Origin of the sequence: Photorhabdus africana (assembly GCF_035181445.1) — a bacterium.
Lineage (GTDB): Bacteria > Pseudomonadota > Gammaproteobacteria > Enterobacterales > Enterobacteriaceae > Photorhabdus > Photorhabdus laumondii.
Window position 1 is genome coordinate 57,672 of record NZ_JAXBVE010000001.1, and the last position, 57,362, is coordinate 115,033.

General features: G+C 42.6%; 59 protein-coding genes and 1 pseudogene (2 of these 60 cut by a window edge). 30 read left to right on the forward strand and 30 right to left on the reverse strand.

The genetic code is table 11. From position 1 onward, the window contains the following. The 10 genes from SLS51_RS00210 to SLS51_RS00255 form a co-directional block, all read left to right on the forward strand. Positions 1 to 1,247 carry the 3' portion of a radical SAM protein gene (locus SLS51_RS00210; RefSeq protein ID WP_323834389.1) on the forward strand. 166 nt of this gene lie to the left of the window's left edge, so the window shows 1,247 of its 1,413 coding nt (coding positions 167–1,413); its start codon lies beyond the left edge, outside the window; its stop codon occupies positions 1,245 to 1,247. Positions 1,248 to 1,256: 9 nt separating this feature from the next. Continuing rightward, a complete protein-coding gene (locus SLS51_RS00215; protein ID WP_323834392.1) occupies positions 1,257 to 2,474 on the forward strand; it encodes an MFS transporter in 1,218 nt (405 codons plus the stop codon). Then, positions 2,467 to 4,650 (forward strand): ornithine decarboxylase, encoded by a 2,184-nt coding sequence (gene speC, locus SLS51_RS00220; protein WP_323834670.1) that lies wholly within the window; start codon positions 2,467 to 2,469, stop codon positions 4,648 to 4,650. The genes SLS51_RS00215 and speC overlap by 8 nt, the downstream gene beginning before the upstream one ends. Before the next feature lie 269 nt (positions 4,651 to 4,919). Next, positions 4,920 to 5,975, forward strand: coding sequence for a DNA polymerase IV (gene dinB / locus SLS51_RS00225; protein ID WP_323834394.1), 1,056 nt, complete (start codon positions 4,920 to 4,922; stop codon positions 5,973 to 5,975). A gap of 565 nt (positions 5,976 to 6,540) precedes the next feature. Then, complete coding sequence (locus tag SLS51_RS00230) at positions 6,541 to 6,984, forward strand: hypothetical protein (protein ID WP_323834396.1); 444 nt, start codon at positions 6,541 to 6,543, stop codon at positions 6,982 to 6,984. 179 nt (positions 6,985 to 7,163) lie between these two features. Further along, positions 7,164 to 8,732, forward strand: coding sequence for a WD40 repeat domain-containing protein (locus SLS51_RS00235; RefSeq protein ID WP_323834398.1), 1,569 nt, complete (start codon positions 7,164 to 7,166; stop codon positions 8,730 to 8,732). Positions 8,733 to 8,750: 18 nt separating this feature from the next. Further along, positions 8,751 to 9,155: a hypothetical protein gene (locus SLS51_RS00240; RefSeq protein WP_323834400.1), complete on the forward strand. Its 405-nt coding sequence runs from the start codon at positions 8,751 to 8,753 to the stop codon at positions 9,153 to 9,155. A 74-nt stretch (positions 9,156 to 9,229) separates the two neighbouring features. Next, complete coding sequence (locus SLS51_RS00245) at positions 9,230 to 10,717, forward strand: hypothetical protein (RefSeq protein ID WP_323834402.1); 1,488 nt, start codon at positions 9,230 to 9,232, stop codon at positions 10,715 to 10,717. Positions 10,718 to 10,778: 61 nt separating this feature from the next. Then, entirely contained in the window at positions 10,779 to 12,248 is a 1,470-nt protein-coding gene (locus tag SLS51_RS00250; RefSeq protein WP_323834404.1) for a hypothetical protein, read from the forward strand. A 68-nt stretch (positions 12,249 to 12,316) separates the two neighbouring features. After that, positions 12,317 to 13,786, forward strand: a complete 1,470-nt coding sequence (locus SLS51_RS00255; protein ID WP_323834406.1) for a hypothetical protein — start codon at positions 12,317 to 12,319, stop codon at positions 13,784 to 13,786. Between the two features lie 515 nt (positions 13,787 to 14,301). Here SLS51_RS00255 and SLS51_RS00260 read toward each other — a convergent pair. Then, the gene (locus SLS51_RS00260; RefSeq protein WP_323834408.1) at positions 14,302 to 15,630 is read right to left on the reverse strand and encodes a hypothetical protein; all 1,329 of its coding nucleotides are present in this window, start codon (positions 15,628 to 15,630) and stop codon (positions 14,302 to 14,304) included. A 335-nt stretch (positions 15,631 to 15,965) separates the two neighbouring features. On the opposite strand from SLS51_RS00260, the pseudogene SLS51_RS00265 reads away from it, so the two are divergent. Beyond that, a pseudogene (locus SLS51_RS00265) lies at positions 15,966 to 16,307 on the forward strand (hypothetical protein); the annotation flags it as partial. A 149-nt stretch (positions 16,308 to 16,456) separates the two neighbouring features. Here SLS51_RS00265 and SLS51_RS00270 read toward each other — a convergent pair. Continuing rightward, positions 16,457 to 17,587 carry a hypothetical protein gene (locus tag SLS51_RS00270; protein ID WP_323834410.1) on the reverse strand — a complete coding sequence of 377 codons (1,131 nt, stop codon included), beginning with the start codon at positions 17,585 to 17,587 and terminating at the stop codon, positions 16,457 to 16,459. Positions 17,588 to 17,618: 31 nt separating this feature from the next. Here SLS51_RS00270 and SLS51_RS00275 point away from each other — a divergent pair, with 31 nt between their 5' ends. Continuing rightward, positions 17,619 to 17,804 (forward strand): hypothetical protein, encoded by a 186-nt coding sequence (locus SLS51_RS00275; RefSeq protein ID WP_323834412.1) that lies wholly within the window; start codon positions 17,619 to 17,621, stop codon positions 17,802 to 17,804. 123 nt (positions 17,805 to 17,927) lie between these two features. On the opposite strand, the gene SLS51_RS00280 is transcribed toward SLS51_RS00275, so the two are convergent. The 3 genes from SLS51_RS00280 to flgA form a co-directional block, all read right to left on the reverse strand. Continuing rightward, the gene (locus SLS51_RS00280; protein ID WP_323834414.1) at positions 17,928 to 18,368 is read right to left on the reverse strand and encodes a flagella synthesis protein FlgN; all 441 of its coding nucleotides are present in this window, start codon (positions 18,366 to 18,368) and stop codon (positions 17,928 to 17,930) included. Between the two features lie 11 nt (positions 18,369 to 18,379). Then, positions 18,380 to 18,682 carry a flagellar biosynthesis anti-sigma factor FlgM gene (flgM, locus tag SLS51_RS00285; RefSeq protein ID WP_323834416.1) on the reverse strand — a complete coding sequence of 101 codons (303 nt, stop codon included), beginning with the start codon at positions 18,680 to 18,682 and terminating at the stop codon, positions 18,380 to 18,382. A 124-nt stretch (positions 18,683 to 18,806) separates the two neighbouring features. Further along, a complete protein-coding gene (gene flgA, locus SLS51_RS00290) occupies positions 18,807 to 19,466 on the reverse strand; it encodes a flagellar basal body P-ring formation chaperone FlgA (protein WP_323834418.1) in 660 nt (219 codons plus the stop codon). A gap of 237 nt (positions 19,467 to 19,703) precedes the next feature. Here flgA and flgB point away from each other — a divergent pair, with 237 nt between their 5' ends. The 16 genes from flgB (at position 19,704) to SLS51_RS00370 (ending at position 35,842) form a co-directional block, all read left to right on the forward strand. Continuing rightward, a complete protein-coding gene (flgB, locus tag SLS51_RS00295) occupies positions 19,704 to 20,117 on the forward strand; it encodes a flagellar basal body rod protein FlgB (RefSeq protein ID WP_011146177.1) in 414 nt (137 codons plus the stop codon). A gap of 5 nt (positions 20,118 to 20,122) precedes the next feature. Continuing rightward, entirely contained in the window at positions 20,123 to 20,527 is a 405-nt protein-coding gene (gene flgC / locus SLS51_RS00300) for a flagellar basal body rod protein FlgC (protein ID WP_065824386.1), read from the forward strand. A 12-nt stretch (positions 20,528 to 20,539) separates the two neighbouring features. Next, entirely contained in the window at positions 20,540 to 21,235 is a 696-nt protein-coding gene (flgD, locus tag SLS51_RS00305) for a flagellar hook assembly protein FlgD (RefSeq protein ID WP_323834422.1), read from the forward strand. A 27-nt stretch (positions 21,236 to 21,262) separates the two neighbouring features. Further along, entirely contained in the window at positions 21,263 to 22,477 is a 1,215-nt protein-coding gene (gene flgE, locus SLS51_RS00310) for a flagellar hook protein FlgE (protein ID WP_323834424.1), read from the forward strand. An 18-nt stretch (positions 22,478 to 22,495) separates the two neighbouring features. Beyond that, positions 22,496 to 23,251 carry a flagellar basal body rod protein FlgF gene (locus tag SLS51_RS00315; RefSeq protein WP_323834426.1) on the forward strand — a complete coding sequence of 252 codons (756 nt, stop codon included), beginning with the start codon at positions 22,496 to 22,498 and terminating at the stop codon, positions 23,249 to 23,251. 23 nt (positions 23,252 to 23,274) lie between these two features. Further along, the gene (gene flgG, locus SLS51_RS00320) at positions 23,275 to 24,057 is read left to right on the forward strand and encodes a flagellar basal-body rod protein FlgG (RefSeq protein ID WP_323834429.1); all 783 of its coding nucleotides are present in this window, start codon (positions 23,275 to 23,277) and stop codon (positions 24,055 to 24,057) included. A 138-nt stretch (positions 24,058 to 24,195) separates the two neighbouring features. Next, positions 24,196 to 24,885 (forward strand): flagellar basal body L-ring protein FlgH, encoded by a 690-nt coding sequence (locus SLS51_RS00325; protein WP_173362523.1) that lies wholly within the window; start codon positions 24,196 to 24,198, stop codon positions 24,883 to 24,885. A gap of 12 nt (positions 24,886 to 24,897) precedes the next feature. Next, the gene (locus tag SLS51_RS00330; protein WP_323834430.1) at positions 24,898 to 26,007 is read left to right on the forward strand and encodes a flagellar basal body P-ring protein FlgI; all 1,110 of its coding nucleotides are present in this window, start codon (positions 24,898 to 24,900) and stop codon (positions 26,005 to 26,007) included. After that, on the forward strand, positions 26,007 to 26,948 hold the full coding sequence (flgJ, locus tag SLS51_RS00335) for a flagellar assembly peptidoglycan hydrolase FlgJ (protein WP_439126826.1): 942 nt from the start codon (positions 26,007 to 26,009) through the stop codon (positions 26,946 to 26,948). Before SLS51_RS00330 ends, flgJ begins: the two co-directional genes overlap by 1 nt. 128 nt (positions 26,949 to 27,076) lie before the next feature. Then, positions 27,077 to 28,720: a flagellar hook-associated protein FlgK gene (gene flgK / locus SLS51_RS00340; protein WP_323834434.1), complete on the forward strand. Its 1,644-nt coding sequence runs from the start codon at positions 27,077 to 27,079 to the stop codon at positions 28,718 to 28,720. Positions 28,721 to 28,798: 78 nt separating this feature from the next. Further along, positions 28,799 to 29,764 (forward strand): flagellar hook-associated protein FlgL, encoded by a 966-nt coding sequence (gene flgL / locus SLS51_RS00345; protein WP_323834436.1) that lies wholly within the window; start codon positions 28,799 to 28,801, stop codon positions 29,762 to 29,764. Between the two features lie 455 nt (positions 29,765 to 30,219). Beyond that, positions 30,220 to 32,196, forward strand: coding sequence for a type VI secretion system Vgr family protein (locus SLS51_RS00350; RefSeq protein ID WP_323834438.1), 1,977 nt, complete (start codon positions 30,220 to 30,222; stop codon positions 32,194 to 32,196). Then, complete coding sequence (locus SLS51_RS00355) at positions 32,189 to 33,031, forward strand: DUF4123 domain-containing protein (RefSeq protein WP_323834440.1); 843 nt, start codon at positions 32,189 to 32,191, stop codon at positions 33,029 to 33,031. The genes SLS51_RS00350 and SLS51_RS00355 overlap by 8 nt, the downstream gene beginning before the upstream one ends. Before the next feature lie 25 nt (positions 33,032 to 33,056). After that, complete coding sequence (locus SLS51_RS00360) at positions 33,057 to 33,326, forward strand: type VI secretion system PAAR protein (protein ID WP_323834442.1); 270 nt, start codon at positions 33,057 to 33,059, stop codon at positions 33,324 to 33,326. A 9-nt stretch (positions 33,327 to 33,335) separates the two neighbouring features. Further along, positions 33,336 to 34,925 (forward strand): hypothetical protein, encoded by a 1,590-nt coding sequence (locus SLS51_RS00365; protein WP_323834444.1) that lies wholly within the window; start codon positions 33,336 to 33,338, stop codon positions 34,923 to 34,925. Between the two features lie 59 nt (positions 34,926 to 34,984). Continuing rightward, a complete protein-coding gene (locus SLS51_RS00370; RefSeq protein ID WP_323834446.1) occupies positions 34,985 to 35,842 on the forward strand; it encodes a hypothetical protein in 858 nt (285 codons plus the stop codon). Positions 35,843 to 36,139: 297 nt separating this feature from the next. On the opposite strand, the gene SLS51_RS00375 is transcribed toward SLS51_RS00370, so the two are convergent. From SLS51_RS00375 to fliF, 22 genes are all read right to left on the reverse strand, one after another. After that, positions 36,140 to 36,514, reverse strand: a complete 375-nt coding sequence (locus SLS51_RS00375) for a helix-turn-helix domain-containing protein (protein WP_323834448.1) — start codon at positions 36,512 to 36,514, stop codon at positions 36,140 to 36,142. Between the two features lie 76 nt (positions 36,515 to 36,590). After that, positions 36,591 to 36,851, reverse strand: coding sequence for a type II toxin-antitoxin system RelE family toxin (locus SLS51_RS00380; RefSeq protein ID WP_323834450.1), 261 nt, complete (start codon positions 36,849 to 36,851; stop codon positions 36,591 to 36,593). Positions 36,852 to 37,290: 439 nt separating this feature from the next. Then, entirely contained in the window at positions 37,291 to 37,701 is a 411-nt protein-coding gene (locus tag SLS51_RS00385) for a hypothetical protein (RefSeq protein ID WP_214087291.1), read from the reverse strand. Between the two features lie 5 nt (positions 37,702 to 37,706). Continuing rightward, a complete protein-coding gene (locus SLS51_RS00390) occupies positions 37,707 to 38,243 on the reverse strand; it encodes a LemA family protein (RefSeq protein ID WP_323834454.1) in 537 nt (178 codons plus the stop codon). 11 nt (positions 38,244 to 38,254) lie between these two features. Beyond that, positions 38,255 to 39,241, reverse strand: coding sequence for a hypothetical protein (locus tag SLS51_RS00395; RefSeq protein ID WP_323834456.1), 987 nt, complete (start codon positions 39,239 to 39,241; stop codon positions 38,255 to 38,257). Between the two features lie 17 nt (positions 39,242 to 39,258). Continuing rightward, the gene (locus tag SLS51_RS00400; RefSeq protein ID WP_323834458.1) at positions 39,259 to 39,816 is read right to left on the reverse strand and encodes a LemA family protein; all 558 of its coding nucleotides are present in this window, start codon (positions 39,814 to 39,816) and stop codon (positions 39,259 to 39,261) included. A 193-nt stretch (positions 39,817 to 40,009) separates the two neighbouring features. Beyond that, positions 40,010 to 40,330: a hypothetical protein gene (locus tag SLS51_RS00405; RefSeq protein ID WP_323834460.1), complete on the reverse strand. Its 321-nt coding sequence runs from the start codon at positions 40,328 to 40,330 to the stop codon at positions 40,010 to 40,012. 55 nt (positions 40,331 to 40,385) lie between these two features. Continuing rightward, the gene (locus SLS51_RS00410) at positions 40,386 to 40,670 is read right to left on the reverse strand and encodes a CopG family ribbon-helix-helix protein (RefSeq protein ID WP_011146195.1); all 285 of its coding nucleotides are present in this window, start codon (positions 40,668 to 40,670) and stop codon (positions 40,386 to 40,388) included. Positions 40,671 to 41,250: 580 nt separating this feature from the next. Then, on the reverse strand, positions 41,251 to 41,658 hold the full coding sequence (locus SLS51_RS00415) for a cytidine deaminase (protein WP_323834464.1): 408 nt from the start codon (positions 41,656 to 41,658) through the stop codon (positions 41,251 to 41,253). Positions 41,659 to 41,847: 189 nt separating this feature from the next. Continuing rightward, complete coding sequence (fliR, locus tag SLS51_RS00420; protein WP_323834466.1) at positions 41,848 to 42,630, reverse strand: flagellar biosynthetic protein FliR; 783 nt, start codon at positions 42,628 to 42,630, stop codon at positions 41,848 to 41,850. Between the two features lie 2 nt (positions 42,631 to 42,632). Next, the gene (gene fliQ, locus SLS51_RS00425; protein ID WP_323834468.1) at positions 42,633 to 42,902 is read right to left on the reverse strand and encodes a flagellar biosynthesis protein FliQ; all 270 of its coding nucleotides are present in this window, start codon (positions 42,900 to 42,902) and stop codon (positions 42,633 to 42,635) included. Between the two features lie 20 nt (positions 42,903 to 42,922). Then, positions 42,923 to 43,639, reverse strand: coding sequence for a flagellar type III secretion system pore protein FliP (gene fliP / locus SLS51_RS00430; RefSeq protein ID WP_323834673.1), 717 nt, complete (start codon positions 43,637 to 43,639; stop codon positions 42,923 to 42,925). A gap of 49 nt (positions 43,640 to 43,688) precedes the next feature. Beyond that, positions 43,689 to 44,141 (reverse strand): flagellar biosynthetic protein FliO, encoded by a 453-nt coding sequence (gene fliO / locus SLS51_RS00435; protein ID WP_323834470.1) that lies wholly within the window; start codon positions 44,139 to 44,141, stop codon positions 43,689 to 43,691. 1 nt (position 44,142) lies between these two features. Beyond that, positions 44,143 to 44,562, reverse strand: a complete 420-nt coding sequence (fliN, locus tag SLS51_RS00440; RefSeq protein ID WP_011146202.1) for a flagellar motor switch protein FliN — start codon at positions 44,560 to 44,562, stop codon at positions 44,143 to 44,145. Further along, complete coding sequence (gene fliM / locus SLS51_RS00445; RefSeq protein ID WP_323834475.1) at positions 44,555 to 45,559, reverse strand: flagellar motor switch protein FliM; 1,005 nt, start codon at positions 45,557 to 45,559, stop codon at positions 44,555 to 44,557. Before fliM ends, fliN begins: the two co-directional genes overlap by 8 nt. Positions 45,560 to 45,564: 5 nt before the next feature. Then, entirely contained in the window at positions 45,565 to 46,041 is a 477-nt protein-coding gene (gene fliL, locus SLS51_RS00450; protein ID WP_323834675.1) for a flagellar basal body-associated protein FliL, read from the reverse strand. Positions 46,042 to 46,214: 173 nt separating this feature from the next. After that, a complete protein-coding gene (locus SLS51_RS00455) occupies positions 46,215 to 47,462 on the reverse strand; it encodes a flagellar hook-length control protein FliK (RefSeq protein WP_323834477.1) in 1,248 nt (415 codons plus the stop codon). After that, positions 47,462 to 47,905: a flagellar export protein FliJ gene (fliJ, locus tag SLS51_RS00460; protein ID WP_323834479.1), complete on the reverse strand. Its 444-nt coding sequence runs from the start codon at positions 47,903 to 47,905 to the stop codon at positions 47,462 to 47,464. The genes SLS51_RS00455 and fliJ overlap by 1 nt, the downstream gene beginning before the upstream one ends. 42 nt (positions 47,906 to 47,947) lie before the next feature. Continuing rightward, positions 47,948 to 49,312 (reverse strand): flagellar protein export ATPase FliI, encoded by a 1,365-nt coding sequence (gene fliI, locus SLS51_RS00465; protein WP_323834481.1) that lies wholly within the window; start codon positions 49,310 to 49,312, stop codon positions 47,948 to 47,950. After that, positions 49,312 to 50,016 carry a flagellar assembly protein FliH gene (gene fliH / locus SLS51_RS00470; RefSeq protein WP_323834483.1) on the reverse strand — a complete coding sequence of 235 codons (705 nt, stop codon included), beginning with the start codon at positions 50,014 to 50,016 and terminating at the stop codon, positions 49,312 to 49,314. Before fliH ends, fliI begins: the two co-directional genes overlap by 1 nt. Beyond that, positions 50,009 to 51,001 carry a flagellar motor switch protein FliG gene (gene fliG / locus SLS51_RS00475; RefSeq protein WP_323834485.1) on the reverse strand — a complete coding sequence of 331 codons (993 nt, stop codon included), beginning with the start codon at positions 50,999 to 51,001 and terminating at the stop codon, positions 50,009 to 50,011. The genes fliH and fliG overlap by 8 nt, the downstream gene beginning before the upstream one ends. Then, positions 50,998 to 52,701 (reverse strand): flagellar basal-body MS-ring/collar protein FliF, encoded by a 1,704-nt coding sequence (fliF, locus tag SLS51_RS00480; protein ID WP_323834487.1) that lies wholly within the window; start codon positions 52,699 to 52,701, stop codon positions 50,998 to 51,000. Before fliF ends, fliG begins: the two co-directional genes overlap by 4 nt. Before the next feature lie 284 nt (positions 52,702 to 52,985). Between fliF and fliE the strand changes: the two genes are divergently transcribed. Next, positions 52,986 to 53,297, forward strand: coding sequence for a flagellar hook-basal body complex protein FliE (gene fliE / locus SLS51_RS00485; protein WP_323834489.1), 312 nt, complete (start codon positions 52,986 to 52,988; stop codon positions 53,295 to 53,297). A gap of 723 nt (positions 53,298 to 54,020) precedes the next feature. Beyond that, positions 54,021 to 54,866 carry a DUF2829 domain-containing protein gene (locus SLS51_RS00495; RefSeq protein WP_323834491.1) on the forward strand — a complete coding sequence of 282 codons (846 nt, stop codon included), beginning with the start codon at positions 54,021 to 54,023 and terminating at the stop codon, positions 54,864 to 54,866. A gap of 284 nt (positions 54,867 to 55,150) precedes the next feature. On the opposite strand, the gene fliT is transcribed toward SLS51_RS00495, so the two are convergent. The 3 genes in view from fliT to fliD are tightly spaced (at most 12 nt apart) and all read right to left on the reverse strand, a layout consistent with a single transcriptional unit that may run on beyond the window. Then, positions 55,151 to 55,528: a flagella biosynthesis regulatory protein FliT gene (fliT, locus tag SLS51_RS00500; RefSeq protein ID WP_323834493.1), complete on the reverse strand. Its 378-nt coding sequence runs from the start codon at positions 55,526 to 55,528 to the stop codon at positions 55,151 to 55,153. Continuing rightward, complete coding sequence (gene fliS, locus SLS51_RS00505) at positions 55,528 to 55,938, reverse strand: flagellar export chaperone FliS (RefSeq protein WP_323834495.1); 411 nt, start codon at positions 55,936 to 55,938, stop codon at positions 55,528 to 55,530. The genes fliT and fliS overlap by 1 nt, the downstream gene beginning before the upstream one ends. A gap of 12 nt (positions 55,939 to 55,950) precedes the next feature. Beyond that, a protein-coding gene (gene fliD / locus SLS51_RS00510; protein WP_323834497.1) for a flagellar filament capping protein FliD crosses the window boundary here: on the reverse strand, positions 55,951 to 57,362 show its 3' portion. It continues 10 nt past the right edge of the window; only the last 1,412 of its 1,422 coding nucleotides appear in the window; the start codon falls outside the window, past its right edge; its stop codon occupies positions 55,951 to 55,953.

Here is a 57,362-nt window from a genome sequence, read left to right on the forward strand (position 1 = left end):
ATATTCCGTTTTATGAATCTATCTGTACATTTTGCCCCTTCACCAAGGGACTATACAAAAACCATGAAGTGATAGACAGGTATGTAAAAGCACTTATCAATGAAGTAGAGTATAAAAGTAGATTTATTGACTATAAGGCAATTCCTATACGAGCAATATTTTTCGGAGGCGGAACCCCATCATTATTATCGCCTGAAAATATTATCGATATAGGTGAAACTATTAAGAAATATTTTGACTTATCCTCTCTACAAGAATTCTCTTTCGAGCTTAGCATAAATAGTGTAACTAGGGAGGGAATTGATGCTTTAAAAGAAATAGGCGTTACACATACTCGATTTGGTTTGCAAACAATGGATCCTACGTGGAGAGAACTATTTAATCTCACAGCGTCAATAGATACAATTGAAAAGTCTTCACATTTATTGGTTTCGAATTTTGATTATGTTTTATGTGATATAATATATGGAATGCATGGTGAGGATGAAGAGGTTATTATTTCTGACCTAGATAAAGCTATTGAGCTGGGTTTAAGTAATGTTGATATATATCCAATAAATAATGTTGTCACATCATCTAAACTTCATAAGTCTGTTCGTGATTATACAGATAACATTACATCTGCTACACGAAAATTCTCAATGAAATTATTAATTGATTTACACATGAGAAGTAAAGGTTTCATGCCTCATAATGGACATGGTTATGTGAGATCGAATATTACGGATCAAGTGGTCACTGATAATTATAGTTTTATTTATCATGAACATGTATATGGATATGGAGATCATGATTTTCTCGGTTTTGGCATTAATGCCATATCTTCTCTACGGGGGCACGTTATAACTAACACCACAGGTAGAGAAAAATATATTGATTCAATGAATAAAAATATTTATCTGTGTAAAATCAGCCAGCATGATGAATTATTAGATGAAATGAAGCCTCTGATATTGAGATTACCTTATCATGGGTATGCAGATAAATCACAGATTAAAATGAATCTAGTTCCCGAGCGGCTATATGACCGGCTTAATGAATTGATCGACTCTGGCTTAATTGTAGATGATACACATTCATTTAGACTAACAAAATTAGGTTGGTATTGGTACAGTAATATTATGTTTTATCTTATGCCTGAGGCAGAGCAAGCTATACTCAAAAAAATTGTTCATGAGGAATTAAAAACTCCTGGGAAATTTTTGTCGAAGAAAGAAATAATATATTCCGCCGGTTTAAATGTATAAGAGTATAGCATGAAGAATGTCATTTTTAACAAAAGAATACTACCTCTATCCTTATCTAGTTTAATATCAAAAATAGGTGATTTTGCGCATGATGTTGTATTTGCAATTATCGCAATTGAGTTGCTGTCATTCAATTTTATGTATATAGGGATAGTATATTTCTTTAGGTTTATTCCATACTTATTTTTTGGACCTGTGGGGGGGTGGCTTGCGGATGTTTTTCCGAAAAAGAATAATATGATACTCAGTGATATATTACGCTGTGTCATCACGTTTATATTATTCATAACTTATCTAAATGATTTTTTAAATATATACATTCTCATCGTTTGTTCTATGTTCATGACAATAGGGAGAAGCCTTTTTCAGCCTAGTTTTAGAGCATATTTACCTGAAATGCTAGAGAAGAAAAATTTACCAAAAGGTAATAGTCTATTTCAAGTGATCGAAGATCTAGCATCCATAATTGGTCCATTGGCTTGTTCCATAATAATTGCTATGGGTAATAAATCATATGTTCTTTTAATGGATAGTATAACATATTTTATTTCAGTGCTTTTTTTATTTTCTTTAAAAAGAAATGAGCCTCATGGGAGAGAGGAGTTTTCTGTTTCGAGAATTATTTATGATACCAGAGATAGTATCATAGATATGCGGAGAAATAATCAAAATTTATTCATGGTAATAATTGGAACTTCTGCATGCGTATTATTTACAGCGGCACTATTGAGGTATGTCTTGCCAGCCTCAATTATTGATATTTATAAAAAGGAGGAACTTGTTGGATATGTATTTTCAATAATAGCTATGGGAACTGTATTAGGTGGATTTTTTTATACACGTATAATCAAAAATTCAACCCCGGTGCAGGTAATGAAATCTTGGATGATATATGGATTCTTCTTTCTGATTGTTTCATTGGTTATAAAATTCAGCTTTGTGCTTTTAATTATTTTTGCATTATTTCTTGGATTCTCTGGGGCCATTGTAGATATATCTATAATTACTAATATACAGTCACTATCAAAGGAAAATGAAGTTGGTAAAAATTATGGATTGTACTCCACGATCGCTAATACATGTGAGTCTGTTTCTGGAGTGGTATCAGGGTTATTTTCTGTCATAAGTGGCGGATTTTCGTTTTCAATAATGGCTCTTTTTATTGCAATGTCAGCTAGATTAGTTATCTCTAGGTTAAAGGGGAAGGATAATGAGTATGATGTATGATTTTAGAATAGCAATAAGTGAAAATGTAGCTATTCAATTTGAGACTAATAGGGAAATGATAAGTATCAATGAGGTACGTGATTTTAGTGAAATAGCTGCAATAGTTTTGTCTTATGAAGACCTTTCTATGCAAAGAGTCAGTGATATAGTTAAAAGCGGCTTAGATATTCCTATATTTGCTGTAGTCAAAAATAAGGATGAGATAGATGAATCCATATTGCCAAGTTTAACGGGCGTATTCAGTGAATGTAGTAAAAGTATATCTTCCTATAGCACTCAATTGGAAACCTTTGCTAAGAAATACGAAGATGAGTTGCTTCCTCCATTTTTTAAGACACTAACACAATATATTTCTAAAGGTAATATAACCCTTGCTTGCCCTGGTCATCAAGGAATCGATTTTCTTTGCAAACATCCAGCGGGTAAAAAGTTTACAGATTTCTTAGGGGAGAATATTTTTTTAGCAGATGTTCCTCATGCAGATCCCATTCTTGGAGTTGTTTTGACTCATGAGGGAGCACCTGATGCAGCACAGCAACACGCAGCAAAAGTATTCAATGCGGATAAGACGTATTTTGTTTTAAATGGTACTTCAGCTGCGAATAAAGTAGTAACCAATGCTCTGCTTGCACCAGGAGATCTTGTGTTATTTGACAGAAATAACCATAAATCTTGTTATCATGGAGCATTAATACAAGCAGGTGCGACTCCAATCTATTTAGAAGCTGCGAGAAATTCATTTGGGCTTATCGGAGGTATACCAGAACATTGCTTTGATGAAGGCTACTTGCGGCAGTTAATTGACAAGGTATCCTCAGATAAAGTAAACATAAAAAGACCTTTCCGATTAGCAATTATACAAGCAGGTACTTATGATGGAAGCGTGTATAATGCGCGCAGTGTCGTGGATAAAATAGGGCACTTATGTGATTACATTTTGTTTGATTCTGCATGGGTGGGATATGAACAATTTATTCCGTTCATGAAAGATTGCTCCCCTTTGTTATTAGATTTAAATGAAAACTCTCCAGGAATCATAGTCACTCAGTCAGTGCATAAGCAGCAGGCCGGTTTTTCGCAAACATCACAGATTCACAAAAAAGATGAGCACATAAAACTGCAAAGTAGATATTGCGAGCACAGACGCTTTAATCATGCGTTTATGCTTCATGCATCTACAAGCCCATTTTATCCTCTTTTTGCTGCTCTAGATATTAATGCCAAAATTCATTCGAATGGGTATGGTGAAAAAATGTGGGGGGAATGCGTACGAATTGGAATTGAAGCACGTAAGCTTATATTTTCATCATGTAAATTGGTAAAACCGTTTGTACCACCTTGCGTTGACAATAAACCATGGCAATCTTACGATACAAATACAATTGCTAGTGACTTACGTTTTTTCAGTTTTGATCCTGATGAGAAGTGGCATACATTTGAGGGTTATGGCAAATCTCAATATTTACTTGATCCTTGTAAATTACTATTAACGACACCTGGTATAGACTCTGAAACTGGGCAATATGAAAAATTAGGAGTGCCCGCAATCTTTTTAGCAAACTACTTAAGAGAAAATGGTGTTATACCTGAAAAATCCGAGCTTAACTCAATTGCTTTTTTGCTGACCCCTGCTGTAAATAATGCAAAAATTCAACATTTGATATCGAAAATAATTCAGTTCGAAAAGCATGTAGAACAAGATTCCATGATATCTGAAGTCTTGCCTGCTATATATAATAGTAATATTAGCCAATACAGAGGTTATACAATTGGTCGTCTTTGTCAGGAAATGCATGATATTTACGCCAGCTATAATATACAATATCTCCAACAAAAAATATTTAAAGAGCGTCACTTCCCTCGTATAGTTGTTACTCCCCATGCTGCTAATGTGCAATTAATCCGTGGGTATGTGGATTTTATCCCTATTGCACAAGCAAAAGGCAGGATAGCGGCAGAAGAAGCTTTACCATACCCTCCAGGAATTGTATCTATAGCTCCTGGTGAGATTTGGGATGGTGCTGTTTTAGATTATTTCTTAGTGTTAGAGGAGCTCATAAACAAGCTGCCATGCTTTGCCCCTGAGATGCAAGGGGTGTACGTAGATACTGATATAAATGGAAGAAAACGTATTTATGGATACGTAATAAGGCAGGCATATTGCAAATTCGACTAATTGAATAACCAATAGCTGACTGAAGGTTAAATTATCAGGATAGATCAAGCAACAGACCAAAAGAGTGTTCGGGGTACAGGTCATATTTAGTGATATTCAGGGAATTAAAAAAGTGCTCTACTGCTGTACTTCGGACTTGAATTTACCCATTAATTGTGGCATTTATTTTATCACTTTTGGACAGACAGATTGCATATTTTGATTCAAATGAGGCTGTAAGCAATTCTATTAGTTAAAATAGTTATGTATTCATCGAAATAGGTTTGCATATGCGTAAATTCATCCATATAGACATGGATTGCTTTTTTGCTGCTATAGAAATGCGGGATGATCCTTTTTTGAAGGAAAAGCCAATAGCCATAGGCGGTAGTATTGAAGAACGTGGAGTCATTAGTACTGCTAATTATGTCGCGAGGAAATTTGGTATTCACAGTGCAATGCCAACAGCAAAGGCGCTTAAATTGTGTCCTCAATTGAAAGTCATCCCACCGCGCATGAATATATATGAGGAAGTTTCTCTTCAAGTAAATGAGATATTTTCTCGATATACCGATCTGATTGAACCTCTCTCTCTAGATGAAGCATATCTTGATGTAACGGAGTGCCGTAGTTGTCATGGCTCGGCTACGTTGATAGCTCAAAAAATACGGCAATCCATATTTGAAGAGTTAAAGCTAACCGCTTCAGCAGGAATCGCTCCTGTTAAATTTCTTGCTAAGATTGCCTCGGATATGAATAAGCCGAATGGGCAATTTGTGATAACTCCTGAACAAGTTGATCAATTCGTTTTATCGTTGCCACTGAGAAAAATTCCAGGAGTTGGTCCCAAAACAGAAAAACGTCTATCAGATATGGGATTAAAAATTTGTGCAGATGTAAGACAATACGACTTTGGGGCTTTTATCAAAGAATTAGGGAAATTTGGATTAATGATCTGGCAGCGTTGTCATGGACTAGATGATAATTCTATTTGTGTAGACGTACCAAGGAAATCCGTTGGTGTTGAGATCACGCTACCAAAAGATATTCACATATGGGAAGAGTGTGAAGCTATAATTGAACAGCTATATCCAGAGTTGATAAGAAGACTTGAAAAATACAACTCCGAGCTAAAAATTTCTCGTCAGGGAGTTAAATTTAAATTTGATGATTTTCATTTGACGACTCATGAACATATTTACCCCGTTCTAGATTTAGGTGATCTACTCCTCATTGCTCGGAATACGTGGGATTCTCGGCGTAAGGGGAGAGGAGTTAGGTTAGTTGGTATACATGTAGCATTACTGGATCCACAACTTGAGCGCCAGCTAGTATTTGAGTGGTAACCAGTTTATACAGGATGAGATCACGAATATTATCTAACATTAGCGTGTATGCTCCATCTGAGCCTGAATCTGCTTCGGGTAGAAACGGCGAAAAATGCCAATATTCGTCGAAAGTGAAGAATTACCAGTATGGATATTGGCTATTTGGATAAGGTATTAGCCGCAGGGTTTAATGCGTTGGGTGAGAAATAAACATTAGTGCTATTTCCATGAATATAAATATATAATATCTATACATATCATTGATTATTATGGTTATCTTAATAAAATTCTTGGTTGATTAGTTTAAATCTAATTAAATTAATGGTTATTGCGATACCAGTGGAATATTGTTTAAACGATATCTTTTTATGTGATGTTTTTAAAAAAAAGCAATTAAAATCTTATTAAATAGCTGGCAAAAATTCACTTTTCTATAATGCTTAAATATAGATGATTTTTTCGTGCGAAAAACGAATAACGTAGTCAAGTTAAATATTAAATAAGTGTTATCGGGAGCGAGTCTGCCGAGGGCAGTATCAGCTATAAATAACCAAGGTCTGACTTTATTAATAGGGGGAAAATAATGTCCACTGAACCGCCGCTACATCAAGAAGATATTGTCGTGATACATGTTGCCACACCCGAAGATTTGGCGAAGTTTGCCGATCAATCGCTCTTCTGGAATGAAAAAACCTATGAGCAGATGAAAACTGCGGAAGTGCTGTTTACGCCAGCGGGAGAGGCTCCACTTGGTCTGGGCGTTAAACATGTTGCTACACTCGATAATTTGGCGAAATTTGTCGATGAAGAAGGTTACTGGAATGAGAAAACCTACAAACAGATGGAAGCTGTGAGGGTGTTGTTTATACCAGCAGAAAAAATACGTGGTGTGGGGATTAAACATGTTGCCACGCCCGACGATTTGGCGAAGTTTGCCGATAAAGAACTTTTCTGGAGTAAGAAAGACTACGAACAGCTAAAAGCTGCAGAGGTGCTGTTTGTACCCAGAGAAGGAATGCCCGGTTAGGGCGGTAAATATATTGCCACGCCAGACGATTCGGCAAAATTTACCGATAAAGCGGCCAATTAGAATGAAGAGAAACATTAAGGGGGGATAAAGCCAGAATATTGTTTATCTCGAAAGTAAAAGAATAAAACGGCGTGTAACAACGTTAATTTATTTGTCATTCTGTATTGGAGGTATTAATGGCTCACAACAAGATATTTACATCCAGCGAGAATAATTTGTTGGATAAAGAGGAAGTTAAATCCTGGTTTAAATTATATTCCATGCCGAAAAGTGAAAATTATACTCAATTGGTGCAAATAGCGGCGGAAGGTCGGCGTTTAGCTGGGCTGGACCCAGGTCAGATCGATAATAATCCAGGGGCAGGATTTAACCGGGATCTGGATGAAGTGAATTTACTCTTAGTGAATCCCGGTGATGGGGTGCGTATCGGAGAAGACCGTGAAATTGCTGTCAATATTGATAAGAACAGCGGCTTACAGTTTATTAATGGTGAATTGGGGTTACGCCCCGACTTTAAATTGTCGCTGGAATTGTTTGAGAGTTTTACAGAGGAACAACAAAGAGAACTTTACCGTTGGCTGATTCATGCTGGGGAGATGGCAGCGAGTAACGTGCAGTTGCCCGCGTTTGATTTGCCGGCTAACGGTAACAATAAAAACCTTGGTGCTGTTGTCAGTGTCAGCGGCGATGGGAAAACTATCGCGCTTAGCGGGGCAGAAGGCAAGGAACCTGTATATCTATTTTCTTATACCGATAACGGTTGGCGGCAGCAATTCGCTGATTACGTTAGTGGTTATGGCGGCAGAGCGCTCAGCCTGAGCAGAGACGGTAATGTTCTCGCGGTGGGCATTGATAACCGGAACAGTGATGGCGGGCATGGTTCAGTGTTTATTTATCGCAGATTGTCAAATGGCGAGTGGGAGAAACCAGCCAAACTTTGGCTTAGTGAGGCGAATGTTCAGCAGCATTTCGGTTGCGCTGTGGGCCTAAGCGCTGATGGCACACTATTAGCAGTAGGTTCTTATGGCTGGAGATCGGGTTTATTGACTAACTGCGGCGCAGTGTATCTTTATCAGTATGACGGGGAGAAGTGGTCACAGCTTGGTGAACGTCTGACCTTATCTTCTCCGGCACAGGGCGATATGTTTGGCGGCAAACTTAGCTTGAGTGCTGATGGTTCAACTTTGGCAGTGGCAGCAACAGGGCGTAATGGTAATGGTGAAGTGACGGTATTTCATCGTCACGGGGAATATTGGCAGCCGCGACCGCCACTCAATTCGGTGACTTCGCCTTTAACCATCAGCAGTGACGGCTTTGGCACCAGTCTCAGCCTGAACGATAGCGGCGATATTTTGGCGGTAGGGTGTCCGGGAGAGAAGGGCAATGTTGGTGCGGTCTATTTGTACCAGCGTTACCGTAATGCATGGCAATCCATGGGGATACTGAGAGAAGCGGTGACTGCCGGGGAAAGGTTTGGTAGCGAACTCTCTTTGAGTGGTGACGGTCGGGTACTGGTGGTGTCAACACCTGTTGGTAAAGATAACACAGGTGTGCAAACCGGTGCAGGATGGTGGTTTAGCTATCAGGATGAACAATGGATTACGCAGGGCAGATTACTGGCAGTGGATGGGGAATTAAACCATAAATTTGGTGCCGGCATTTGTCTTAGCGGTGACGGCAATACGTTGGCGATTGGCGCCAGTGGCTGGAAGAGTGGAGAAGGGAAAGTTTACCTTTACGACTAGCTGAATGAGGAAAAAACGATGGCAAAAGAGATAACAGATGAAACGGTTAGCCAGCTTAGTGCTCATTTCGCTCCTGGCAAGATCCCGACTGAGGCGGCATTTTATTCACTGATTGATTGGGCCATGTTGTGGCGACAGCTTTTTGGTTGGCGAGATAGTGATCAAACTTATCATCCGGGAGTTGGGTTGCAGGTTATCGACAACCGTTTGGCGGTTAAGGTTGGTGATGGCATCGCGTTGGAGCCGAAAGGGCTTGCGTTAAAACTACAGCTCGACGGGGGATTGATGCTGGATAAATCCGGGGTGTTGTCGGTGGATGGGACTGTAGCGGTTTCGGCCCAAGCTTTTAAATTGCTTCCTGAGGAGACGCAGAAACAAATTGCCAAGTTGTTATTAAATGCGGGCACTAAGCATTCTCAATAACCGGGTGGCGGGTTTAAATTTCCCTGAACAGAAACTGGTGGCAGTGACTGTCTAATTACGGCTTTTGAGGAAATATGATGACTGATAAAGAAATGAGTACCGTTGACTCATTGAAAGCGAGTTTTAAGTCCGGTGTTCCGCCCGCACCTGAAGCCTTTTTCCATTTGATTGATGAGGCATATAAGGCATATGAAATCATTGATGGCGGTAAGGGTGATGGCTCAGCCGCAGGGCTGAAACGAGATGATAAAGGAAAACTGGCTCTCAACACTCACCTTTCTGGCGGGTTAAACCTTGAACAGGGGGCTTTGGCCCTATCACTGAAGCCAGAAGGTGGATTCTCTTTTGATGGAGGAAGGCGTCTGAAATTGGATGCCGATCGGCAGGTTCAGTTTGCGGATTTCTTCAGTTTATCGCGGTGGGAACGGATGGAGATCACGCAGTTGTTGGGTTTTAAACGTACCATGATGGCGCGTATGGTTTCTCCTTCCCCTAAAGCGAATGAACATTTTGGCACTTCTATTAGCCTGAACGCGGCGGGAAACTGCTTAGCGGTTGGGATGGATAATAAAGTCTGTGTGTATACGGGCCGGAAGGATGAGTGGAATATAAACGCTCCCGCTGTGTTTGAGGATGATCAAGATAAATCTCGTAGTTCCTGGTACGTCAGTTTGAATGCGGTAGGAGATTGCCTGGCGGTGGGATACTTGGTGGATAACTTTCTTAGTGATAAAAAAGTGAAGGCTTGTGTGTATACGCGCACGAATGGTGCCTGGGATACCAAAAATCCCATTGTGTTTCCGCTGGAAGATCAACGTGGATACTCTGGTGGTCACAATGTCAGCTTGAGCGCCACAGGAGACTGTCTGGCGGTGGCGGGCGACTCTTGGTCCTACATATATACACGCACGAATGGGATTTGGGATACAGAAAACCCCTTTAAGTTGATGAGCTCGTTTACCAAGGTTTGTCTGAGTGCCTCGGGAAATTGTCTGGCGGGATATCGTGTTGATTATTCTCATAATCCAATAAACGTGGTTTATGTGTATACACGCACGAATGGGGTTTGGGATAAAGAAAACCCCATTAAGTTCATGGCTGCTAAAGATCGTTCATCCAGTTTTAATCGGATTTTTGGCCTAAATGCAGAGGGAGATCGTCTGGCAGTGGGGGTAGATTATGATATCCCCACTAAGGGAAAGGTTTATCTGTATACGCGCACGAATGGGATCTGGGATACAGAATATCCTATTAAGTTTTCAGCTCCTGCAAGTGACGTAACGTATTTTGGCAGCGCTATCAAACTGAATGATGTGGGAAATCGTCTGGTAGTGGGGGCGGCTTCCCGGGTGTATGTGTACACCTGTCTAAATAATAAGTGGAATATGGAAACACCTGTCGAGATTTTGGACCCCTCAGGCAATTCAGACAATTTAAATGGTTTTGGTCAGGCTGTTAGTTTGAATAGATGGGAGACGAGTTTGGCGGTTGGTGCAGTTTCAGCCAAGGTTGGTTCTGTGTCTGAAGCTGGTGCAGTCTATGTCTTTGAGAATGTCAAATGATGACCGTATAGAAGACAGAGAACAGATGACGGTGACTGTCTAATACGGCTTTTGAGGAAATATGATGACTGATAAAGAAATTAGTACAGTTGACTCATTGAAAGCGAGTTTTAAATCTGGTGTGCGGCTCATGCCGGAAGCCTTTTCCCATTTGATTGATGAAGCCTATAAAGCATATGAAATCATTGATGGCGCTCAGGGTGATGGCCCAACCGCGGGGCTGAAACGAGATGACAAAGGAAAACTGACCCTCAACACCCAGCATTCTGGCGGGTTAAATTCTAATCAAGTCGCCTTGGCGCTATCACTGAAACCAGAAGGGGGACTCTCGTTTGATGGGGGAGGATATCTGAAATTGGATGCCGCTCGGCAGATTCAGTTTGAGGATTTTTTCAGTTTATCGCGGGGTGCACGGATGGAGATCACGCAGGTGTTGGGTTTGAAACGTACTATGATAACGCACATTGTTTCTCCTTTCCCCATAGAGGATGAGCACTTTGGTCACTCGGTTAGCCTGAACGCGGCGGGAGACTGTTTAGCGGTTGGGTCGACTCATAAAGTCTGTGTGTATACGCGCCGGAAGAGTGGTGAGTGGAATATAAGCAAGCCGATTGTGTTTGAGGATACTGAACCTGGATATGAATATGATAGAGCTTCATGGCGTGTCGGTCTGGATGCGGCGGGAGATACCCTGGCGTTGGGAGAGATATGGCGCGAAGTGGTTCATGTATATACACGCACGAAGGGCGTTTGGGATACAAAGCATCTCACTGTGTTTCCGCGGATTGCTGAAAGTTTTGGTGCGAATGTCAGCTTGAACGCCGCAGGAGACTGTCTGGTGGCCGGGGGTTACACCTCTCCGTTCCGTCTGTTTATGCGCAGGAATGGGATCTGGGATATAAAAAACCCCATTCTGTTTCCGGCCCCTTCGGATGCTTATGAGTTTGGCGTGGTTGCTCACCTGAGTGCTTCGGGAAACCGTCTGGCGGTGTGTGATCGCATTTCCGTGATTTATGTGTATACACGCACAAATGGGATCTGGGATACAGAAAATCCCATTAAGTTCAGTCACCCTGAAGGTGGATCATCTAGTTTTAGCGGGGCTTTTAGCCTGAATGCAGAGGGAAATCACTTGGCGGCGGGTACGGATTTTTATAAATCCCCGGATGGGGAGGTTTATCTGTATACGCTAACGGATGGGATCTGGGATAGAGAAAATCCCATTAAGTTTTCGGCCCCGGCAAGTGGCGTATATTTTGGCGGTTCTCTCGAACTGAATGATGCGGGAGATCGTCTGGCAGTGGGAGCGGTTTCCCGGGTGTATGTGTATACCTGTCTGAATGGTAAGTGGAATATGGAAACACCGATGGAGATTTTGAACCCTTCAGGCAATTCAGACAATTTAAATGGTTTTGGTGGACCTATCGGCCTGAATAAGGCGGGAACGAGTTTGGTTGTTGGGGCAACGTCAGAAAGTGTCGATTCTAAATCCAAAGCCGGTGCGGTTTATATCTTTGAAAATATCAATTGATGACCGTATAGAAGACAGAGAACAGAAAACAGGTGACGGTGACTGTCTAATACAGCTTTTGAGGAAATGTGATGACTGATAAAGAAATTAATACCGTTGACTCATTGAAAGCGAGTTTTAAGTCAGGTGTCCGGCTCATGCCGGAAGCCTTTTCCCATTTGATTGATGAAGCCTATAAAGCATATGAAATCATTGATTGCGTTCAGGGTGATGGCCCAACCGCAGGACTGAAACGAGATGACAAAGGAAAACTGACCCTCAACACCCAGCATTCTGGCGGGTTAAATTCTAATCAGGGGGCTTTAGCACTATCACTGAAACCAGAAGGGGGGCTCTCTTTTGATGGAGGATATCTGAAATTGGATGCCGCTCGGCAGATTCAGTTTGAGGATTTTTTCAGTTTATCGCGGTGGGAGCGGATGGAGATCACGCAGGTGTTGGGTTTGAAACGTACTATGATAACGCACATTGTTTCTTCCTTCCCTAAAGAAGATGAGCGTTTTGGTGCTTCTGTTAGCCTGAACGCAGCGGGAGACTGCTTAGCGGTTGGGATGAATAATCAAGTCTGTGTGTATACGCGCCGGAAGAGTGGTGAGTGGAATATAAGTAAGCCGATTGTGTTTGAGGCGTTTGAAGATGAATATTATAGATCTTCATGGGATGTCAGTCTGGATGCGGCGGGAGATACCCTGGCGTTGGGAAATATGTCGCCGTATCCCACTTATAACCAAGGGCGGGTTTGTGTGTATACGCGCACGAAGGGCGTTTGGGATACAAAACATCCCGTTGTGTTTCCGATAGGACCTGAATACTTTGGTGTGAATGTCAGCTTGAGTGCTGCGGGAGACTGTCTGGTGGGTGGGGGCAAACCCTACCCTCCGTTCCGTATATTTATGCGCCGGAATGGGATTTGGGATACAAAAAACCCCATTCCGATTCCGATCCCTTCGGATTCTTATGAGTTTGGCTGGATGGTCCACCTAAGTGCTGCGGGAAACTGTCTGGCGGTGCGTGATTATGCTCCCGTGATTTATGTGTATACACGCACAAATGGGATCTGGGATGGAGAGAACCCCATTAAGTTCAAGGTCCCTGAAAATAACCTATTCGTGGGTAGGGCTTTTAGCCTGAATGCAGAAGGAGATCGCTTAGCGGTGGGGATAGAGTTTTATAACTCCACAGATGGGGAGGTTTATTTGTATAAGCGCCGGAATGGGGTCTGGGATACAGAAAATCCCATTAAGTTTTCGGCCCCGGCAAATAGCGTATATTTTGGTAGCTCTCTCGAACTGAATGATGCGGGAGATCGTCTGGCAGTGGGTGCAGCTTCCCGGGTGTATGTGTATACCTATCTGAATGATAAGTGGAATATGGAAACACCTATGGAGATTTTGAATCCTTCAGATAATTTAATTGGTTTTGGTGGTGCTGTCGGCCTGAATAAGGCGGGGACGAGTTTGGTTGTTGGTGCAACGTCAGAGAGTGTTGATTCTAAATCCAAAGCCGGTGTAGTTTATGTTTTTGAGAATATCAAATGATGCCTATAATTGTTAATACTAAGTTCTAAATTGAATGTGCCTGATCACGCATGCGCCATTCCCGTTGTTATCGCGTTTTTTGCGAAGAACTGGCTAATGAGTCAGGAATCAGATCATTCATAACAGCAAATAAATCTTTAAGAGGCAGGCTTTCAACTCAAATCCTACTTTTTTGCGATAAATCTCACATTTATTGAATATTTAGAATTGATCATGTTCTCAGCACTGAGAATAAATCTCATTTATGATAATATCACAGAAAGTTTTTAAACTGAGTGTATATAAAATGCTGGTTGCTCTTTTTTTGTCGATATTTGTTATTTTTTTTATGCTATCTATGTTGGTTAATTATTTTTTTATACTAGGAAGAAATTTTAAAAAAACTATATTGATATCATTATTAATGACTGTTATTGCAATATTCAGTCACGTTTTTCCTCAGGTTATTTATCAGTACTTTTTTTAATTGGGTATTTGGCATAAGGTCGCGCATTAAATGCGCGACCATAAGAATATTATTGTTTATTCTGTTTAATTAATGGTTTGATTTTATTTTCATAAATATTTTTATCGATCTGAAAATTTACATCTTCCTTCCATTCTCCAGTGATTTCAAATGGCTCTCCACCCCAATTAATATCTTCCGTCTTCCAGTTAAATGTATCATATGGATCAGTAAAATTATCATATAGTTTATAATTTATTACACCGGATATATTATATTTATCACCTGAGTTTTCTGCCTTAATATTTATCAAATTTCCACTAATCGTTGCACCTCCAATAGCCCACAGAGGGTCGATACCTGGTATTTTTGATTCCTTAGCAAAATCATAACCATTTTTAAAATCAATTCGTTCACCATTCTGAATTTGTGAAATAAAACGAGATTGAATACTGCCTTCTGTTCTGCCAAATGCACTTGGCTTCTGCATTAATACACGAATTCTATCATGCACACCGATTTCAGAGAGTGTGAGTTCTCGACCTGATTTTCCTGTAAAATGAAAAAACATTCCCAATCCACTCATGCTATTATCTGTAGTCAATAATTTTTTAGTATTTGTTTTGATCTCTTCTTTTGCCGGTGTTATTTTATTTAATACATTAATGAGTTCATGTTTTGCATTATATAAATCCATCGCTGGTGCTACAACGTATTCATTCCAAACCCCGATCCAATCTCCCCGATATCCAAGCACGGCTTTTGCACTTTCAATGAATGCAAGCGTAAAAATATATTTCTTATTAGAGTTTGCATATTTTAGAAAGTTTCCCATATTCCGACCATTAAAAGACATCTTTTTAATAGCCAGATCTTTTATTTTTTCTTGTCTAAAAGACTCTTGATTTTCAATATATTTTTTTAAATTATTCTTTTGCTCAATCAATAACTTGAAATCAACAACATTTGTTTTTAGTGCTTCGGAAGAATTCTCAGAAGCCAATTTATTTAATATGACCAACAACATTTCCGCTTTTAGAAGAGAGTCGTCAAAATCATAAGAAACGTTTTTCTCAGAATCTTCTAATTCTTTTGTTACATTGGTTAATTTTTTATCAATAACTTCAAGATCGTTTTCTCTAAAATAATGGTCTACGTCTTTATAAGGAGTTCCAGGTTGTCCCCAGGGTCTATTAATGGGTGGTGTCCAATTATAGGTTGGAGGCTGTGTTGGTTTATTATAGATACCTGTATAATGAGTAATGCTATGCCCTCCACCCGGAACCCCAGGAAAAACGGGGGTTGTCGTTGTTGTCCAGCCATTTCCATGATTGATCGTACTTCCCGGAGGAAAAACACTGCCAAGGGGAATAACAGGGCCGAAATTAAAATTAGACATAAAAAACCTTTTTGATAAATTTAAAGTGTATTTTTGTTAAAGAACGCGATTATTGAATGAAAATCAATAGCTACTTTCTTGTTAATTATTTTAAATGTCTTTTAATAACATTTTAAATAATTAAAGATGTAATATCATGGTTAATAAAACTATTATCATGTTATAGTTGATGAGTAATACTATTCTATTTAGTTGAGAATAAATTAAGGTATGCCAAATACACAAATTGTAACGGTTCGCATTCCATCAGTACGGGCTTGCAATGATTGCAAATGAAATTTTTGCTTTGGCACTGACCTGTTGTTTTGTTTAGTTCCGAAAAGAGGGTTGGTGTACATATGCGCACGAATGGGATCTGGGATAAAGAAAATCCTATTAAGTTTTCGGCTCCTGCAAGTGACGTAACGTATTTTGGCCGTGCTCTCGAACTGAATGATGCAGGAGATCGCTTGGTAGTGGGGGCGTATTCCAGGGTGTATGTATATACCTGCCTAAATAATAAGTGGAATATGGAAACACCTATGGAGATTTTGGACCCTTCCGACAATTTAAGTGGTTTTGGAGGGGCTGTCGGTCTAAATAAGGCGGGGACGAATTTGGCTGTTGGTGTAATTTCAAGGAAGATTGGTTCTGCGCCCGGAACCAGTGCAGTTTATGTTTTTGAGAATATCAAATGATGGTCTAATCTAGGATAGCCCCATTTTTTGTATATATTACAAGGAAATGGGACTACCACAATGGGTGGTGATACACTGACACAGTGCGTGGCTAATGGTCGGTAAACTATATAAGTAAGCCGCTGAAATTTACGTCAGACTCAGCGAATTCAATATTGTTTGAAAAAATAATCGATAATTTCCTGTTCAAATTCAAAGGCATCACGTCGTTCTGCAAGGTAGCTTTTTAGTACGGTGAGTGAGCGGAGGCTTTCGCGCAGTTGGATTTCGTTTTCTATATGTTGCCGCAATTTTTTGCGGTGTTCGCGGAGGTTATTCTCTATTGCCTTCGATGTATTACCTCCCAGTGTGCGCCAAATCATGCCCGGTAACGAATCAGATTTTTTTAGCTGATTAAGCTCATCGGCTAATCTGTCTATACGTGCTTTGAGCAATTTATTGATGTTGGATATATCCCGGCTATTAAAACTGAAAGTTGGATCAATGTACTTGTGGTACATGTCTATTATCGTCCAGACATCATTATCTTTCTTGGCTTTTGATAACTGTACCATCAACTGGTTTTTCTTCTTCTTCTCATCCAAATCTTGTTCACGATCCGGATGCAGTACCTTGGCTATTTTTCTATACATTTGGCTCACTTCCTGCGATTTAAACAAAGAATCCAGTTTTTTCTGGTCTTCTGCCGCAGGATCGAAGTCAGAGGTCTCTTCTGCATCATATTCATCGTGGAAATGCTCTGATTCCCGTTGAAAACGCTGTTCTATGGTGGAACGCATTTTTTCGGGATTTTTTATCATATCAAGTAATTCTTCATCAGATATTTCTTCACTAAAATCAAAATATTCACTAAAAGTCTGTCGGATACCATCCATCTGTTCTGGTGTCGGAATTTCCTCTTCTTTCAACGCATTAAGATTGGAAAAGTGATTGTTCAACTTATTGAGATCAAGGTTTTCGTTAAAGGGGTAAGTATATAACTCAGCAAGCTCTTCTTCTATCCAGGAAAATAATTCTCTCCGTTGGTTTTTCCCCAGCGATTTTTTATCGGCAAATGAAAGCAACCGTGCCGCTTTATCATATCTGGACTGCATATATTGATGTTCTACCGGTAAGATCTCCTGTTGAAAGCGCATGAACAATTCGTCTTGTTGCTGTTGTAGCTTGGCGATCTTCAATTGGTATTTTTCGATGGACTTCCAGTAAGTTTTGAATTGTTGCTGAGGCGTTTTTGGTATCTGTTGTCCGCTCGATTTTCTTTTTTTTAGTTGCTTATGCATCAATGTATTATTCCCAAGGTAGATTAATGAAATGAAGAATGTTCTCGCTGTTAATTTTGATAGTTACCCGTTGTTGCTTATTCCTATTTTGCAATATATTTTCGCAACACGCAAAACGTTATCGTTGCGCAATTGTTACGTTGGCTTACAGACGGTGATTTTTGCTAATCCGTTCTTCCCTGATTGCAACAACCGTTTCACAGTACATTTCGTTTGAATTATTCATGCTTGAGGACTTCGTGAGCAGCGACGAAGCTCGGGTTGAACAGGAAGGTGGGCTTACAGATACTATCAAAACAATAAAAAGTAGCACTACCGCAATGGGCGGTAATGCACTGAATCAAACCTGAACTTTGTGGCCGGAAAGCATGCTGTGACGGGCAGCCTGGCCGTCTGAACCGTAAAGAGAGGGGCTATGATGACTTTTTAGGAAAGCAATGGCTTTACTATTCAAATCAAGATGCTGGGTTAACAACGAACCGTTATGGGTGTTTAAATCACGAACCCGGATAACCGCTTTGCCGATCTGTTGCCATAATGTGGCCAGCAAAGGTTGTTTATCATAAGGCGCAATAATGTTTAATGCTTTGCTCAAATTAAGACGTTGCTGTTCTGAATGGCTAAGCGCGGACAACAGGAAAATTTTTCGTTCTGTTATCTGGTGCAAATCTCGTGCTTCAATAAAACCCTCGCACAAAATACGCTGTTCTTCCGCCACAGTTTGGGTCAGCGAGGTCAAATAGGTCACTTGTTGTTCGAGTAATTGTTGAAGTTCTTCCATAGCGGGTTTAATTATTTCTTATCGTATTGAAAGTTTTCGGCGGCTTCTTTGAGCAGAGCGTCTGCTATTTTACCGCTGTTCATTTTTAAGGTTCCCTGAGCAATAGCTTCTTTCAACTTTTGCACCTTTTGGATATTGATATCCTGGCTGCTTGGTTGAACCAGTTTTGTTTGTGCTTCGCTCAGTTTTACTTGTGCATCACTGCCTTGTAAGGTAACGCCGGCGGTTTTGCGGGTGCCCTGGGCGCTTTCATTAGTTGGTCGCTGTTGAACAGCAGCGATAGCTAATAAGGGGTGAGTGCGTTCGATACTCATAATCATTATCCTTTATGGCCAGGCATAGGTTCACCTATGGATCGGAGCAGGTTACATGCCATTTGCATACCTGCAAATCGTGCTCTGCTGGTTATATCGGCACAGTGAAAGAAAACTTTAGAACTTATAACATGATTTTTACATTGCCGTTTTCTAATGCCTGGCCGGTTATAACATGTCCTGAATTTATTCGAACCCTGACTTTATCAGAAATAGCGGCGTTATTAATAGCTTTCCCTTCGTTTCGTATCTGAAAGCCATTTCCCTGTATAATCACCGCCACACTCTGGCCTGACCGTACAACCCACGGGCGGCGTAACATATTATGCGTCATCGCCTGCCCCGCCGGGATGTTACGTATTGCAATACTATTTTTTATCTCATTTTTGTTAATGACCAGATCATGCGGTAGTTTTTCCAGTAATCCACTTCTGACCTGAAAATCTTTATCTGATAAAACATCATTACGCGAGATAGCTCGGCGGGTAACCAGATAATTCCCTGTCACACTGACAGAGACTTGAATGAATTTGCGTTGTTGATAGCAGATAACAGGTAAAGAGAGATTTCCCCGATTTTGACCACCGATAGCGGGTTGAATTTCCGGCCGTTCACACTGAGGCCATTGTTGTTCAGGGGTTCTGATGTTAACAGAAACTTTGTGATGATTATCCCTATATATCTGCTGGAAATAGTGCTCTATAGCTTGGGGTAAATTATTGCCCCATGCCATCGAAGTGATAAAGAAAAATGCGAACAGCCCGATAATATTTATAGCTTGCATCTTCTCGCTCTCATTATTTCTGTAGGTCAATACGCTGCTGTTTAGTCGCGTACATTTAGTCGCATATAAGTGTACCTACATTGAATATCGGCCAATGGGATAAATAGCAATCCAATTAGCGTCTATTCATCCGATAGGCTTTTCCTTCTGCGTTTATTCTGTTTACTGCGAATTTCGCGATCGCGAACAGCGCTATTAAGGTTCACAACACAGGTCGGTCACATCAGAGGGAGGAATATGCTCGATAAATTAGATGCAGCCTTTCATTTTCAGCAGGAAGCCCTGTCATTGCGATCACGGCGACAAGAAATATTGTCCGCTAATATCGCCAATGCGGATACGCCCGGTTATCAAGCGCGGGATATTGATTTCGCCACACAACTGAAAAAAACCATTGCACACGGTCGGGTCACCGGAAACGGGATCGGGCTGACGCTGACATCCGATCGGCATATTCCTATTCAGCCTCAGAAGAGAATGGAGATGGACTTACTGTATCGGGTGCCTTATCAGCCAGCAATGGATGGCAACACGGTAGATATGGATATGGAACGCAGCAATTTTATGGATAACAGCCTGAAATATCAGGCAGAACTGACGGCGACCAGCTCTCAAGTTAAAAGCATGATGGCAGTCTTACAGCAAGGATAAGGGCAATGTCTTTACTCAGTGTTTTTGATATTGCCGGCTCGGCATTATCAGCTCAATCTCAACGATTAAATGTCAGTGCCAGCAATATGGCAAATGCCGATAGTGTTGCGGGACCTGATGGTCAGCCATACCGGGCTAAACAGGTGGTTTTTCGTGTTGCCGCACCGGCAGGGCAGGAAACCGGTGGCGTCAGAGTCAGTGAAATTGTTGATGATCCCACCCCTTTCCGCCTTGAGTATCAGCCGGGGCACCCATTGGCTGATGAAAAGGGCTATGTGCGGATGCCAAACGTTGATGTGGTCGGAGAAATGATTAACACCATTTCCGCTTCCCGTAGTTATCAAGCCAACGTTGAAGTGCTTAATACAACTAAATCGATGATGTTGAAAACATTGACGTTAGGTCAGTAACAGGAGTGACTCATGGCTATTACCGGTTCAGTGAATGAATCACTGAATAACACGATTGTTGGAGAGTCAGCATTGGCTAGCAAGAAAAAGGGTAGTGAAGAGCTGAATAGCAACTTCATGAAATTGCTGGTCGCGCAAATGAAAAATCAAGACCCAACTAACCCGATGAAGAACAATGAGCTGACCTCTCATTTGGCGCAGATTAACACACTCGCGGGGATCGAAAAGCTGAATACTACACTGGGGTCTATTGTCGGTCAGATAAATAATAATCAGCCTGTACAGGCATCGGCTCTGATTGGGCGAGGCGTTATGATCCCTGGGAATACCATTTTGGCTGGTTTAAACAAAGAAACTGGGAACGTCAGTACGACACCATATGGTATTGAGTTGGAAAGGCCCGCGGATAGTGTGCAAGTCACCATTACTGATAAACAAGGGACTGTTGTACACCAAATTGATCTCGGTGGATTGGAAGCGGGTGTCCATAGCTTCCACCCTTGGGATGGCAAAAAAGAAGATGGCACTAATGTTGAGGATGGCGCTTATAAATTCACCATTACTGCCAGCTATAAAGGCGAACAGAGAGTATTTCAGCCGCTGAGGTTCGCGAAGGTAAATGGTGTTACTCGTGACGCGGACGGCGCTAAGTTAGATTTAGGGCGGATCGGGGCCGTCACTATGGAGCAGATACGTCAGATTCTTTAACAAGCAAGAATTTTAACGGAGAATAATATGGCTTTTTCACAAGCAGTAAGTGGTTTGAATGCTGCGGCAGGTAATTTGGATGTTATTGGTAATAATATCGCTAACGCGGCGACATATGGTTTTAAATCCAGCACAGTTGCTTTTTCTGACATTTTTGCCGGTTCTCAGGTGGGTCTGGGGGTAAAAATAGCGGGTGTTAATCAGAATTTTAAAGATGGTACGCCGACGACGACTAATCGCCCACTTGATTTGGCGATCACTCAAGGCGGTTTTTTCCGTATGCAAGGCGGTGATGGAGGGATCTACTACTCCCGTAACGGTCAATTCAAGATGGATGAGAACCGCAATATTATCAACATGCAAGGCATGAAATTGACCGGCTATCCCGCAGTCGGTGTCAATGGTGGTGCGCCGGAGATTCAAAAAGGGGCTAACCCAGAGCCGATTACAATACCTCAAGGTATACTGGCGGCTAAAGCAACAACCAAGGTGACGATGACAACCAACCTTAATTCGATGCATAAAAAACCGGCAGATGTTTTCTCGCCAGAAAATAAGGATTCTTATAACTATCCTACCAGTGTTACCACCTTTGATAGCCTGGGTAACCCACATGCTATCAAGGTTTTCTTTGTGAAAACGAACGATAACGAGTGGCAGGTTCATGCTCAGGATAGTGCGGTTGAGGGCGCTAAAGCAGTTTCGTTAGGGACGTTAAAATTTGATGGTAATGGTAAACTGATTGGTGACAATAATCAGTTTACATTTAATGTTCCCTCTCTGAATGGTTCTAATGCTGCTGATATCACTATTGATTTTAATGGCAGTAAACAGCAGAAAATTGATGCTGATAGCATATCGACACTCAAGCAAGACGGTTATGCCGCAGGTGAATTCAATGGCTACCGTATTGAGGGAGATGGCCGTGTCATCGGCACCTATTCCAATCAGCAATCTCAATTATTAGGTCAGGTTGTTCTGACTAACTTTGCTAACCCAGAGGGGCTGGCGGCGCAGGGTGACAACGTTTGGATAGAGACGGGTGCTTCAGGTAGCCCAGTGGTTGGCATTGCGGATTCTGGCGGTTTTGGCAAATTGCTCAGTGGTTCGCTGGAAGCATCCAACGTCGATATGAGCCAGGAGCTGGTTAATATGATCGTGGCGCAGCGCAACTACCAATCCAGTGCGCAAACCATTAAAACTCAAGATCAGATCCTACAAACGCTGGTCAGTATGCGCTGATAATTTCAGGATAGCATTATGGATCATGTCATTTATACCGCGATGGGCGGTGCTCGTCAGACACTAGAACATCAGGCCGTGACGGCAAATAACCTGGCTAATGCATCGACACCGGGTTTTAAGGCGCAACTGGCTGCTTTGCGGGCGGTACCTGTTGAAGGGGCTGCCTTTAATACCCGTACTTTGGTTGTTGCTTCAACGCCGGGCTCTGACCATCGTCAGGGGCCGATGAACTATACCTCTCGTCCGTTGGATGTGGCGATTGGGCAGGGGGGATATCTGGCGGTTCAGCTTGAAGATGGGTCTGAGGCTTACACGCGTAACGGCAGCATTCAGATTTCAGCGGAAGGTCAGTTAACGGTTCAAGGTAACTTGTTGATGGGGGACAACGGCCCGATAAATGTTCCGCCACAGGCTGAGTTAACCTTGGCGACGGATGGTTCTATATCTGCACTGATTCTTGGTGATCCGCCAACACAGTTGGGGCAACTTGGCAGATTGAAAATGGTGAAACCGGAGAGCGATCAGCTAATCCGCGGTGATGATGGCCTCTTTCACATGACGGAACAGGCGCAAGGGTTACAGGGTGATCTCTTGCCAGCCAGTGATGAGGTGAAATTAATCCCCGGTGTGCTTGAAGGCAGTAACGTCAACCCAATGGAAAGCATGGTGAGTATGATTGCCAACGCTCGCCGTTTTGAAATGCAGATGAAAGTCATCCATAGCTCAGATGAAAATGCACAACGTGCGAATCAGCTATTAGCAATGAGTTGATTTAGACACAGAGGATAAAACCGATGATCCGATCATTATGGATTGCTAAAACTGGGCTGGATGCTCAGCAAACCAATATGGATGTGATTGCCAACAACTTGGCAAACGTCAGCACCAATGGTTTTAAACGCCAGCGTGCCGTTTTTGAAGATCTGCTTTACCAGAACATCCGTCAACCGGGGGCGATGTCATCGGAACAAACCCGCTTACCTTCTGGTTTACAGATAGGTACCGGGGTGCGTCCGGTAGCAACAGAGCGTATACATAGTCAGGGAAACTTATCTGAAACTAATAACAGCCATAATGTTGCCATTAGAGGAAAGGGGTTCTTTCAGGTTCAGTTACCTGATGGTACCAGCGCCTATACCCGTGACGGTTCATTTCAGGAAGATCAAAACGGACAGTTGACGACCGCTAACGGTTTTTTGATCTTCCCTACCATTACCATTCCTGATAACGCGACGGACCTCTCCATCAGCCGAGATGGTGTTGTCAGTGTGAAAGTACAGGGGCAATCGGTACCTCAGCAAGTGGGTCAATTTACCCTGACAACTTTTATCAATGAGAGTGGGTTAGAAAGTATCGGCGAAAACCTTTATGTAGAGACTAGCAGCTCTGGCGTACCGATTGAAAATACACCGGGAATCAATGGCGCAGGATTGCTCCAGCATAAATATGTCGAAACATCTAACGTCAATATCGCGGAAGAATTGGTCAACATGATTCAGACTCAGCGTGCTTATGAAGTTAATAGTAAAGCGGTGTCTACGTCTGATCAGATGCTACAAAAACTGACTCAGTTATAACCTAATCGTCAATCAGAACCGCGGGGGAACACTCAAGTTTCCCCGTTATTCAGGGATAAATTAAGAGTATCGAAGATGGATACAATGGCTGTTGCCGAAACCAGTGCCGTTTGTCAGTTCCGCCATTTACGGAAAAATATGGCGAATAAATGGCGTTGTAGTATAGCACTGGCGGTATTGTCACTAACGGGCTGTGCGTATATACCGCAAAAACCCTTGGTTGAGGGGGCAACCACCGCAGCACCTTCCGTGGCAACCGCGCCAGTCCCTAATGGTGCTATTTTTCAAGTAGTACAGCCGGTTTATTATGGTTATCAGCCGCTATTTGAAGATCGCCGACCTCGAAATATTGGCGATACCCTGACGATTACATTGCAGGAAAATGTCAGCGCCAGTAAGAATTCTTCGGCCAATGCCAGCCGTAATGGAAAAAACACGTTTTCCGCAGCACTGACTCCCCGTTTCCTGAAAGGGTTAATTGGTGGAGATAAAACCGATCTGGATATGGAAGCTGAGAATACTTTTGGTGGGAAAGGCGGCGCTAATGCGAATAACACCTTCAAAGGGACAATTACCGTGACAGTCGATCGGTTACTGGCAAACGGTAACTTACATGTGGTTGGTGAAAAGCAGATAGCTATCAATCAGGGAACCGAGTTTATTCGTTTTTCCGGTGTCGTTAACCCACGGACAATTAATGCTAATAACACCGTTAGTTCCAATCAGGTCGCTGATGCCCGCATTGAATATGTGGGGAATGGCTATATCAATGAAGCGCAGAACATGGGGTGGTTACAGCGTTTCTTCCTGAATGTTGCACCATTTTAACAGGGGATGGTTATGATAAAACAATTTACTGTCAGCCTTCTTCTTGTATTGCTGACTCTGGTGACAACGACGGCATCAGCAGAACGTATCCGTGATCTCACCACGGTTCAAGGAGTACGGGAAAATGCGTTGATTGGTTATGGATTAGTGGTTGGGCTGGATGGAACCGGTGACCAGACGACTCAGACGCCATTTACCACCCAAAGTTTAAGCAACATGTTATCCCAATTGGGGATTACCGTTCCTCCGGGAACCAATATGCAGTTGAAAAACGTGGCTGCCGTGATGGTCACCGCGAAGTTACCGCCGTTTGGCCGTGCCGGACAGAATATTGATGTGGTGGTCTCCTCATTGGGGAACGCGAAAAGCTTACGTGGTGGTACTTTGTTGATGACACCACTAAAAGGTGTTGATAATCAGGTCTATGCTCTGGCGCAGGGTAATATATTGGTTGGCGGTGCTGGTGCCAGCGCGGGGGGAAGCAGTGTAAAAGTTAATCAGCTTGCGGGTGGTCGGATTAGTAACGGTGCAGTGATTGAACGCGAATTGCCTACGCAGTTTGGTGAAAATGGCGTACTGAATCTTCAATTAAATAACGAAGACTTCTCACTGGCGCAGCAAATTAGCGATACGATCAATCGTACGGGCGGAACGGGAACAGCAACGCCGTTGGATGCCCGCACAGTACAATTGCGTATACCGAGAGATAAAAGTGAGCAGGTTAAATTCCTCTCCCATGTGCAGAATCTCACTGTCCGTGTTGATGTCGGTGATGCCAAAGTGATTATCAACTCTCGCACCGGCTCTGTCGTGATGAACCGCAATGTCGTGCTGGATAGCTGCGCGGTTGCTCAAGGGAATCTTTCTGTCATTGTCGATAATCAGGTGGTTGTTAGTCAGCCAAATACACCGTTAGCCGGTGGCAGTACCGTTGTTACTCGTAATCCCGCTATTGCTGTCCGTGAACAAAATGGTGCGTTGCAGCAGGTTAACGCCAGTGCAAGTTTGAGCCATGTTATTCAAGCATTGAATGCACTGGGTGCGACACCGAATGATTTAATGTCAATCTTACAGGCAATGGAAAGTGCAGGTTGTCTGCGGGCGAAATTGGAGATCATTTGATGAATGATTTTTTAACCCTGCCCGGTGCGGCTTATGATGTACAGTCGGTTAACACGTTAAAATCCAATCTGGCAAAAGATCCACAACAGGGGCTACGTCAAGTAGCTCAACAAGTGGAAGGGCTCTTTGTTCAGATGATGTTGAAAAGCATGCGTTCAGCTCTGCCTAAAGAGGGCATGTTGAGCAGTGAACAGACACGACTCTATACTTCGATATACGATCAGCAAATCGCGCAGAATATTGCTCAGAAGGGGCTAGGTTTTGCCGATATGATGCTCAAGCAGCTTTCTAGCGCTAAAGCTGCCCCCAGTGAAATAGCGGGCAAGATACCTATGACACCGGATAACGAAATTTTGCAAACTTTGCCAAGGCAGGCGCTTGAGCAATTTATCCGTCGGACGGTACCGAAACCCGAGGTGGCGCCTAAACCGCTCCCCCTGAACAGTACGAATTTTGTCTCTACGCTCTCGACCCCTGCCCGGATAGCTAGCCAACGTAGTGGTATTCCTCATTTGCTGATTATTGCTCAGGCTGCATTAGAGTCTGGTTGGGGGCAAAGAGAGATTCTGACTGCTGATGGTAAGCCAAGCCATAATCTGTTTGGTATTAAAGCGGGTAAAGGTTGGAAAGGGCCGGTAACCAATATCTTGACCACAGAATATATCAACGGTGAGCCACAGAAAATGAAGGATAACTTCCGTGTTTATGGCTCATATGTGGAAGCGATTGCGGATTACGTCAAATTACTGACAGAGAGCCCCCGTTACGCCAACGTTGCCCGCTCTATTACCCCGGAGCAAGGGGCTTATTCCTTGCAGCAGGCAGGTTATGCAACCGATCCCGGGTATGCGAAAAAACTGGTCTCAGTGATTCAACAGCTAAAAGGTGCTGGCGAGCAGGCGGTAAAAGCCTATACCTACGATTTGAGTAAACTATTCTGATCGCTATTTTGCTCAAGTTTTATTGAGTTCAGCCGATAAATTAAAGCAGTTCAGACTTTATTTTTAGCTGAAAGATTATTTGCCGCGCCACTAGCGGAGACATAAATAAAACGCAAAAGGATCTTCTGATGTCCAGCAGTCTTATTAATATCGCGATGAGTGGCCTTCAGGCTGCTGAAATTACTCTGGGAACCGTGAGTAATAACCTCGCAAACTCCAAAGTTCCTGGTTATAACCGGCAATCGACAGTTATCAATCAAAACGGTGGCACGATGACGTCCGTTGGTTTTATGGGAAATGGTGTTACTGTTACCAGTATTAACCGTCAATATAACGAATTCATTAATCAACAACTGTCTGATGCTCAGGCGAAACAAGGTAAATTAACCACCTATTATCAGCAAATTTCCCAGATTGATAATTTGCTGGCAGATAAAGCGAATAACCTGTCAAGCACCATTGATGACTTCTTTACCAGTTTACAAAATGTCGTCAGTAATGCGGAAGATGATGCAGCCAGAACGACAGCGATTGGTAAATCAAATGGGCTGGTAAACCAGTTGAAAAGTGAGGATGAATTCCTGCGTAAAATGGAAAATAACATTAATCGGGGAATAACTAACTCGGCTGAGGCTATTAATAACTATGCGCAACAAATTGCTAAACTCAATGGTGAAATTACCCGTATGAGGGGCGGAGGTAGTGCTGAGCCGAATGCATTACTGGATCAGCGTGATCAATTGGTCAATGAACTGAATAAACTGGTTGGCGTGAATGTGACTCAGCAGGATAGTGATTCTTATAATGTCTCTTTTGCAGGGGGATTGACACTGGTTCAGGGAACAACTGCTTACCGAGTAGAAGCGATTTCATCCAATGCGGACAGCAGTCGCATTACATTAGGTTATGATCGTGGCTTTGGTGATGTTGTTGAAATTGATGAAAGATTCATTGATAAAGGGCAATTAAGCGGCACATTACGGGCGCGTAGTGAAGTGCTGGATAATTCTCGTAATCAGTTAAACCAATTAGCCTTGGTATTGGGAGATCAATTTAATCAGGTTCATCGTTCTGGTTTTGATTTAAAAGGCAAACCGGGTGAAGATTTCTTCACATTTAATCACCCGGATGTCATTGCCGATAGTAAAAATAAAGGTTCTGCTGATTTTAAAGTGGAATATACAGATACCTCAGCGGTGAAAGCCAGTGATTATCATATTAGCTACGATGGGGCTAATTGGAAAATCCAGCGTGCCTCTGATAAGGCGGATATTGCTGCCAAAGTAACAGGTAATACACTGGAATTTGATGGACTAAAAATTGAAATTGATCCAACCAATGCAAAAGAACACGATCGATATACACTGAAAGCAGTCAGCGGTGTTATTGGCAGTATGGCGGTTAATATTAAAGATGCGTCGAAATTGGCGGCTGCCGGTACTAAAGAGGGTGGGGTGAGTGATAACGTCAATGCCAAAAAATTCATTGAATTGCAGAACAAAAAATTGGTAGAGGGTAAAGCATCATTTTCTGGTGCTTATGCTTCGATGGTCAGTACCATTGGTAACCAGACCAGCACGGCTAATGTTGATTTAGAAACTCAGAATAATATTGCTAAACAACTTTATGTTGAACAGCAGGAGGTTTCCGGCGTCAACATAGATGAAGAATATGGTGCATTACAAAATTTACAGCAATATTATCTGGCTAATGCGCAAGTGATCCAGACTGTCACGGCGTTATTTAATGCCATTTTGGAGATCCGTCGCTAATCAACGTGCCACTTAATAGAGCCTGAGAATACTCGGATATTTTGGGCATTTAGCTGAATATTTAAAAGGAATGAAATTGTGCGCGTAAGTACCAATGTATTGTACGACCAGAAAATGACGAGTATCACTACTGCTCAGTCGAAATGGATGCAGCAGGGAGCACAGCTATCCAGTGGTCAGAGGGTGATAAATCCATCCGATGATCCGATGGCGGCATCTCAGGGTGTCTTGGTTGCTCAGGCTGAATCTCAGAACCAGCAATATATAACGGCTCGCTCGTTTGCTAAGAACGCGGTTTCCATGCAATTGAGTGTGATATCCAAAGCTGTCGGTGTGGTTCAAAATATTCATGAAAGTTTGGTAGCCACAGTAAACGGTGTATTGAGTGACGAAGATCGTAACTCGCTGGCTATTCAACTGACAGGGTTTAAAGAACAACTGGTGAATTTGGGTAATACCACTGATGGTAATGGCCGCTATATTTTTGCCGGTTATAAAACGGATATGAAACCTTTCGATGAGAGTAAAAGTGGCACAGTTAGCTATCTAGGAGGCTCTGAGGAAATAACTCAGAAAGTGGATAGCAACCGCTCTATGATTATTGGACATACCGGGGAGCAGGTCTTTCTCTCATCTACCAGTAATCCGATAAAAGAGCCGGATGGCAACCCGAGTGAATCTGATATATTTAAAACCATAGACATGGCGATTCAGTCATTGAAAACACCATTTGTCGAAGCAGATCAAAAGACGCGTGATGATGCGCTGGAATTGTTGAATAAGGCTAACCGCGGCGCTCGCAACGCGTTGAATAATATCTCTTCTGTGGAATCGGTATTGGGTTTACAACTGAGAGAAATAGAAGACTTAGATAGCTTGGGGGCAGAACGCAGCCTGGCGAATAAAAGCCGTTTGAGTCAACTGGTTGACGTAGAATGGAACTCAGCGATTTCGAATTATTATCAACAACAAGCCGTACTTCAAGCATCGTATAAGACATTTGCTGATATGAAAGGCATGTCGTTGTTTGAGATATTTCGTTAATTCGGTTTTCCTTATTTATATTAATCGCTGGTTTTCAGGCCAGCGATTTTTTCAATTAAATAATCCTGTTTTCCGTTCTCCGTTCTCTGTTTTCCGTTTTTAGTGAATTTGCTCTTATCAATATTTTTATTACTGATTCAGGCCAGCAATTTTGGTTAATAAAATCATTATAATTCATTTTAACGTAACCCATTCAATATATTGAAATTTTATGCCAAAATCCCTGCTTTTTATTAGAATAAAATATCGTTTTTTCAAAAAAACAAGTTGATTATTTCTTCCCTCTTCTACCCTCCCGTTCATATGTTGAACAGGAAAAAGTTTGGTTAATGAATCTACCGGTGAAGGTGAATATGCTCGGTAATCATTTAAGTAAAAGAGGGTGAAATTATGGTTGTTTTACATGATCTATTTAACTTCCCGAATCTCAACCTCCTGCAATCAGGAGGAATGTAATGGCAGATTCAGGGCTGGTTTTTACACTTACTGCGGGCTCTCTCCCGGAGAAAACGTTTGCTGTGGTGGAGTTTACTCTAGATGAAGCACTATCAACGTTATTTTGTCTGGAGGCGACATTAACCAGTGCTGATCCGGATATTAATTTCGCTGATGTTCTGGATAATTTTGCGACCCTAACCGTTTATCGTGATGGAAAACCCGAGCGCAGTATAACTGGGATTGTGACTCAGTTTGAACAAAGTAGGACAGGCCGTCATCGCAGTTATTATGCCTTGACCCTGCAACCTGCTTTATGGCGTGCGGGATTACGGGTTAATTCCCGTATTTTTCAGCGTCAATCTGTGACTGAGATTATTGACATATTATTGAAAGAAAATGGTGTCAGAGACTTCTATTATAAATTGCGATATGAACATCCTGAACGGGAGTTTTGTGTGCAATATGATGAGAGTGACTTAGCGTTTCTCCATCGTTTATTGGCTGATGAAGGGATATTTTATTATTTTAATTTTGACCAAGAGCGGGGTGAATCGATAATTGCTTTTAGTGATACTCATCGGATAAATAAAACATTTTCATTGCCCTATCACCCAGAATTGGATGCTACAGGAAGCCAATGTAGTATCAATCGATTCAATTGGCGTGAACAGGTCGGGATTGCCAACATTGTGTTGAAGGATCGTACTTTTAAAAATCCACCGTGGGGGGCTGACTATTACTATCACGAACGCCAAATTAACCATCAACGTTCAGATTTGCCCAGTTACACTTACTATGATTTTCCCGGACGCTTTAAAAAAGGTGTGATTGGCGAGCGCCTGAGTCAATTTCGTTTGGAAGCACTCCGCACTGACACTATGTTTGGCCGTGCACAAAGTGACTGTTTTGCTCTGGCACCAGGATCAGGGTTTACGCTTACTGATCATCCGAAAGAGCAATTTAATACCCTGTGGCTGGTCATTAAAATCAGCCATCACGGTAGACAGCCGCAGGCGGATGAATCTCTTTTCGGTAATGCAGGAACGACCTTAACGAACGATTTCACTTTTGGCGATCATAACCGGGTATGGCGCCCCTCGCCTTATCCCAAACCGCGCATTGACGGCCTGCAAATTGCGACAGTGGTTGGCCCGGAGGGGGAAGAGATCTTCTGTGATGAATACGGGCGTGTGCGGGTGCAGTTTGCCTGGGATCTCTATGGCGAATTCAATGACCAGAGTTCCTGTTGGATCAGAGTCAGTCAGGCTTGGGCTGGTAATAGCTGGGGCATGATTGCTATCCCCCGAGTGGGGCAGGAAGTGCTGGTGGATTTTCTGCATGGCGATCCAGATCAGCCAATTATTATTGGGCGTACCTATCATACCGCTAATGTTGTGCCTAACCGTCTGCCGATGGCAAAAACCCAAATGTCAATTCGCTCAAAAACCCATAAAGGGGACGGTTTTAATGAACTAAGATTTGAAGATGAAAAAGATCGGGAAGAGATATTTATTCATGCTCAGAAGAATCTGGCGATTAAGGTGCTTAATTCCCGGGATGAACGAATTAATTACAACCGTACAACCAGCATTGGCCATGATGACGAACTGGTGATTGCCAATAACCGTAAAATAACGGTTGATGGGCAGCAGGAGCACAGAACCACTGGTGATTATATTGATCAGGTTGATGGTGACAAAGCCTTACAGGTCAAAGGCGATGTAATACAAAAAATACAGGGCGTATTCAGCATCGATACCAATGATGACATTACGATAACAGGCGGCGGCAAAATCACCCTGAAAGTAGGCGATAATTTTATTGTTATTCATGGTGGCGGCGTAGATATCAAAGGTGCGTCTATTAACCTAAATTCAGGTGGTAACCCCGGTGTTTTATTGCAACCGGTTAATCCGGCGATTTTGCAGAGCGCGGCTCATGCAGGTTCGATGTTTGTTGCACATTGCCCGAAGGAGAAAGATAACAATGGTTAAAGAAAAACTGTATGCCGTCGTTGACGCCGCGACAGAATCCAAATTGTTTCTTATATTGGAGCATTTTGATCCACCGTTTACCTGTCTTTATGATGAATCTCTACCGCCTGAATTACTTAAGGTGGCACCTTATTTAGTGGAAGTGACAGAAAAGTTAAAACTTTATCTGGAAAACTGTGAAATCCCTTGGGGGATTTTCTTAAGCTCTCAGGCGGATATGAAAACATTACGTCGGCATTTGCGTAAATATTTACAAGTATTATTACCTGAACAGGATAAACCGGTATTTTTCCGGTTTTATGATCCGCGTAATATCTGGGAGTTTCTCAGTATCCTCAGTGACTGGGAAATTCACTGTTTCATGGGGCCGATAGATAAAATTGCCACCAACTATCAGGGCAATATTCAAAGTCATGATTTTCTTGCTAATAGAGAACAATATCCACGGGATGCCAGCAGCAAAAGAAAGCTATTATCAATTACGCCAGAACAACTGGAAAAGATTGAAGCCGCTTTTGCTGAGCGTTATGTACAGACATTGGCAGCATTAATTATCGAATGGGAAACTATTGAGGAGTTTGATTACGTTGGTTATATCCGGGGGCTACTTACCGAATTAAAAAATATCGGTATTACGGATGATCACAGTGTCAGGGGAATATTAAAGTTATTCTTCTTACGAAGATACTTATCTGTTAAAGAATCGCCTACTCATTGTAAACGCATATTAAATAAAATCTGTGAACCGGGACATATACGGGCTGAAGAGTTGCTATTACAGGAGTTTGGCGATTCATCAGTACCTTGGTTCCATTTTAAAGACAAATTATTTTAATTTTGCCAGATATGGAGGAATAAATATGGGTAATGCGGTAAAGATTGGTGATATTGGCACGGCGCATGGTGATTGTGGCGCGACACCGGTTATTTCGGGATCGACCAGTGTGAAAGTTGACGATATTCCTTTAGCTCGTCAGGGCGATAGCTTGGCGCCACATTCATCTCATTCACGCATCATTGCCGGTGGTTCCAGTACCGTTTTTGTTGATGGCAAACCTGCGGCAAGAACCGGTGATGCGGTGAGTTGTGGTGGAATTGTGGTTGGTGGTGGTAGTGTTAATATTGGTTAAGGAAAAAACATGCTTTCAGTTAACATGAAAAGTGCGGTTTGTGATTGTAAAACTCCAGACCCTTGTATTCACAAATTAGTGTTAAAAGTCGGGAAACGGGTTTTTCACTATAACCAGATTGAACCGATAAGGGATATTTGGGTAGTTGATGAAGCGGAGGGGATACCGGTGTCTGTTTCATTGGTGGGAAAACAGTGTATAACGGAAAACGCACACTGTCCCAAAGCGGTTTTCTATAGCCCGGATAACCCGGCGTTTCAATTTTATGAATTGGATAAAAATCCAATTAAGGGACCGGGTGTAGATTATGAAATCAGTTTTTCCCGTCATAGCTTGTCGGTCGATCCAATCGCAAATGATCCGTTAGGTTTTATTGCATCGTGGTTGTTTCAGAAGGGGGATCTGAATTGTTTACCGCATACGGATTATATTCTGACCCTGACGCAATGTTACGGTCAGCCTTTTGCCCAGCGCTCATTTCTCTTGCCGGATGATAAAATGAAGAAGGTGTTATTGGGGCTGGTGAACGTACTTGACACTAAAATCCATGTGTTGCCGCAATATGAATGGACACTGGATGTGACGATAGGGGCAGAACAAGAAGTACGGGAAAGAAGCGCGGCGGAAAGAAAAGCGGAGGCGCTGAAGGAGAGAAAGAAAACCAATCCGAACGCGAAAAAGCCCGGTCAAAACTGGCATAAACACACGGCGGGTTATGAATTAACGGACACGTTAACTGCCGAAGGGAGTTTTGCTTATAAGCTGGGTCCTTATTCCCACACACTCACACGTGAACTGGAAAAAGAATTTAAAGAAAAACGTAAAAAACTGGGTTTAGTGAATAAAGGCTTGCAGGCGGTTGAGACGTTGCAAAAACTGTTTTCCAGTGAAGGCAGTCAGGAAATTAAACTGTTGGAGGTGGAAATCCAGACTCCGGAAATAAAATTAAGCGGCGGCAGTAAACTGGTGAATGCCACACATGGCAATGAAGTCTATTTTGAGCATGTGGTTTCGGTGGAATTAGCGCCGCTGATTGGGATAAAACTGCGGCTGGATTTAATTGAGGCGTTTGCGACGGAATTTGGGGTTGAGAAATTAATCGCCTTAATTCGTGAACAGGGATTAAAAGGTCAGGCGGCGGTGGAAGAGGGACGGAATGGGGCTTATCTGGGGGCGCAATTAGATATGATTCTGGAAGGGGCGTTAAATCTGTCATTTAAATATGCCAGTAATGAAGAGCATAAAATGGAATTTCAATTGGGGGATATGGTAAGAGGCACGTTAGCGATTAAAGCGGAAACCAATATTCAGGCGGGGTTTAAATATTATCTGGTGGAAGGATATTTTAAAGCGGGTGCGGATATTGAAGCGGAGGAATGTTTTGAACTGGATAAGCAGGATAAGGAATTATCTCTGGTGTTTTTCCATGAGGGCATCACTGCCAGTTATTATGTGGATTATGGGGTTGGAGTCGCGCCATCTGAAAGTAAAGAAGATAGTTTTAGTCAAAAAAATGGCAATAAAAAACGAGAAAAGTGGGAGATATATCCTAAACTATCAAAAGAAAAGTCAACGTACAAGTTGAGGTTATCACAATGAAGGCATTTTTTCTGTTTTTTATAGCTTTATTTTCATTATCAGCTTATGGGAGAAACACTATGGATAAAGTTAAATATATCACTTATTTAGAAACTAATCGGGTACTTTGCAGATTTAAAGTGAATGGAATCACTACTTTAGACAACTTTAGCTCTATATCTGGTACTATATCAACCGGATATAACATTGCACCGCTATTACAAAATGGTAAAAACATTCTCAGTCTTGATATGGGGCCATTAAGTGCCAGGGATAATAAATATATTTATAAAGAAAAAGACGCAGAGTGTAAGGTTAGATTAGTGCGAGTTACACCTTATCAATCGGATGAAATTACTAATATTGTTACTGAGGTGGTAGATGAAAATGGTGAATTGAAACCTAACAGTATGCAGTCCATTAATTTTAATATTGATACTACTCAATCTGGCAAAATCATGACGAAAGAATACCCTAATGAATTTTATTATCATACTGAGCGAACAGTTACATTAAATAATTTGCCCGCTTGGGCTTGGACTACGGCTATGCCTTTGCCGGAAACGGCAGCAGGTACGGAGTTAGTTAAAAAAGCCTATGAAGATATCTGGCAAATAATGAAAAATAAAGATTTATCGACTTTGCAATCGATAGCCAAATTAATGTTATATGAACATGCACAGGCCAATGATAGTACAGAACAAGGTTATTTTGATTCTCTGGGCTTTAAGGAAGATTTTGATAATGGTTATCAGGCAGTGCCGATAGACTGGAATAAATATAAACTAGTACGTTATATGGGAGGCCGATTGTTCCGATTTGAAGTCGAACATGGATCACCATCTCCATTATTGATCAGAGATAAGGATGGTAAAAATGGCCGCACGTTTAGCCCATTTTTCTCTTTAATCAATGGAAAAGTGGTTATTTCGAGATAACTATGGCCTTCTCAGTATTAACTATTTCAGGTAGTTAATACTGAGAGGTAAGGAAAGACTATGCTTTCGATTTACATGAAAAGTGCCATTTGTGATTGTAAAACCCCGGACCCTTATATTCACAAAATTAGTGTTAAAAGTCGGGAAATGGGTTTTTCATTATAACCAGATTGAACCGATAGGGGATATTTGAGTGGTTGATGAAACGGGTGGTATACCGGCAGCAATTTCATTGGTGGGAAAACAGCAGGGTGAGATCTCACCCTGGTCGTATTGGTAACTTTTTACTAACTTTAATCAGTCGAGCACTAGTTGACTTATTCGGCAATCATATAAATCCGCTAATTTTTCAATCGTTGCTTTGCGTGGGCGATCTGATTTCTCAAACTGAGAAACGGCAGCTTGTTTTATACCCAGTTTTTCCGCTACCTCAGCTTGTGATAGTCCACGATAAACACGCCAAGCGGCTTGTAGTGAAACTTCATCGTCTACCATGATAGAAACGACTTCATGAGGAATAGTTTCATCGTCATTTGGTCCCGTTGTATAGGGAATAATTTGATAATTTTCATCATGATCCGCAGCTGCCAATAGTCTTTCGTACTCGTCCATTGGCAAAATAACGGCTTGTTTTTTGCCATGCTCGTCTGTAATAAATTGAATACTAGCCATATTCTTTTGCTCCGTATGTTTACGTAGTTACGTAGCCCTTAGAGGTAAATGGTTAAATGGAAAATTCACCTATTTGTTAATAGGTTTTTGTCTGGCGTCGCCTAATTTCCTGAATTTCTAGGATATTAGGTTCTCCATCCAGTAATTCAAACAAAACCCGATAATCGCCAACTCTGAGCCTATATCTGTTATCGAATCCTGATAATTTTCTGATATCCAGACCAACAAGAGGAAAATCTGTTAGCGAACTCACCTTTTGTTTTATCGTCTTCTGATATCGAGTATCGATCCTCGTTAGCTGTTTGATTGCAGCTTTAGACCAAATGACTTTAACCATTTCTTTCCCTATTTTAAAAGAGCATATCCGCTTTGGATACTCAAAATATAAGTGTTTATTCTTATGTCGTCAAGGGAAAGTCTTATATTTTAAGAGGAAAAATAAGGTTGCGTCCAGTAGAGTTCAATTTTTTATGATGAAATCAGATATAAATTTTATGATGATTGGAATTTATTTTTTGATAAAATTCTTTCTCTGTTTTAAATGTGATTATAGAAATGAAGATTAGTTTCTATTTGTTTTTTTATATTGATTTTATTCCTAATTAAATTAAAGGGGTTTACCCCTTAAATAAAAGATTGTTGTTTATATCCGTTATCTTCCAAGTTGCCTCTTTGTTGGCTGCACTCGTTCACCCCGGTCACATAGTTTGCTATGCTCCCGGGGATTCACTCTCTTGCCGTCGCGATGCATCTTGAAATCCATAGAGTATATATGTTTATTTCCTCTGCTTTCTTTTCTTTTTCTTGGTATTATTTTTTCTTTCTATTTTCGAATGTCTCTGGCGCATGGCGTCATCCTGTTCAGCCAGTTTAAACACGGCTTCTTTATTAATAAACCAAAAAGACAAACAGGCCGTTTGGGCAATAATCAAGCTCCAGAACAGGCGGATAATATCGTTTGTAAAGATTAAATAAATGACCACGACACAGAGTAAATTAACAAAAGCAGAGGTTAATAGACTGATAACCAGTGTCTGAATAACCTGGCTAATTCCCGGTATTCGAGCAAAGGGAAGTAGGCATAACATTGCACCCACAGGGCCGAAAACCGCCGTGACGATTAAAATACCCGGATTACCACGGATGGCATCAACAAATCCGAATAAATCAAATGGAATGGTAAACATGGGTTTTATCCTTGCATGGGGTTCAGCATTGGGCTAGGTTTATATCTTAATATCTGGGCGAAAATGATATTGGGAAACTGCCGGATCCCGGTATTGTAAAGAGCAACACTTTCATTAAAGAATTCACGTCTGTCTGCAATCTGATTTTCCAGCAGAGTGATCTGCGCTTGCAAATATTGAAAAGATGGCTGGCTAATTAGGGCCGGGTAGTTTTTTGCAAGTATCAGAAATGACAACAACTGATGTGCTAATGTATTACCCATTTTCACCTTTTTATCGGTTATTTTTGCACTGGGGTAGTTTTTCCTGACTTCTGATAGTTGCAGAAAGAGCGATTTTTCATGGGCCATTGCTTGTTCTGTTATCGTGATAAGTTGTGGAATTAAATCAACCTGTTTTTTCAGTAAAATATCAATATTAGCAAACGCTTTATCCCGGTATCTTTTTAACATAATGATTTTATTAAAAACGCCTACGAGATAACGAACCGCAATAATCAGGATGACGGCCAGAATAATAAAAGCGAGAAGATATCCACCCATTGCTGTTATCTCTAAAATAGCCATTTCAGTAATGGAGATTCACGATAAAAAACCGTTAAATGATGAGACTGATATTCATAAGGAACGGTCATAATAAAGGCAATCAGGATTGCCGCACTAATGACGGTAATTGCAAGATTACGGCGCATTGGCGCAACTTCATTCCAGGCACCCAAATATCCCTTAGAGGCAATTCCCAGTAATCTGTGAGGAGCAGCCTGAGTAATAACAACTTGATCGTCTTTTTCAATAGCTGTACCAATAATTAAATACTCTTCATTTGGAAATAACAAATACTCTTGGTAAGAAACGGAATTGGTTTCATAATTCTGATAAGAAGAAAAATTCACAAATGTCAACGTTTCTGGTGTTGCATCAATACGGACTGATCCTGAATCTTCGCTGATATCATATTCATAATAACGATAGCCATAGCATAGCTTTCTGCTCAGAGGGCTTTTAAAGTGAGTTCCTGCTGTTATTTTTCCTTCTACTTCTACCAAACCCATAGCGATTGAACGGGTTTTTGATGTGGGCAAAATCTGCTGAAATTTAAGGAATTTTTTCCCCGGTGTTGTTTTCAGACGGTTATAGATAAATAGTAAGAAAAATAAGCCATTGGGTGAAATAAAAAAAGCAATCAGAAAAATGGCAATAGCTGCCGAGCCTAAAATCGCCTGCCAAGTTGCCTTGCTGGCAGATTTACCGGACTGTCGTGCTTGTCTATAATATTCTACCGCATTTTTCCCAAACGAAGTGACGTTTATTAAAATCGCTATGGCAAGGATAAGAAGAAGGATACCAAAGAAGATATAGAAAAAATGTTTGAAATGATCATCGAAATAAAAAATCGTGCTGGTAATGATCAATCCGATTAAAAGAACGGAAAGCCAGTGAAGGCGTTTAAATCCCACGACTTCTTTTAAAAGAAGGTTGATGATAAAGATTAATACACAGGAAAAAACAAAAATAAAAGTAAAAAATATCATAGTCATCATAAGGTTTACCATCTGATTTATTTAAACTTGATACCGTCATAGGCTTTTTCTTCCTGACTGATTTCTAACAAAGGCAGCCTCTGATAATGAAACATGCGGGCAAAAATCAGATCAGGGAATAGATAAATCGCCGTATTATACTCCGTTACCGCATCATTAAACATTTCGCGGCGATGAGAAATTTTATTTTCTAGATCCGTCACCGATGTCTGCAATTGTGAAAATTGGGAACCTGAAATCAGTGTCGGATAGTTTTCAGCTACGGCCAGTACAGATCGGAATGCATTGTTCATTTCATTGGAGGCTTTGATTTTATCCGTGAGGGTATTGGCATTAAGATATCCCTGCCGTGCATCACTTAACCGAGTAAAAATATCACGTTCATGCTCCATAGACTTTTCCAGCACGGTTACAAGCTGCGGGATCTGTTCTGCGCGCTGTTTTAAAATAATATCAATATTGGCAAATGTATTGCTTGTCTGCTCTTTCAGAGCAACCAGGCGGTTATAAATAGTGATTCCCCAGCCGATAAGTCCTACTGTGATGAGAGAGGTAATAATAGTGGTTATTGTCATCTTTTTCTCCACGAAAATCCGGTTATATTTACTATACTGGTTATATTTACTATATAAGTCATGCCCTCCCTGCTGACTGGGGTAGCACCGTAGCGCAAGGGAAAGATTCCGCTTTGTTTAACCTGTCATAATCATTTGAAAATGAGAATACAGAAGTATTAAGCATACTATATCGAGGACAGATTTATACCCGTTATCTTTCAAGTTTTTCTGCAACTTCTGATTGTGACAAGTCGCGATAAACACGCCAAGCAGCAATGATATTAATTTGTTGCTCAATCATGATCCCAACTACTTCATGTGGGATAGTTTCTTCATCATTTTCACCTACTTCATATGATACTGATACATAATCTTCATCTCGATCAGATAGGGCTAGTAGACGTTCATACTCCGCTATAGGCAGAATTACTGATTGGCGCGCACCGTTTTCATCAGTAATAAAGTTGATTCTGGGCATGGAATTTACTCCGGCTAAATTTCCCTTGCTGTCGCGATGCATTTTGAAATCCATAAGGTATATATTTCCTCACGGTCTTGAATGGCTTCTGGCGTCCAAAATAATTGCATTACTTGGCCTCAAAACGGCGAAGTGTGGCTTTGCGGCGGGCTAAAAATTTAGCCTCAACTTGGTCGGCTGGCACTAGATTTCCTGCATCGGCAGAAGCTTGGCCTATTTCTATTTGCCTGCGGAGCCAAGCATCATGAACGCTCGCTTCTTGTTGCTGACGCACGAAATCGCGCATGAAGTCACGTAATAGCTGTGCGCCTTTGCGATCGAGTGATTTCGCTGCTGCGGTAAAGTCATTTTTCAGGGCATCATCAACCCTAAAGGTAAAAGTAGTTTCGCTCATAGCTAATGATTCCATCGTAATGTGTTACAAAGTAAGTACAGTGTAGGACTTAAATGGGTAGAATATTACCAGAAGGACGGTAAAATATAATATTTAGATAAAATTAAATCCGAATAGTGTCACCTATTGTAAAAAATTTATTATTGTCTCTTATTTATTCTCATAAATAATATTGTGAATTGTTTATTTAAAATAGCTTTAATAAGTAAAATGATATATTGATAAGCCTTAGTTAAATTAATAAATGAAGATGATAATGATTGCTTTTAATTATGGTTTGTTAAAGTTTTAAGTTAATATGCCTTGATGATTAAATTATTGTTATATTATTTAATGTCTTGGTGGTAATATTTTGTTGAAATATAATTGCATTTAATATAACCAAGTATTAACCACTGAAAATAGTTAATACTTGGCAATAAAATAAATAACCAAGTTAAAATAAATCACACATATACCCTACGGATTTCAAGATGGATCGCGACGGCAAGGGAGCGAATCCCCGGGAGCATAGATAACGATGTGACCGGGGTGATCGAGTGCCGCCAACAAAGAGGCAGCTTGAAAGATAACGAGTATATTAAAGCTTTTCGCCATTAACGGCCGACCAATGATAAGGTTGCAATTCACGAATGGTTTTAAATAACAGCTCGTTTTTCTCATTAGTCACCGCCGCTTTTACGGAGCCTCCCCAATGAACCAGACGTTCCCGACATATTCCACAGGGTGACAAAATGATATATTCACAACCGGCATCTTCACGGTAGAGACATATAGAGTGCGTTACCGCTTCATTCAGTTTATGAGCTTCCAAATAAGCGCCAACTTCCATACAAAGGGATAATGCGTCATTTTTGGTATCAGGGGCAATGCTGGTTAAGATCTTGCCCGATTCTGTCCGTACTGCGGCAGCGCCACCCCATCCCTTTGGGTATCGTTTTTCAACTAAGTTAACTGCGGCATTATATAACTCTTGTTCTATATTCATTAATTTACTGCTCCTATCTCGTTAGTTTATTTTTTTGGTTGATAATATCTTTGAAAATAAACTTTCAGCTAATTAAAACCCGCGTTTCTTTTACTTGTCGATAAGATCTTATAGCATAAAACAGTACAATTTATATCATATAAAATACGGATGGTTTTTTCTAGGTAAACTTTGTTTTGAATAATATCTTTACATAACCATTCCACTGATAATGACCGCCAGTCGATTAAACAATTCACTAAACATACGCTCGGTAAATGGCGCTAACATCGGGATTAAAAGCGTGAGTACCAATATACCGGTAGTCAGTGTTAACGGAAAACCGACCACAAAGATGGACAGTTGTGGTGTCATCCGGTTTAAAATCCCTAATGATAAATTCAGTGTTAATAATAGCGTAATTAATGGCAGAGCCAGCATCATGCCGTTGATAAATATCATACTGGCGCTTTGTGCTAGCAGTAAAAATCCTTGAGCGCTGAGTTGCAGTGGTTGTATCGGTAGAATCTGGAATGTGTCTGCCAGAACCGATAATAGCCATAGGTGACCGTCAAAGGCCAAAAATAACAGTAAGGTCAAGAGGTTAAAGATTCGCGCCAAAATAGGCATATTCGGGCCGCCGGAGGGATCAAAAAAGGTAGCGAATGAGAGCCCCATTTGTAAACCAATCACTTCACCGGCATAACGTACTGCTGCAAAGGCAATTTGCATTGTCAGGCCAAGTGATGCCCCAATCAGGATTTGCTGGAGCATCACCCAGAATGCGGTAACAGAGAAAATAGGCACTTGCGCAGGTTGCAGGTTTGGCAGCAAGAGCAGTGTTACCATCACTGCCAGTCCAATTTTGACTTTCTTAGGTGCCTGTTTTTCACTGAATAATGGCGCAGTACTGAACAGCGCAAGCACCCGAACCAGCGGCCAGAAAAATTCACTGACAAACTGGATCAGCATTTCACTGTTAAACGAGATCATAATTAGCCAATTATCACCGGTATGCTGCTGTAGAGTTCACGCATGTAGTCCAGCAATAGATTTAGCATCCAAGGGCCGGCGATAACCGTAGTGACAAATACCGCCAGAATTTTGGGAATAAATGATAGCGTCATTTCGTTAACTTGTGTTGCCGCTTGCAACAAGCTCACGATTAAACCACATAATAAAGCCGCTAATAGCAATGGTGCAGCCAGTGCCAGCGCGACTTTCATGGCGTCTGTTCCCAATGCCATGACTGATTCAGGAGTCATAATGTTTGCCTCTTTTCAGGTCAACCGTAAAAACTTTGTGCCAGAGAACCCAGTAGTAATTGCCAGCCGTCAACCAGTACAAATAGCATGAGTTTGAAGGGCAGTGAGATGGTAGCAGGGGGGACCATCATCATCCCCAACGCCATCAATACGCTGGCGACCACCAGATCAATAATCAAAAATGGAATAAACAGGGTAAAACCAATCTGAAAAGCGGTTTTTAGTTCGCTGGTAATAAATGCCGGCATCAGTACTCGCATAGGAACGGAATCGGCGGTTTCAAACGGTGGCTGATCAGCAAGACGAGCAAACAGCGCTAAATCGTTTTCCCTTGTCTGACGCAACATAAATTGCCGTAATGGCGTGGCGCCATTTTCTAACGCGGTTTCCAGACTGATTTTATCTTCACTGAAAGGCAGATAAGCATCTTGATAAACTTTATCGAAAACCGGTGACATAATGAAAAATGTCATAAATAGCGCCAGTCCAAGTAGAACCTGATTAGGTGGTGCCGATGGGGTGCCTAAAGCATTACGTAGTAAACCCAACACGATAATAATGCGGGTAAAACTGGTCATCATGAGTAAGGCTGCGGGAATAAAAGTCAACGCGGTAATGAAAACTAACGTTTGAACCGGTAGTGACCAACTTTGTCCACCGTTTGCCAGCGGTTGACTGATTATGCCCGGCAATTGTGCCGCGGCATCCATCGGTAAAATAAGCGCAGCGAGTATCATCCCCAGGCGGTATGACAATGCAAACTTATCCCTTGTCATAAAGAGAGAACTACTTTTTTTCATCATCCTTGCCTTGTCGCATCAGCGTGTTTTTTAAGATCTGACCAAACAGTGCCGGTTTTATAACTTGTCCTTCGGTGTTATCACGATTGGATTCAGGTATTGGCATCTGATGTAATAAATTAATTTGCTGAGCCGTGACACCCAGTACCAGCCAGTGATCTTCAACTTCCACAATGACGACACGTTCACGTTGTCCCAGAGAACAACTGGCTTTGATACTTAATTGTTGCTGAGTTTTCCCTTTGCTGGAAAACAGCCCCATACGGCGTATCAACCAAGTGAGGGTGAAAATCAATAGTAACACCCCCGCCAGTGCACTGCTGACCTGCATCAGTGTCTGACCTGCGGGAAGTGGCGCGGATGTGGCGACTTGAGTCGCCGTTTGGGTTTGCGCGGCAGGTTCTGCCGCGCCATTATGCAGCGAGGGCTGGAAAGCCATATTAACGACTCAGGCGACGCATACGTTCAGAAGGGGTGATGATATCGGTGATACGAATACCGTATTTATCGGATACAACCACAACTTCACCCTGAGCAATCAGATATCCATTGATTAAAATATCCAACGGCTCCCCGGCAAGGCCATCAAGGGAAACGACTGAACCTTGAGATAATCTCAGTAGTTGTTTGATGGTCATTTTTGTCCGGCCCAATTCTACGGATAATTTGACCGGAATATCCAAAATCAGGTCGATATCCGATAAGTGAGCCAGTGCATCCTGAGGCTCCAGAGATTCAAAAATTGCCGCGCTACTGTCAGAGGTTTGTTGTTGCGCGGCCTGTTGTTCCAGAGCTTCTGCCCACATATCTTCGGCAGATCCGGTTGCAGCGGTATCTGTGGGTTGCTTAGCATCACTCATTGGGCTGTTCCTCATCCAGAGCATTTAAAACAGGGTTAATAAGATGTTCGACTCGCAGGGCATATTGCCCGTTTAATGTTCCGTACTGACTAGTGAGCACGGGCACACCATCGACGTGAACGATCAGGCGTTCGGGTTTATCAATAGGTAAGATATCGCCCGGCTGAAGTTGCAGGATTTTTGACAGCCTCAGCGGGATATCAACAAAGTTAGCGACCAATTCCAGCTCTGAATGCTGAACCTGTTTTACCAGACTCTCTCGCCACAGGCTGTCTTCTTGCCGGGCATTTTCCAATGGTGGATTGGTCAAACGTTCCCGCAGGGGTTCGATCATGGCAAACGGAATACAGATATTAAATTCACCACTCAACGCACCAATTTCCACTTGAAATGGCGTTGTCACCACAATATCGTTCGGTGATGTCGTAATGTTGGTGAATTTCACCTGCATTTCAGAGCGAATATATTCCACTTCAATTTTGAAAATGGCGCTCCAGGCATCACGATAGGAATCCAACGCCATGCGTAACATCCGGTTAATCACGCGTTGTTCAGTATGGGTGAATTCTCGGCCCTCTACTTTGGTCGGGAAACGTCCATCTCCACCAAACAGGTTATCTACCGCGATGTAAACCAGACTGGGTGCGAATGCAAACAGTGCTGTCCCTCTCAACGGTTTCAGATGAACCAGATTAAGGTTGGTCGGTACTGCCAGATTGCGGGCGAATTCATGATAAGGCTGGATTTTTATTGCGCCGACGGTAATGTCAGGACTACGGCGGAGCATGTTAAACAACCCCATCCTGAAATGACGGGCAAAGCGTTCGTTAATAATTTCCAGTGCTTGCAGACGTTCCCGAATAACCCGGCGTTGGGTATTGGGATCATAAGGGCGAATCTCATTTTCCCCGGACGAGGTATTTTCTACGTCGTCACTGGCACTGTCGCCATTGAGCAGAGCATCAATCTCTGCCTGTGAAAGAATATTGTCACTCATGGTGATTATCGCAGAATAAACGTGGTAAACAGCACATCGGTGATGACCTGATCCGGTTCACCGGGTACCAAGGTTGGGCGAAGTGTTTGCTTGATGTCGTCCATCAGACGCAATTTACCGCTGTCATGAGCCAGATCGGCCGATTTTTGGCGTGATAATAGCAACAACATACGACTACGAACTTCCGGCAGATACTCGTGGAAGCGCTGGCGAGTTTTTTCATCGGCTAAACGTAAAGTCACACCAATGTAGAGCACTCGGTCAAAGTGATCTTCATTGTCGATCAGGTTGACAGTAAAAGGCTCCAGAGCCATAAAGACAGGGACTGCTATGGCTTTGGATGTCGCAGAGTCACTCTCTTTTGCCTGTTTAAGTGCCCACCAACTGTATCCCCCGATGGCGGCACCGATAACGGCAATCAGTACTAACAGTATCATCCCAAATGGATTTTTGCGTTTATGCTCGTAGCTATAGTCAGACATGGACAGACAAATTCCTGTTTTTGTTGCGGATAAGTGTCCACGCATTCCGTGGTGGGCTGACTTATCCATCAATATCGATAATCATTATCCCGCGTATTTCCGCAGGCAATAGCTGGAACAAACGGGGAAAAAACGACTAACTCGTTCGTTTGTTATGAAGTTACTTTCCACCATTAGGCGAAAATATCCACACCTCCCCGGATGGACGCGAGTTGATGAGGTGTTAAATGGACTGTGGATTCAGTAGCGGAGTGGTTTTCTGAGGCGGTATCAGCATTGTGACTTACGGTTCCACCTGAATGTTGTGAACCAGAGCGTTGTTCTTGCTGCCACGGACTCGCGTTGTCACTGCCGACACTGCTTTGGGTGAGTTGAATCCCACTTTCTGCCAATGCATGGCGAAGCCCGGGTAATGCCGCTTCCAGTGCCGCTCGGACATGGCTGTGAGCCGATGCCAGATGCAATTGCGCTTGATTATCTTCAATAGACATACGGATTTGCAATGCGCCTAGCTCTTGTGGATGCAGGCGTAGCTCTGCCTGTTGCAGGCCATTGCGGTTAAATAAAATGATTTGTTGATTTAATTGTTGTTGCCACTCTTCACTACCCAATTGGGCATTCAGTAAGGGGGTAGAGGCACTGGATAACTGAAACTGGGCTGTCTGATTGTGTCCTGCGGAAAGCAGGGGAGAAGTTGCCACAGAGGAGATTTGCCCGGTTTGTTGATTTTCAGTGACTGCTGGCGCGGGCTGGATCTCAGCTTGAGCGGTAGTTTGAGTGAGTGCTGATTCACGTGGATGAGGCTGAGTTGCCGTTTCACGCTTGGTTTTAAAAAAGGCTTCTGCTTTTTCTTCTTCCTGCTTTGGTTGCTCTGCAATCGCTGTCAGAGGATTCTCCTCAGTCGATAATCCTGTCACGACGAATTCTTTAACGCTAATTTGACGGTTTTTATCATCATGCTTAACGAGTCCGTCAGGTTGGCGGCTACTTTTCTGATTTTCTGATTTGATGGCTAACCCGGATAATTGTATGGGTAAACTTGCCGCCAGCTCTTCTGCTGACATGAGTTTCTCATCAACAACAATCGGTTGTTTGTTTGCATCTGCTTTTACATCAAGGGGAATCAGCGAGGAGGTAATAGGCTCCGTTGGTATTTCATTGGAGGTAGATAATTCATTTGGGGCGGATAATTCATTTGGGATGGATAATAGCGGCGACAAATCGTTGTCTGTATCATCGGTAATCTCTTCTTCTTTGGATGACACTTTTGCTGGTTTGATCCCGCCTTTTTGTGCCAGTTCGGTTTCCAGATTAAGAAACTGAGCAAAAGTTGAAGGCTGATCGGCATCAGTGAGTGAATTACTGCGTGTTGGCGGGTTTTCTGTCGGTTTCAGGTCGGCAGGCAAAAGAGTGAGATTCATTATTTATTTCTCCGTTGTGCGCTACGTTGGGCATACTCATCCATCTGTTTCTGCTCCGTTCTGTTCTGATGTAATCTTCGGTTGTTATCTGCCCGTTGTTGCAAGGTATTGAAAGCGTTGAGGCGCTGTTGTTTTTCCCGCCACTGTGATAAAGCCGTATCAAGCCGCTGTTGCCATTGATTGAGCTGCAATTTGTGCTGTTCAATCGCTTTTTCCAGCGTTTTCATGAATTGCTGATAATTTTGCCAAGTGGTGCATGGCATACCATGACTCAGTGTGTCATTCAGGCGCTCCCGGTACTCATCTTGATAGCCCATCAATGTTGCGAGTTGTTGTTCCATTTGCTGATAGTTCTGACGAACTTGTGCCAGGTGAGTGGCGGCTTTTTCCACTGCATTTTGTGCAAGGTCACGCAAGGTCATGAGAGGTGATTGTTGCTGCATCTTATTCCTCGCTTTAATGGCAATACCCAGAAAATCGTTACGTTACGTAGGTAACAACTGTTGTAATTGAATGCAGGCAGCTTCATATTCACTACGTTCTTCAATATCTTGCTGTAGAAATTGTGCCATGTAGGGATAAAGCTCAATGGCTTTGTCCAATAGCGGATCACTGCCAGCCGCATAAGCACCGACGTTAATCAGATCACGGTTACGCTGATAGCTTGCGAGTCGTTGTTTGAACTGCTGTACCCGCCGGTAGTGCTGCTTATCAATGAGTGCGGTCATTGCGCGGCTGATAGACGCTTCAATATCAATCGCCGGGTAGTGCCCTGATTCCGCCAGCGAACGGGAGAGGACGATGTGACCGTCCAGAATTGCTCGGGCAGCATCGGCTATCGGGTCTTGCTGATCATCACCTTCGGTGAGTACGGTATAGAACGCGGTAATCGAGCCGCCACCGTTCACTCCATTGCCTGCACGCTCTACGAGCGCCGGAAGTTTGGCGAAAACCGAAGGCGGGTAGCCTTTGGTTGCCGGAGGTTCGCCAATGGCTAGGGCAATTTCACGTTGCGCCATGCTGTAGCGGGTCAATGAATCCATAATTAGCAATACATGTTTACCTCGGTCACGAAAATCTTCAGCGATACGGGTAGCGTAGGAGGCACCTTGCATGCGCAACAGAGGTGAGATATCGGCGGGTGCGGCGACAACCACTGAGCGGGCTAAACCGGCGGCGCCAAGGATGTTTTCAATGAAATCTTTGACTTCGCGGCCACGTTCACCGATCAAGCCAACGACAATCACATCAGCCTGTGTGTAACGTGCCATCATGCCAAGCAGAACACTCTTACCGACCCCGGAACCGGCAAACAACCCCATACGCTGCCCACGGCCTACGGTCAGTAGGGCATTAATCGCGCGTACACCGACATCCAGTACATCACTGATTGGTGTACGTTGCAGAGGATTGATTGGCGGCGTGGTGAGTGGGGCACGATAGCCGGTATCTGGCGAAGGAAAACCATCCAGTGGACGACCGGCACCATCCAAAACTCGTCCTAACAGTTCCGGGCCAAGCGGTAATTGGCGCCCACCGCCACAATCTTCACTGTACGGGCGGGCGTATACCCGGGCGCCGGGTACAATCCCTTCCAGATCTTCAAGTGGCATAAGGAGAAGTTTTTCGCCATTAAAACCGACAACTTCACTTTCAACTTCTTCAATATTGCTGCCATTTTGTCGTTCAATCAGGCAGGTTGCCCCCAGCGGCAGATGTAAACCGGTTGCCTCCATCACCAGCCCGGTCGCTCTGGTCAGGCGTCCATAACGACGCACTGGTGAAGTTTTCGCTAGTTTTTGCTCAAAAGTATCCAGTGTCGCCAGCCAGCGCCCGAGTCTTGCGGTCATTACAATTCTCCCGGTGCGGCCAGCCGACATAACTCATGCCAGCGGGTTGCCAGACTAGCATCTAAATCGCCTTCATCTGCACTGATTTTGCAACCACCAGGATGCAGTTTATTATCTGCCAGCAAGCGCCAGCCGTGTAATGAGAGCGTATTGCCTAATTGTTGTTCAACCATTGGCAGATCTCGTGGATGAACCCGCAATTGGGGTTTACCACTCAACATCGGTTCCTGTTGAATAAATTCACGGATCTGATTGAGCAGAGCAGTGCCATCACAAATCGCAGGCTGACCTAAGATCTGTTTTGCCGCGGTCAGTGACAGTTGCATCAAGCGGGATGCAATGATCGTGTCAAGCCCTTCCAGTGAATGTTGGAAATCCGCCAGCAGATTTTGCCACTGCTCGGTGATAGGTTGCTGCTGCTGAATGGCCTCTTTTCGCCCCTGTTCCAAACCGGCTTCTAAGCCGACTTGGTAACCTTTTTCATAACCTTGCGCTTGACCCTCGGTAAATCCCTGTTCATGACCTGCTTGTCGAGCCTGCTCTTTCAGGTTATCCAGCATTGCCGCTTGTTCAAGGATTTCATTACGCTCGGCGTCTTCCTGTGAGTCATCAACGGGCTCGGGTTTGGCCCGCAGTTTTTCCCACTGTGTCAGTTCATTTGGTTTCCAGGGTTGCCAGTCAGCATGGTTTAACTTATCAGACATAGCTATCGTCGCCACCATTCAGGATAATCTCGCCGCTTTCTGCCAGACGACGAACAATAAGCAGAATCGCTTTCTGCTCGCTCTCCACTTGCGACATCCGCACCGGACCACGGTTTGCCAGATCATCGCGCATAATCTCTGCGGCACGTTGAGACATGTTGTTGAGGAAATGATCGCGTAGTTGCTGGTTGCAGCCTTTCAGTGCAATGAGCAGGGAGTCAGTGGTGATTTCCTGCAACAGACGCTGGATACTGCGGTCATCCACATCAATAAGGTTTTCGAACAGGAACATTTCATCGATGATTTTTTGCGCCAGTTCGTTATCGTAGGCACGCATGGCTTCGATAACATTCTCTTCTTGCTGACTTTTCATCAGGTTGATAATTTCAGCCGCGGTACGAACGCCACCCATTTTGCTACGCTTGAGATTCTGACCGTCCAACAGGTTATTGAGCACTTCTGTCAGTTCAGCCAGTGCCGCCGGTTGTACCCCCCCGAAAGTGGCAATACGTAGCATGATGTCGTTGCGTAATTTGTCATCAAACAGCGCAAGGATATCGGCTGCTTGTCCGCGATTTAAGTGAACCAGAATGGTGGCGATAATCTGTGGATGCTCTTCACGGATCATATCGGCTGCCATTTGAGGTTCCATAAAGTTGAGGGTCTCAATACCGGTGGTGGTTTCACGGGATTCGAGAATATCCTCAAGCAGACTGGAAGCGCGTTCTTCACCGAGTGCTTTAATTAACACCGAACGCAAATAGTCACTGGCGTTGATACTCAGTGCCGCATACTGGCCGGCATCTTCTTCAAACTCTGCCAATACATTCACCAGTTGCTGGTTAGAAATTTGGCGCATACCGGCCATTGTGATACTGAGTTGCTGGACTTCCCTGGAGTTCAAGTGTTTAAACACCTCGGCCGCCTGATCTTCTCCCAGGGTCATTAACATGACGGCGCTTTTTTCTGTTCCGTTCAGGCTCATTGTTCGTTACTCATCCATTGACGGATCACCAGTGCCACTACGCGAGGATCTTTTTCTGCCAGCTCGCGAATGCGTTGGCTTTGAATTTCAGCACTGACTCGTTGACGTGTCAGTTTCTGGCGCGTTTTTTCATCCATTTCCGCACTCGATTCAGTCACTTGTTTTTTCTGAACTTTCTGTGCGTCGAGGGCGGCTTTTTCCGCGGCGCGTTTTTTGGCAAGTTGAGGCACCACCATTTTGCGCCACAGCAGCCATGCCACCAGAATCAATAGCAGGTAGCGGCCAAAATCGAAGGCTTTTTCCAACAGAACCGGGTTCTGCCAGACAGGAATAACCTCGATATTTTCTTTGCTTTCAGTAAATGGTGTATTAACCACATTCAAGCTGTCGCCACGCTCTTTAGAAAAGCCCATCGCTTCTCTGGTCAGCGCTTCTATTTTTGCCAATTGCTCAGGGGTTAGTGCCTGAGTTTCCGGGCCATTTTTGCCTTCCACCGTGACATAATTGACGACAACGGCGACGGATAGGCGTTCAACACCACCGGCTTGCTGTTGCACATGGCGAATAGTCCGGTCCACTTCATAGTTTGTGGTTTCGTCACGGCGGTTATTGCGATTACTGTTCACCATGCGCTCGTTACTGTTACCCGCGGATGATGCTTTCTTATCGCTCTTGTCGTTTTTGTTGTTCTCTTTGGTATTTGGTTTATCAATCGGCGCACTCGGCGGAGGGCTTGGCTGATTGGAAAGCGCACCGGGAATACCGCCAACCTGAGGGCCGCCACTCTGCTCGCTTTCACTCAACTGTTTTGAGCGAACCGCAGCCTGATTCGGGGGTTGGTTAGGTTTATATTCTTCCGCCGTCTCTTCACGGCGTGAAAAATCCACCTGCGCTGTTACTTGTGCGTGAACGTTACCACGACCAACAACCGGGGTTAGAATCGCTTCGATACGATGCTGGAAACGATTTTCCACTTCCTGAATGTATTTCAGTTGACTGGTATTGAGATCGCGTCCGGTCGCGTCGGCTTGTGTCAATAGACGTCCGGTCTGATCAACGATGGTGACATTGCCCGGCGGTAAGCCAGCGACACTGCTGGAAACCATATGAACGATGGCGTTTATCTGGCCTTCATCCAAGGTACGACCTTGCAGTAATCCAACCGTAACGGAAGCTGAGGGCGATTTCTGTTCACGGACAAACAGCGAGGGTTTGGGGAGTGCCAGGTGAACCCGGGCATTTTGCACCGGCCCCAACGATTCAATGGTGCGTGACAGTTCACCTTCTAGCGCCCTTTGGTAGTTAACTTGCTCACTAAATTGGCTGATGCCAAACTTTTCTTTATCGAGTAATTCGAATCCCGCAGCCCCACCTTTGGGCAACCCTTGTTGCGCCAATCTTAGCCGTGTCTCATGCACCTGCTCGGCAGGGATCATGATCGCAGCGCCATTTTCGGCAAAACGGTAAGGGATATTTAATTGGGTTAATTGGGTGACAATATCGCCACCATCTTTATCGCTCAGATTACTGTAAAGCACCCGATAATCGGGGCTGCGTAACCACAGGAAAAGGGCAATGACAATCGCAACGGCTGCGCTGCCGGCAATTAATAATGGTACTTTAGGATCAGCTTTTATCTGGTTAATGATAGCACTGAAACCTTTAGTTTGATTTTCAACGTCGGTTGTTGCGGCACTCATAGACGATCCTTGCCTTGCTGTTCAACATGAATACTAAAAGCGTGGCGTAACAAAACAGACTCCCCATACGCAAGCGAAAAAATTCTTCCTATTTTCAGTTTTGTCATTATTCGCTGTTCACTCATCTTTTAATGGCGCAATAAGCCCTGACTTTTTACGTTAATTACCCGCTTTAGATCGAGAGGGCTATGTTAGGGTGGCAGTCTAAAAATATGCCGTATATACCTTGGGGTAATATGGCATTGAATTGCGTAGGATATAGGGTGGTTTAACACGAGGTTTTTATGTCAATTCAGGCAATTGAAAGCGTGCTGCAACTGATGCAAGCTCAGGCATTACAGGCAGCCAGTATCGCAAAACCACTACCGTTGCAGAGTGGATTTGCCAGTCAACTGATGGCGGCTGTGGGTAAAATTAATCAAACACGTTTGAATGCCACAAAACGAGCTCAGGATTTTACCCTGGGTGTACCCGGTGTTGAATTGAATGATGTTATGGTGGAGATGCAGAAATCCAGTATCGCTTTGCAAATGGGCGTCCAGGTAAGAAATAAATGTGTGGCTTCTTATCAGGAGATTATGAGTATGCAGGTGTAGGTATATTAATCTATTGATGTCTATCGTTAATAAGAGAGATCGCGAGTGTCGTGGATAAATTCCGCGGCGCTGCAAACAGGATATTCCATCGGTTTTATTTCTGGTCTTTTGTGTTGAAAGGCAATCCATAGCTCATACTGAGATTACATTTCTGTCCACATTTCAGCGCTGCCCATTTTGTTATAATCAGCTCCTTTTAGCGGATGAAGTTTCCAACTCGGAGCGTTCATATCATCTGGTTTTTTAACCGTGTTTATTGCGGTTAACTGAATTTGCAACTTTACCGTATGTTTTGGTTGAATGCTTGTTATAGTTAGCGATTTAATTAAATGTTGTAAAACTCATAGTCAATAAAATATTTAAGGTGTCACGGTTTCGAATAATAACTTTCAACTCTAATTTCTGAGATTGACTTTAACTTATTGATAAGTATCAAAAAGCGATAAGGAAAATGAACAGCATGTCCTGTTATAATTTAATCTTGAGTTTTTGCTTTGGCTCCATTTAATTCACCAAAATTTACTGAATGTTTAATAATAGATTGAAAGTTAAATCATGTGGTTTAATTTTTAATTATTTATATACCCTATAGATTTCAAGATGCATCGCGGCGGCAAGGGAGCGAATCCCCGGGAGCATAGAGAACTATGTGACCGGGGTGAGTGAGTGCAGCCAACAAAGAAGCAACTTGAAAGATGACGGGTATAGATATAAGGAAATAATATGTCTGAGGTTATTAAGCCTGAAAATGAATGCCAGTTTGATCCTAAGCAATATGAATGCCACGGTGTTATCGCTCCGGTTGGTTCTTTTTCTTGGGCCCTGATTCAATTAAAGCTACGTAAGCTTGTCGCTCGTTCTGTTTGGCGCGATAAAAAGATGTATTTGGCTATTACCCCTCGTGTGAATGATTTAACAGTAGAAGAAGGCAGTGCTTACGCTGTTGATGGTGTCGCCGTTGGCACTAAATATGATTATTTGACGCATATTGATCTGCGTAATGAGCACGGTAATTTTGTACCGTGGCAGCCAACGCAAGAAGATATGATGGCTTGTGATTGGAATTTTGTAGAAAAAGAGGCAAAGCCTGAACCTAAACTAGGTGACAATATGTTTGTATTTGATCTTACTTTGGGGACTGGACGTTATAGAAGCAGTGGTAGTAGTACTGATGATTGGGGATATCTTAGCGATGATAGATATCTAGAGGCAGGGAAGGAAGCTGCTTTTGGTGTCTTAAATGTAATCCAAAATAAGACAACTATTGAGAAAATAGAAATATTCTGCTGGGTTGAGAATAATGAATCTCAAAGATCTATATTGGTTTGGAGAGTAGCCTCTCATGGGAATGATGAGAGTTATCAACAAATGCAAGATCTATTCAGAAATAAATCCCTTTATATAAGAGTGGATGGTATAACTTCTAATCTGGGTATGCGCTCGCCTGATAGTTCTGACGGAAAATATTATTGTGATAATTGGTATGAACATAATACTGAAGCACAAAAATTAAGTGAAATATTGAAACAGACAGGTAGAAACAAGCGTTTTGATTGCAACTGGCGTTAATTATAACTTACTAAAAATATGATCATTTTCCGCAATTGTGAGAATTTTTTGGTTATTCAAGGCTGCGCTCCTGTGTGGTCTTTTTATTTTTCACAATCAACTTAAATTACAGGGCTACATATAACAGCTCACTAATACCTATTGGTCGTGATGGGGGGAATATGAAGATGAAGGGCAATCCTGATTTGTAGATCGGAATACTACAAGGTTTTAAAGACATCCTAAACCAAGCTCACAAAACGGGTAAATAATGGTGATGAGAGTACATCACCTTTATTTCTCAATTACTTTTGTTCCGTAGAGTTCATAAGAATATTATGATAGGGTTCAACAGGGAATTGGCCGTAGCTATCATTTAATAATTGCTGTTGGCTTGCTTGTTTGATGAGTTTACTTAATTCATCAAGTCTTTTCTGTAGTAGTTTTTTAATCTCATTTTCATTATCTAAAATTATTTGCAAAATGTTGGTCATTTTTTGCTGTAACGAAAGAGAAGTCGTCGATGATATTGAAGAATGGCTGATCACTTCTACTGCTTTGAGGTAGGTGATTTCCATATCAACAAGTTCATCCCATTTTTCATTTTTAGCTAAATTAAGCATTTGCTCACTTAAACTTAGGATCCGTTGGTAAGCTGACAAAAGATCCATTTTATTATCCATTAAACAATATCCTGACTGGCGTTGTAATGAGGGCCAATTTGCCGCCAAGCATCTGAAATCTCGGTGAGTAACTTTATTACTTCGGTAATGGCTGGCTCATCATTGCGTAAATTAGCGTAGAGTAAACGTTGGATCATATAGTCGTAAAGGGAAGCGAGATTGTGTGCCAGCTCTCCACCTTTTTCATTATCTAACCCTTGTTTGAGGCCATTATCGATGATATTGATCGCTTTGGAAATAGCTGCGCCTTTTTCCGCGATATTACCTTGTTCCATCAGAATAATTGCTCGACGTAGGGCGCTAAGCGCCCCGTTGAACAAAATCTGAATCAACTGATAGGGGGAGGCGTTCATAATTTCGCTCTCCACATCTATCTGGGCATATAATTGACTTGCCGAACGTTGATACATAATTTCCTTTAATTATCTTATTTTCTGTAATTGTGATAGGAAGTTACCGGTGTTTCCCAAGGAAGAGACCATTTTATCCAGTTGTGAAAATTGGCGTTTATAACGTTCAACTGTTTCGTTAATATTCTGTTTCGTCCTGTCTACTTGTTGATCAAGGGTTTTTAGACGCTTGTTAATACCATCAGTCGCGGTAACTAAGGTACCTTCATGGCTATCTAGAGCATCTTTTAATAGCTTATGTGTCTGAGTGGCAAAACCCGTTTCTTTACCATCACCCATAAAGAACGCTTTCACATTAGCTGGCTTTTCTTTTAGATTTTTTTCCAGTTTTTCGTTATCAATTTCCAGCTTACCGTCAGGCTTTTGTTTAATGCCCAGTTTATTCAGGGTTGGAATATCATTAGCCGCTTGAGAGCTGAAAATCTGGCTTCTTAGCTGGTTTTGTATTCCGCGTAATGTGCTGTCACCTAATAAAGCACCATTATCTTTCGACGGTTCTTCACCCTGTTTTACTGGCTTAAATTTGGTCAGTGAATCAAATGTCGTTTGTAATTCATTATAAGCATCAACCCAATTTTTAATCGCCTCTTTCATCGGCTCAATATCACGGGATATGACCAAAATTTCTGGCTTATGGTCCCCTGGTTTATCTTTATCCTCGGTCGTTTTTTTCAGATCCAGCTTAACGCCTTCGGGTGCATCGGTAATATGGTTTGTCTGACGCTCAATTGGGATTTTATTAACGGTTAAGAGTGCATTCTTAGCTTCGACGGTTTGAGTGAGTTTACTCGTTGTACCTGGATAGTTTAGCAACTCGCTAAGTTTGTTATCACCTTCAACTTTGATGGTCATCACCGATTCAGTGCCCGCTTTTTTAGCCGTCAGCACTAAATAGTTTTCGCCATCTTTGGCCTTGATAATACTGGCGTTGACATTACCTTCCTGTTTATTAATGGCATCACGGATCTCAATAATCGATGTTTGTCCGTCTGTCAGCTCGATTTTCATCGGCTTTTTTTCGCCAGGCTGAGTAATGGTAATTGTCCGGGTTTTACCTTCACCCAAAGATTCACCCAGATACTCTTTGATATTACTGACTTTTTTTGTCTGTAATGATTGTGCCTGTGCCAATTGCTTAACTTCAATACTGTAGTTACCCGGGCTGGCTTTAGAATCAGTACTGGCAACGAATGCATCATGTTTTTCGCTGGCAGTGGTTGTGTTAAGTTTATCGAATTTTTTCAGTGATTCAGATGCGGTTTCCAGTTTTTCTAAACTGCCTTTTAATGTACCAAAAGCGGTTAGCTTACCTTTATAACTGGTTTGTTGCTGTGTCAGCGGTACTAAACGTTTTTGTTCTGCTGCCTGAAGTTTATCCAATATAGAGCCCAGATCCATCCCCGACCCGGCGCCTAATGAAGAAA

What these genes read in the sequence shown, in the direction of transcription:
- fliL (WP_323834675.1), bottom strand. Translation starts at nt 46,041, where the DNA reads ATGTCTGACTATAGCTACGAGCATAAACGCAAAAATCCATTTGGGATG.
- fliO (WP_323834470.1), bottom strand. Translation starts at nt 44,141, where the DNA reads ATGGCTTTCCAGCCCTCGCTGCATAATGGCGCGGCAGAACCTGCCGCG.
- SLS51_RS00230 (WP_323834396.1), top strand. Translation starts at nt 6,541, where the DNA reads ATGTCCACTGAACCGCCGCTACATCAAGAAGATATTGTCGTGATACAT.
- dinB (WP_323834394.1), top strand. Translation starts at nt 4,920, where the DNA reads ATGCGTAAATTCATCCATATAGACATGGATTGCTTTTTTGCTGCTATA.
- speC (WP_323834670.1), top strand. Translation starts at nt 2,467, where the DNA reads ATGTATGATTTTAGAATAGCAATAAGTGAAAATGTAGCTATTCAATTT.
- SLS51_RS00400 (WP_323834458.1), bottom strand. Translation starts at nt 39,816, where the DNA reads ATGACAATAACCACTATTATTACCTCTCTCATCACAGTAGGACTTATC.
- SLS51_RS00375 (WP_323834448.1), bottom strand. Translation starts at nt 36,514, where the DNA reads ATGGCTAGTATTCAATTTATTACAGACGAGCATGGCAAAAAACAAGCC.
- SLS51_RS00280 (WP_323834414.1), bottom strand. Translation starts at nt 18,368, where the DNA reads ATGGAAGAACTTCAACAATTACTCGAACAACAAGTGACCTATTTGACC.
- flgG (WP_323834429.1), top strand. Translation starts at nt 23,275, where the DNA reads ATGATCCGATCATTATGGATTGCTAAAACTGGGCTGGATGCTCAGCAA.
- fliI (WP_323834481.1), bottom strand. Translation starts at nt 49,312, where the DNA reads ATGACCGCAAGACTCGGGCGCTGGCTGGCGACACTGGATACTTTTGAG.
- fliE (WP_323834489.1), top strand. Translation starts at nt 52,986, where the DNA reads ATGTCAATTCAGGCAATTGAAAGCGTGCTGCAACTGATGCAAGCTCAG.
- fliP (WP_323834673.1), bottom strand. Translation starts at nt 43,639, where the DNA reads ATGATACTCGCTGCGCTTATTTTACCGATGGATGCCGCGGCACAATTG.
- SLS51_RS00245 (WP_323834402.1), top strand. Translation starts at nt 9,230, where the DNA reads ATGATGACTGATAAAGAAATGAGTACCGTTGACTCATTGAAAGCGAGT.
- SLS51_RS00495 (WP_323834491.1), top strand. Translation starts at nt 54,021, where the DNA reads ATGTCTGAGGTTATTAAGCCTGAAAATGAATGCCAGTTTGATCCTAAG.
- fliS (WP_323834495.1), bottom strand. Translation starts at nt 55,938, where the DNA reads ATGTATCAACGTTCGGCAAGTCAATTATATGCCCAGATAGATGTGGAG.
- flgE (WP_323834424.1), top strand. Translation starts at nt 21,263, where the DNA reads ATGGCTTTTTCACAAGCAGTAAGTGGTTTGAATGCTGCGGCAGGTAAT.
- SLS51_RS00275 (WP_323834412.1), top strand. Translation starts at nt 17,619, where the DNA reads ATGAAGAATGTTCTCGCTGTTAATTTTGATAGTTACCCGTTGTTGCTT.
- fliT (WP_323834493.1), bottom strand. Translation starts at nt 55,528, where the DNA reads ATGGATAATAAAATGGATCTTTTGTCAGCTTACCAACGGATCCTAAGT.
- SLS51_RS00260 (WP_323834408.1), bottom strand. Translation starts at nt 15,630, where the DNA reads ATGTCTAATTTTAATTTCGGCCCTGTTATTCCCCTTGGCAGTGTTTTT.
- SLS51_RS00385 (WP_214087291.1), bottom strand. Translation starts at nt 37,701, where the DNA reads ATGTTTACCATTCCATTTGATTTATTCGGATTTGTTGATGCCATCCGT.
- flgK (WP_323834434.1), top strand. Translation starts at nt 27,077, where the DNA reads ATGTCCAGCAGTCTTATTAATATCGCGATGAGTGGCCTTCAGGCTGCT.
- SLS51_RS00250 (WP_323834404.1), top strand. Translation starts at nt 10,779, where the DNA reads ATGATGACTGATAAAGAAATTAGTACAGTTGACTCATTGAAAGCGAGT.
- fliF (WP_323834487.1), bottom strand. Translation starts at nt 52,701, where the DNA reads ATGAGTGCCGCAACAACCGACGTTGAAAATCAAACTAAAGGTTTCAGT.
- flgA (WP_323834418.1), bottom strand. Translation starts at nt 19,466, where the DNA reads ATGCAAGCTATAAATATTATCGGGCTGTTCGCATTTTTCTTTATCACT.
- SLS51_RS00370 (WP_323834446.1), top strand. Translation starts at nt 34,985, where the DNA reads ATGGATAAAGTTAAATATATCACTTATTTAGAAACTAATCGGGTACTT.
- SLS51_RS00240 (WP_323834400.1), top strand. Translation starts at nt 8,751, where the DNA reads ATGGCAAAAGAGATAACAGATGAAACGGTTAGCCAGCTTAGTGCTCAT.
- SLS51_RS00315 (WP_323834426.1), top strand. Translation starts at nt 22,496, where the DNA reads ATGGATCATGTCATTTATACCGCGATGGGCGGTGCTCGTCAGACACTA.
- SLS51_RS00365 (WP_323834444.1), top strand. Translation starts at nt 33,336, where the DNA reads ATGCTTTCAGTTAACATGAAAAGTGCGGTTTGTGATTGTAAAACTCCA.
- fliJ (WP_323834479.1), bottom strand. Translation starts at nt 47,905, where the DNA reads ATGCAGCAACAATCACCTCTCATGACCTTGCGTGACCTTGCACAAAAT.
- SLS51_RS00355 (WP_323834440.1), top strand. Translation starts at nt 32,189, where the DNA reads ATGGTTAAAGAAAAACTGTATGCCGTCGTTGACGCCGCGACAGAATCC.
- fliN (WP_011146202.1), bottom strand. Translation starts at nt 44,562, where the DNA reads ATGAGTGATGCTAAGCAACCCACAGATACCGCTGCAACCGGATCTGCC.
- SLS51_RS00325 (WP_173362523.1), top strand. Translation starts at nt 24,196, where the DNA reads ATGGCGAATAAATGGCGTTGTAGTATAGCACTGGCGGTATTGTCACTA.
- fliG (WP_323834485.1), bottom strand. Translation starts at nt 51,001, where the DNA reads ATGAGCCTGAACGGAACAGAAAAAAGCGCCGTCATGTTAATGACCCTG.
- SLS51_RS00215 (WP_323834392.1), top strand. Translation starts at nt 1,257, where the DNA reads ATGAAGAATGTCATTTTTAACAAAAGAATACTACCTCTATCCTTATCT.
- flgB (WP_011146177.1), top strand. Translation starts at nt 19,704, where the DNA reads ATGCTCGATAAATTAGATGCAGCCTTTCATTTTCAGCAGGAAGCCCTG.
- fliR (WP_323834466.1), bottom strand. Translation starts at nt 42,630, where the DNA reads ATGATCTCGTTTAACAGTGAAATGCTGATCCAGTTTGTCAGTGAATTT.
- fliH (WP_323834483.1), bottom strand. Translation starts at nt 50,016, where the DNA reads ATGTCTGATAAGTTAAACCATGCTGACTGGCAACCCTGGAAACCAAAT.
- flgC (WP_065824386.1), top strand. Translation starts at nt 20,123, where the DNA reads ATGTCTTTACTCAGTGTTTTTGATATTGCCGGCTCGGCATTATCAGCT.
- flgM (WP_323834416.1), bottom strand. Translation starts at nt 18,682, where the DNA reads ATGAGTATCGAACGCACTCACCCCTTATTAGCTATCGCTGCTGTTCAA.
- flgD (WP_323834422.1), top strand. Translation starts at nt 20,540, where the DNA reads ATGGCTATTACCGGTTCAGTGAATGAATCACTGAATAACACGATTGTT.
- SLS51_RS00455 (WP_323834477.1), bottom strand. Translation starts at nt 47,462, where the DNA reads ATGAATCTCACTCTTTTGCCTGCCGACCTGAAACCGACAGAAAACCCG.
- SLS51_RS00405 (WP_323834460.1), bottom strand. Translation starts at nt 40,330, where the DNA reads ATGGATTTCAAAATGCATCGCGACAGCAAGGGAAATTTAGCCGGAGTA.
- SLS51_RS00350 (WP_323834438.1), top strand. Translation starts at nt 30,220, where the DNA reads ATGGCAGATTCAGGGCTGGTTTTTACACTTACTGCGGGCTCTCTCCCG.
- fliM (WP_323834475.1), bottom strand. Translation starts at nt 45,559, where the DNA reads ATGAGTGACAATATTCTTTCACAGGCAGAGATTGATGCTCTGCTCAAT.
- SLS51_RS00330 (WP_323834430.1), top strand. Translation starts at nt 24,898, where the DNA reads ATGATAAAACAATTTACTGTCAGCCTTCTTCTTGTATTGCTGACTCTG.
- SLS51_RS00395 (WP_323834456.1), bottom strand. Translation starts at nt 39,241, where the DNA reads ATGATGACTATGATATTTTTTACTTTTATTTTTGTTTTTTCCTGTGTA.
- SLS51_RS00380 (WP_323834450.1), bottom strand. Translation starts at nt 36,851, where the DNA reads ATGGTTAAAGTCATTTGGTCTAAAGCTGCAATCAAACAGCTAACGAGG.
- SLS51_RS00270 (WP_323834410.1), bottom strand. Translation starts at nt 17,587, where the DNA reads ATGCATAAGCAACTAAAAAAAAGAAAATCGAGCGGACAACAGATACCA.
- fliQ (WP_323834468.1), bottom strand. Translation starts at nt 42,902, where the DNA reads ATGACTCCTGAATCAGTCATGGCATTGGGAACAGACGCCATGAAAGTC.
- SLS51_RS00415 (WP_323834464.1), bottom strand. Translation starts at nt 41,658, where the DNA reads ATGAATATAGAACAAGAGTTATATAATGCCGCAGTTAACTTAGTTGAA.
- SLS51_RS00360 (WP_323834442.1), top strand. Translation starts at nt 33,057, where the DNA reads ATGGGTAATGCGGTAAAGATTGGTGATATTGGCACGGCGCATGGTGAT.
- flgJ (WP_439126826.1), top strand. Translation starts at nt 26,007, where the DNA reads ATGAATGATTTTTTAACCCTGCCCGGTGCGGCTTATGATGTACAGTCG.
- SLS51_RS00410 (WP_011146195.1), bottom strand. Translation starts at nt 40,670, where the DNA reads ATGAGCGAAACTACTTTTACCTTTAGGGTTGATGATGCCCTGAAAAAT.
- SLS51_RS00390 (WP_323834454.1), bottom strand. Translation starts at nt 38,243, where the DNA reads ATGGGTGGATATCTTCTCGCTTTTATTATTCTGGCCGTCATCCTGATT.
- SLS51_RS00235 (WP_323834398.1), top strand. Translation starts at nt 7,164, where the DNA reads ATGGCTCACAACAAGATATTTACATCCAGCGAGAATAATTTGTTGGAT.